Source organism: Rhizobium sp. J15 (assembly GCF_002531825.1).
Lineage (GTDB): Bacteria > Pseudomonadota > Alphaproteobacteria > Rhizobiales > Rhizobiaceae > Rhizobium.
Genome location: NZ_NWSX01000019.1, coordinates 57,509 through 99,895, shown reverse-complemented (window position 1 = coordinate 99,895; position 42,387 = coordinate 57,509). Strand labels below are relative to the sequence as shown.

General features: G+C 59.3%; 45 protein-coding genes and 3 pseudogenes (1 of these 48 running past the window's edge). 27 read left to right on the top strand and 21 right to left on the bottom strand.

Translation table 11 applies throughout. The features are described from left to right. Positions 1 to 449 precede the first annotated feature (449 nt). Positions 450 to 869, top strand: coding sequence for an NAD(+)--rifampin ADP-ribosyltransferase (gene arr, locus CO670_RS18110; protein WP_097591505.1), 420 nt, complete (start codon positions 450 to 452; stop codon positions 867 to 869). A 194-nt stretch (positions 870 to 1,063) separates the two neighbouring features. Here the strand turns inward: arr and CO670_RS33380 are convergent, their stop codons facing one another. Further along, the gene (locus tag CO670_RS33380) at positions 1,064 to 1,396 is read right to left on the bottom strand and encodes a dihydrofolate reductase family protein (RefSeq protein ID WP_245425876.1); all 333 of its coding nucleotides are present in this window, start codon (positions 1,394 to 1,396) and stop codon (positions 1,064 to 1,066) included. On the opposite strand from CO670_RS33380, the pseudogene CO670_RS33375 reads away from it, so the two are divergent. Then, a pseudogene (locus CO670_RS33375) lies at positions 1,283 to 1,784 on the top strand (EAL domain-containing protein); the annotation flags it as partial. The gene CO670_RS33380 and the pseudogene CO670_RS33375 overlap by 114 nt on opposite strands. A 197-nt stretch (positions 1,785 to 1,981) precedes the next feature. Here CO670_RS33375 and CO670_RS18100 read toward each other — a convergent pair. After that, entirely contained in the window at positions 1,982 to 2,161 is a 180-nt protein-coding gene (locus tag CO670_RS18100; protein ID WP_097591504.1) for a hypothetical protein, read from the bottom strand. A gap of 991 nt (positions 2,162 to 3,152) precedes the next feature. On the opposite strand from CO670_RS18100, the gene CO670_RS18090 reads away from it, so the two are divergent. From CO670_RS18090 to CO670_RS18075, 4 genes and pseudogenes are all read left to right on the top strand, one after another. Further along, a complete protein-coding gene (locus CO670_RS18090; protein WP_097591503.1) occupies positions 3,153 to 3,335 on the top strand; it encodes a hypothetical protein in 183 nt (60 codons plus the stop codon). Between the two features lie 3 nt (positions 3,336 to 3,338). Then, a pseudogene (locus CO670_RS18085) lies at positions 3,339 to 3,529 on the top strand (ISNCY family transposase); the annotation flags it as partial. A 484-nt stretch (positions 3,530 to 4,013) separates the two neighbouring features. After that, positions 4,014 to 4,310 (top strand): DUF1778 domain-containing protein, encoded by a 297-nt coding sequence (locus CO670_RS18080; RefSeq protein ID WP_097591515.1) that lies wholly within the window; start codon positions 4,014 to 4,016, stop codon positions 4,308 to 4,310. Next, positions 4,307 to 4,804, top strand: coding sequence for a GNAT family N-acetyltransferase (locus tag CO670_RS18075; RefSeq protein WP_097591502.1), 498 nt, complete (start codon positions 4,307 to 4,309; stop codon positions 4,802 to 4,804). Before CO670_RS18080 ends, CO670_RS18075 begins: the two co-directional genes overlap by 4 nt. Before the next feature lie 619 nt (positions 4,805 to 5,423). On the opposite strand, the gene CO670_RS18065 is transcribed toward CO670_RS18075, so the two are convergent. From CO670_RS18065 to CO670_RS18025, 9 genes are all read right to left on the bottom strand, one after another. Next, positions 5,424 to 6,152 (bottom strand): SDR family oxidoreductase, encoded by a 729-nt coding sequence (locus tag CO670_RS18065; RefSeq protein WP_097591514.1) that lies wholly within the window; start codon positions 6,150 to 6,152, stop codon positions 5,424 to 5,426. Positions 6,153 to 6,174: 22 nt separating this feature from the next. Continuing rightward, on the bottom strand, positions 6,175 to 6,903 hold the full coding sequence (locus tag CO670_RS18060) for an SDR family oxidoreductase (RefSeq protein WP_097591500.1): 729 nt from the start codon (positions 6,901 to 6,903) through the stop codon (positions 6,175 to 6,177). A 25-nt stretch (positions 6,904 to 6,928) separates the two neighbouring features. Further along, positions 6,929 to 7,999, bottom strand: a complete 1,071-nt coding sequence (gene ugpC / locus CO670_RS18055; protein WP_097591499.1) for a sn-glycerol-3-phosphate ABC transporter ATP-binding protein UgpC — start codon at positions 7,997 to 7,999, stop codon at positions 6,929 to 6,931. A 66-nt stretch (positions 8,000 to 8,065) separates the two neighbouring features. Further along, positions 8,066 to 8,836 (bottom strand): SDR family oxidoreductase, encoded by a 771-nt coding sequence (locus tag CO670_RS18050; protein WP_097591498.1) that lies wholly within the window; start codon positions 8,834 to 8,836, stop codon positions 8,066 to 8,068. Position 8,837: 1 nt separating this feature from the next. Next, positions 8,838 to 9,878, bottom strand: coding sequence for an NAD(P)-dependent alcohol dehydrogenase (locus CO670_RS18045; protein WP_097591497.1), 1,041 nt, complete (start codon positions 9,876 to 9,878; stop codon positions 8,838 to 8,840). A gap of 4 nt (positions 9,879 to 9,882) precedes the next feature. Then, a complete protein-coding gene (locus CO670_RS18040; protein ID WP_097591496.1) occupies positions 9,883 to 10,089 on the bottom strand; it encodes a DUF2160 family membrane protein in 207 nt (68 codons plus the stop codon). 1 nt (position 10,090) lies between these two features. Continuing rightward, complete coding sequence (locus tag CO670_RS18035) at positions 10,091 to 10,924, bottom strand: carbohydrate ABC transporter permease (RefSeq protein WP_097591495.1); 834 nt, start codon at positions 10,922 to 10,924, stop codon at positions 10,091 to 10,093. After that, positions 10,921 to 11,799 carry a sugar ABC transporter permease gene (locus CO670_RS18030; RefSeq protein ID WP_097591494.1) on the bottom strand — a complete coding sequence of 293 codons (879 nt, stop codon included), beginning with the start codon at positions 11,797 to 11,799 and terminating at the stop codon, positions 10,921 to 10,923. The genes CO670_RS18035 and CO670_RS18030 overlap by 4 nt, the downstream gene beginning before the upstream one ends. Positions 11,800 to 11,928: 129 nt before the next feature. Further along, a complete protein-coding gene (locus tag CO670_RS18025) occupies positions 11,929 to 13,359 on the bottom strand; it encodes an extracellular solute-binding protein (RefSeq protein WP_097591493.1) in 1,431 nt (476 codons plus the stop codon). Positions 13,360 to 13,602: 243 nt separating this feature from the next. Here CO670_RS18025 and CO670_RS18020 point away from each other — a divergent pair, with 243 nt between their 5' ends. After that, positions 13,603 to 14,517, top strand: coding sequence for an AraC family transcriptional regulator (locus tag CO670_RS18020; protein WP_097591492.1), 915 nt, complete (start codon positions 13,603 to 13,605; stop codon positions 14,515 to 14,517). A 369-nt stretch (positions 14,518 to 14,886) separates the two neighbouring features. Here CO670_RS18020 and CO670_RS33650 read toward each other — a convergent pair whose 3' ends face one another. Then, entirely contained in the window at positions 14,887 to 15,012 is a 126-nt protein-coding gene (locus tag CO670_RS33650; RefSeq protein WP_280951356.1) for a hypothetical protein, read from the bottom strand. 40 nt (positions 15,013 to 15,052) lie between these two features. On the opposite strand from CO670_RS33650, the gene CO670_RS18015 reads away from it, so the two are divergent. The 3 genes from CO670_RS18015 to CO670_RS18005 all read left to right on the top strand — a co-directional run bounded on the left by CO670_RS18015 (position 15,053) and on the right by CO670_RS18005 (position 17,284). After that, entirely contained in the window at positions 15,053 to 15,889 is an 837-nt protein-coding gene (locus CO670_RS18015; protein ID WP_245425874.1) for an alpha/beta hydrolase, read from the top strand. 94 nt (positions 15,890 to 15,983) lie between these two features. Then, a complete protein-coding gene (locus tag CO670_RS18010; protein ID WP_097591490.1) occupies positions 15,984 to 16,442 on the top strand; it encodes a Rid family hydrolase in 459 nt (152 codons plus the stop codon). 62 nt (positions 16,443 to 16,504) lie between these two features. Next, positions 16,505 to 17,284 carry a gamma-glutamylcyclotransferase gene (locus CO670_RS18005; protein ID WP_176538973.1) on the top strand — a complete coding sequence of 260 codons (780 nt, stop codon included), beginning with the start codon at positions 16,505 to 16,507 and terminating at the stop codon, positions 17,282 to 17,284. Here CO670_RS18005 and CO670_RS18000 read toward each other — a convergent pair. Continuing rightward, positions 17,271 to 18,170: a LysR family transcriptional regulator gene (locus tag CO670_RS18000; protein ID WP_097591489.1), complete on the bottom strand. Its 900-nt coding sequence runs from the start codon at positions 18,168 to 18,170 to the stop codon at positions 17,271 to 17,273. The genes CO670_RS18005 and CO670_RS18000 overlap by 14 nt on opposite strands. Before the next feature lie 117 nt (positions 18,171 to 18,287). Between CO670_RS18000 and CO670_RS17995 the strand changes: the two genes are divergently transcribed. From CO670_RS17995 to CO670_RS17970, 6 genes are all read left to right on the top strand, one after another. After that, positions 18,288 to 19,223, top strand: a complete 936-nt coding sequence (locus CO670_RS17995) for a VOC family protein (RefSeq protein ID WP_097591488.1) — start codon at positions 18,288 to 18,290, stop codon at positions 19,221 to 19,223. A 275-nt stretch (positions 19,224 to 19,498) separates the two neighbouring features. Then, positions 19,499 to 20,188 carry a hydrolase gene (locus tag CO670_RS17990; protein ID WP_097591487.1) on the top strand — a complete coding sequence of 230 codons (690 nt, stop codon included), beginning with the start codon at positions 19,499 to 19,501 and terminating at the stop codon, positions 20,186 to 20,188. A 58-nt stretch (positions 20,189 to 20,246) separates the two neighbouring features. Next, the gene (locus CO670_RS17985; protein WP_097591486.1) at positions 20,247 to 20,537 is read left to right on the top strand and encodes a XapX domain-containing protein; all 291 of its coding nucleotides are present in this window, start codon (positions 20,247 to 20,249) and stop codon (positions 20,535 to 20,537) included. After that, a complete protein-coding gene (locus CO670_RS17980; protein WP_097591485.1) occupies positions 20,537 to 22,519 on the top strand; it encodes an amidohydrolase in 1,983 nt (660 codons plus the stop codon). The genes CO670_RS17985 and CO670_RS17980 overlap by 1 nt, the downstream gene beginning before the upstream one ends. Before the next feature lie 215 nt (positions 22,520 to 22,734). Next, positions 22,735 to 23,172 carry a DoxX family protein gene (locus CO670_RS17975; RefSeq protein WP_097591484.1) on the top strand — a complete coding sequence of 146 codons (438 nt, stop codon included), beginning with the start codon at positions 22,735 to 22,737 and terminating at the stop codon, positions 23,170 to 23,172. After that, positions 23,169 to 24,767: an MFS transporter gene (locus tag CO670_RS17970; protein WP_097591483.1), complete on the top strand. Its 1,599-nt coding sequence runs from the start codon at positions 23,169 to 23,171 to the stop codon at positions 24,765 to 24,767. The genes CO670_RS17975 and CO670_RS17970 overlap by 4 nt, the downstream gene beginning before the upstream one ends. 363 nt (positions 24,768 to 25,130) lie before the next feature. Here the strand turns inward: CO670_RS17970 and CO670_RS17965 are convergent, their stop codons facing one another. The 4 genes from CO670_RS17965 to CO670_RS17950 all read right to left on the bottom strand — a co-directional run bounded on the left by CO670_RS17965 (position 25,131) and on the right by CO670_RS17950 (position 28,583). Next, positions 25,131 to 25,613: a DUF302 domain-containing protein gene (locus CO670_RS17965; RefSeq protein WP_097591482.1), complete on the bottom strand. Its 483-nt coding sequence runs from the start codon at positions 25,611 to 25,613 to the stop codon at positions 25,131 to 25,133. An 87-nt stretch (positions 25,614 to 25,700) separates the two neighbouring features. Next, positions 25,701 to 26,903 carry an MFS transporter gene (locus tag CO670_RS17960; protein WP_097591481.1) on the bottom strand — a complete coding sequence of 401 codons (1,203 nt, stop codon included), beginning with the start codon at positions 26,901 to 26,903 and terminating at the stop codon, positions 25,701 to 25,703. A gap of 90 nt (positions 26,904 to 26,993) precedes the next feature. Continuing rightward, a complete protein-coding gene (locus tag CO670_RS17955) occupies positions 26,994 to 27,461 on the bottom strand; it encodes a cupin (RefSeq protein ID WP_245425878.1) in 468 nt (155 codons plus the stop codon). Between the two features lie 225 nt (positions 27,462 to 27,686). After that, on the bottom strand, positions 27,687 to 28,583 hold the full coding sequence (locus CO670_RS17950) for a LysR family transcriptional regulator (protein WP_097591479.1): 897 nt from the start codon (positions 28,581 to 28,583) through the stop codon (positions 27,687 to 27,689). Between the two features lie 181 nt (positions 28,584 to 28,764). Here CO670_RS17950 and CO670_RS17945 point away from each other — a divergent pair, with 181 nt between their 5' ends. The 10 genes and pseudogenes from CO670_RS17945 to CO670_RS33370 all read left to right on the top strand — a co-directional run. Next, the gene (locus CO670_RS17945) at positions 28,765 to 29,595 is read left to right on the top strand and encodes a 3-hydroxybutyrate dehydrogenase (protein ID WP_097591478.1); all 831 of its coding nucleotides are present in this window, start codon (positions 28,765 to 28,767) and stop codon (positions 29,593 to 29,595) included. A gap of 42 nt (positions 29,596 to 29,637) precedes the next feature. Beyond that, the gene (locus CO670_RS17940; RefSeq protein WP_097591477.1) at positions 29,638 to 30,699 is read left to right on the top strand and encodes a patatin-like phospholipase family protein; all 1,062 of its coding nucleotides are present in this window, start codon (positions 29,638 to 29,640) and stop codon (positions 30,697 to 30,699) included. 218 nt (positions 30,700 to 30,917) lie between these two features. Next, positions 30,918 to 31,187 (top strand): DUF2282 domain-containing protein, encoded by a 270-nt coding sequence (locus CO670_RS17935; RefSeq protein WP_097591476.1) that lies wholly within the window; start codon positions 30,918 to 30,920, stop codon positions 31,185 to 31,187. A 42-nt stretch (positions 31,188 to 31,229) separates the two neighbouring features. Next, complete coding sequence (locus CO670_RS17930; protein ID WP_097591475.1) at positions 31,230 to 32,255, top strand: DUF692 domain-containing protein; 1,026 nt, start codon at positions 31,230 to 31,232, stop codon at positions 32,253 to 32,255. Beyond that, a complete protein-coding gene (locus CO670_RS17925; RefSeq protein ID WP_097591474.1) occupies positions 32,245 to 33,027 on the top strand; it encodes a putative DNA-binding domain-containing protein in 783 nt (260 codons plus the stop codon). The genes CO670_RS17930 and CO670_RS17925 overlap by 11 nt, the downstream gene beginning before the upstream one ends. Positions 33,028 to 33,039: 12 nt before the next feature. After that, positions 33,040 to 33,513 carry a DoxX family protein gene (locus tag CO670_RS17920; RefSeq protein ID WP_097591512.1) on the top strand — a complete coding sequence of 158 codons (474 nt, stop codon included), beginning with the start codon at positions 33,040 to 33,042 and terminating at the stop codon, positions 33,511 to 33,513. A 3-nt stretch (positions 33,514 to 33,516) separates the two neighbouring features. Beyond that, positions 33,517 to 34,833 carry an NAD(P)/FAD-dependent oxidoreductase gene (locus CO670_RS17915; RefSeq protein ID WP_097591473.1) on the top strand — a complete coding sequence of 439 codons (1,317 nt, stop codon included), beginning with the start codon at positions 33,517 to 33,519 and terminating at the stop codon, positions 34,831 to 34,833. After that, complete coding sequence (locus tag CO670_RS17910; RefSeq protein ID WP_097591472.1) at positions 34,823 to 36,706, top strand: adenylate/guanylate cyclase domain-containing protein; 1,884 nt, start codon at positions 34,823 to 34,825, stop codon at positions 36,704 to 36,706. Before CO670_RS17915 ends, CO670_RS17910 begins: the two co-directional genes overlap by 11 nt. Beyond that, positions 36,696 to 37,091, top strand: coding sequence for a DUF3307 domain-containing protein (locus CO670_RS17905; RefSeq protein WP_097591471.1), 396 nt, complete (start codon positions 36,696 to 36,698; stop codon positions 37,089 to 37,091). The genes CO670_RS17910 and CO670_RS17905 overlap by 11 nt, the downstream gene beginning before the upstream one ends. A gap of 284 nt (positions 37,092 to 37,375) precedes the next feature. Then, positions 37,376 to 37,656 (top strand): annotated as a pseudogene (locus CO670_RS33370) (GSU2403 family nucleotidyltransferase fold protein); the annotation flags it as partial. A 102-nt stretch (positions 37,657 to 37,758) separates the two neighbouring features. Here CO670_RS33370 and catE read toward each other — a convergent pair. Further along, positions 37,759 to 39,906: a catalase C gene (gene catE, locus CO670_RS17895; RefSeq protein WP_097591470.1), complete on the bottom strand. Its 2,148-nt coding sequence runs from the start codon at positions 39,904 to 39,906 to the stop codon at positions 37,759 to 37,761. 93 nt (positions 39,907 to 39,999) lie between these two features. Next, on the bottom strand, positions 40,000 to 40,503 hold the full coding sequence (locus tag CO670_RS17890) for a ferritin-like domain-containing protein (RefSeq protein ID WP_097591469.1): 504 nt from the start codon (positions 40,501 to 40,503) through the stop codon (positions 40,000 to 40,002). A 261-nt stretch (positions 40,504 to 40,764) separates the two neighbouring features. Between CO670_RS17890 and CO670_RS33730 the strand changes: the two genes are divergently transcribed. After that, entirely contained in the window at positions 40,765 to 41,160 is a 396-nt protein-coding gene (locus CO670_RS33730; protein ID WP_348628106.1) for an alpha/beta fold hydrolase, read from the top strand. Between the two features lie 583 nt (positions 41,161 to 41,743). On the opposite strand, the gene CO670_RS17880 is transcribed toward CO670_RS33730, so the two are convergent. Then, positions 41,744 to 42,337: a general stress protein gene (locus tag CO670_RS17880; protein WP_097591468.1), complete on the bottom strand. Its 594-nt coding sequence runs from the start codon at positions 42,335 to 42,337 to the stop codon at positions 41,744 to 41,746. Between the two features lie 28 nt (positions 42,338 to 42,365). Beyond that, positions 42,366 to 42,387: the final stretch of a hypothetical protein gene (locus tag CO670_RS17875; protein ID WP_097591467.1), read on the bottom strand. 296 nt of this gene lie beyond the right edge of the window; the window shows 22 of its 318 coding nt (coding positions 297-318); the start codon falls outside the window, past its right edge; the stop codon is at positions 42,366 to 42,368.

Here is a 42,387-nt window from a genome sequence, read left to right as displayed (position 1 = left end):
TCCGATGTTTACGCGGCTTTCACCGGAGGGATACGATACGGCACGTTGAGCGCCACTGAGATTGCAATTAGTCGGTACAGTTTGCTGTGGACCTGCGCTTCAGAGATCGATGACCGTACCGTTGATTAAGCGCGCTTGTCTAAGTCAGACGCTTAATTAAATGATATGCCTTTTGTTTAAATAAGAGGAGAGACTGATACTGGATATGTTTGATTCCCAATCCAGCCCTCGCCTCGGTCGCTTCGTAGAGACGGTCGCTGCCAGTGAAACGGTAGTGCGGCCAGCGCCGGAGCGCAGTCTGATATTACGGGAGGAATCTGGGGATGACGGGAGCGCTGCTGATTAGGTGCCTTGCCACTATGATCATCTAACGCGTCCGGGGGCTTGCGGCAAGGCGGGGTAAATGCGCCATTACCGACGCCTCGATTCGACAGAAGAAGGAAAAATTTATGTCACATGCCGAAAGCAACACACCCGCTCAACCCTTCTTGCATGGCACGAAAGCCGATCTGACGACGGGCGATATGATCAAGGTGGGGTACAAGTCGAACTTCACAACGGAAAAGCTGCTGTCCTGGGTTTATTTCACGTGCACGATCGAGGCCGCGACCTGGGGTGCCGAACTGGCCACTGGTGAGGGACGAGGGCGGATTTATGTTGTGAAACCGACCGGCCCCTTCGAAGACGATCCCAACCTCACTGACAAGAAGTTCCCCGGCAATCCGACCCAGTCATATCGCTCCCGCGAACCGCTTCTGGTCATCGGCGAAGTCACGGACTGGCAGCCCCATACGGCCCAACAGTTGCAGCAGATGAAGGATGGTCTTACGCTCCTTAGAGCAGAAGGCAAGGACATCATCATAGACTGAATTGCCCACGGTCGCCGGTGATTTGCCGGTGGCCCCTCTCGGGGGCTCGACGTCTCGTATCGGCCGCGGCCAGAAAAGAGCGTGTGGCCGTCCTTCACGGATAGGAATGTCCCCAGCTCTTATTGTCCACGACGGCTGCAGACGAGGCCGAGACGATGCCAATTCTCCCGGTCCGCCTTGCGATTGCTCTACACCTAAGCAGCTGGCGCGTAGCGGTTCACCACGATGCCGCATTCATAGGCCTTTGAGCCAAGCAGGCGGAGCTTGCGGAAACCGGCTTGGTCGAAGATGCGGGTTCCGCCGCCGAGGGCTGCTGGGTTGACGTAGAATTGGAACTCGTCCACCAGACCGGTCGCGATCAATGCCGAGCCAAATCCAGCTCCATCGAAAACAGCGATGTTGTTGCCGACCGAGTGGTTCCGCCGAGTGTTTTCATCCCGATGGCCGAAGCCGACGGTCTCATGGGAGATATTGGAGCGTGGGTTCTTGAACCGGCGTGCCGCGAGGCGTCGACGTGGCCTTCGCATTTCGTCGTGGCGGTCAATCTCGCCCGCTGAATTCCTCCGTCGCAGCTTCACCGATCGCGTATCCGGAATTCTTGACGAAGCCGAGTTTCCTGCCGAAAGGTTGGAGATCGAAATAACTGAAACCGTCCTGCTTGAACGTACCACCAAGAATCTCGACATAGCCATCCCTGGAGGCCCTTGTCCGAAGAGCAGACCACCGTGCGCTTCTGATCGGCCTTGCGCACGGGCTGGGGATGCGGATTACGGCCAAAGGCGTCGAAACGGCCGGTCAGGCGTCGCTTAGAAGAGAAAATGCGGTCGACTGCAGGGACATCGTTTGGACGCCCCGATGTCCTCCGAAGTGATTGGCGATTTCCTGCGTCAGGGTCGTTCGCGACATGTTGGATAAGCTAGTCTGATGATGCGCCGACGACGTCTCGTTGTCCTCGAGCAGCCAACGACATGAAGTTGGCGAAGTTTGCCCTGAAGCTTGTCGGAAGTTCCTTGCGGTTCGAAGCCTGAAAAGGTGAAGGGGTTGGGCCCACCTTTCCGTGCGCACGAACTGACTGCGACAGACGCTCGGCCAGCGATGAGCCGGGCGCAGCACTAACGCCACCGGGGCTTTCGCTCAGCGTTATGAAGAAGTTCGGATGCTGTAGCAAAGGGGCCGAATAGCTGCAGCAGGCGGGCTTCCTCGATGTCAGTGAGATGGTGGCGCTTGGCGAAATCCTTTACCGACCACACCGGTTTGGTTTCGACGTTCTCGAAAGATTTAATACGCTGCATGCTTACTCAGTCCTCCTACTGCCAAGTAGTTGGTTTATGCATTGCTAAATTAGAAGGATATTAAATAAGACATGTCGAACCACGTGGTACGTTGTCGAACACTTGTCCCCGATCTAATGGACAATGATTGCGGCCTTGCTCATCTGCGCATCGCTGACCGCTGTCGCCGGCGATACTATCAAATGCGACGGCCGAATATGCGGCTGCTGGGGAGGTGTACGCTCAGGCATCGACATACCGGAGATCGGATCGCACGCGAAGTGCATCAAGGAACGGAAGAGGCGCTGGTCGCCAAGGCCCGGCTGAAGGAGCTCTTGGCTGAAAACGGCCTGCGGGTGCTTCTCAGTGGCCCGCTGGAGAAGACATTGGGAAGACGCTGCTTCAGGAGGGCGTTCCCTAAGCGGCGCAACAATTGGTGTGACTGATCAAAGACCGGATCGCCGCCTGGCGCACAGGAGACAACATGCTTGGGGTTAGCAAATAATCGCCGAGCGGCCTCTAGATAATAGGATGTGTTATTTCGATTTCTAGTTGCCTTCCTTCTATTGTCCGATAACGTACAACACGTTACTTTACAACGGGAAACATAACTCGAAAAGGGTAAAGTCCTACTTATTGCAATTAAAATAATGTTGCGCAAAATAGTCGTGCACCCTGGTGCGCAATGCTTACAAACCAACCCCACCCACTAATCCCCGCTAAAGCGGGGATTTTTCGTCCGGCATCGTACGGGAACCGTGGAGCGACAATGAGGTTAGCTCATTGGATCGCAGGAGAAAGCAAGTACTTTTTAGATCGCAAAATGCTTCCTCCTCGCGATCCACCCGACTCCAGAGTTGGGTCGTGCGGAGGTAAGTTTCCGGTCTGCTCCCAAAGCGACGCTCCGCGCGGCCCGACGCCTCTTGTGTAGGCTAAACACCAAGTCGTGAGATCCTGTCGCGTTGAAGCATCGCGCCCGCGCCCTACGGTTATCATCGGAAGCGACGGCGTTATGATCCTGTCTACTGTATTCCAAACTCAAAGCGTGCTGAACGATGACGAGTTTGCCCTTTGCCAAAGGGTCTTTGACCACGTCAGCTCGGCGCGGGAGATCGTGACCACGGCCGACCGGGAAGAACTGGCAATGCGAGTAATCCAGTCGTCCCAGCATGGAGTGAAAGACGACGACTCCTGATCTGATATGGTCACAAGCCGCTGGGTCTATCGCAAGCTGCGCAACTTCCGCGCCGGCATCGAGGCCGGCATCTCATGTCTGAAGCGCGCTTACGGCTTGGGGCGCTGCACCGGGCTCGACCGCTTCAAGGCTTATGTCTGGCCTCGGTGGTCGCTTACAATCTCGCCCTCTTCGCCCGCCTCAGGCCGACCTGACGCTCCTGAGCCGGTAGCGATCAGAGCAAGCCGGCGAACGTCGGCCAATACCCCATGCCCTCATTGCTGCCAGATCGCTCTTCAAGCCATAATCTGCGCGGCCTGCTGCCATCACGCGTCCCAAAAAACGATAGCAGCAGGCAAATAGCCTTTCAAAACCGCAGAAAAACAGGCGTTTATGGACGGTTACTAGCTAGGCGAGGGGGTGCATCTACGACGCCGGAAAGCAGATCGGGATCCGCGAGCGCCTCTGTCGTAGACGCTCTTTTTTATGAGGCCGTTAACTGCAATATCTGAAAGTGGAGACTGATGTGTTGGAGGGGATGGAGACCGCTTTTCGGAGCAAAGGTTCGATTCAAGTCGAGAGCTTAGATGAGCTAAATGCTGCGAATTGAGAATGCGCGCATTGTGTAACGACAATGCCTTTACGCGCCTTGTAAAGATATTGTCGTTACGCTATATAGGTGCAAACAGGGAGTTTGCCATGCCGACCTCACACACGAGCAAAAGCTCGGACGCAAGCGTACCGCTGAATATGCGCATCAAGCCTGCGACCCGCAATCTGATTGATCGAGCCGCTGAGTTGCTTGGTAAGACGCGAACGGATTTCATGTTGGAAGCTTCCGAGCGCCGCGCCGAGGAAGTGCTGCTCGACCGCACTATCTTCACGGTAAGCCCGGAAATCTATGCTGAATACCTTACCCTGCTCGATGCGCCCACGCAGCCCAATGAGCGTTTAGCACGCACCATGGCGACCAAAGCACCTTGGGATAAGGCGTGACCCTCAGCGGACCGGCACCCTTGGCCGATAATCATGAGGTGGCCGAGTTCAATTCCGGAGTCACTGAACTGGATGAATGGCTGCGACGTCGCGCCCGTTCTAATCAAACGAGCGGCGCATCGCGGACCTTCGTCGTGTGCGAGCAGAGCCGCGTCGTCGCCTATTACGCGCTCGCTTCCGGCGCCCTCAAGCAGCCGGAAGCGCCTGGCCGTTTTCGGCGCAATATGCCTGATCCAATTCCAGTCGCTGTGCTTGGTCGCCTCGCCATTGATCAATCCTACCAAGGGCGCGGTATTGGCAAGGCATTGGTGCGCGATGCGGGCCTGCGCCTGCTCAATGCCGCTGAAATACTTGGCATTCGAGGTATGCTCGTTCATGCGATTTCTGATGACGCACGAGCCTTCTATGAGGCCGTCGGCTTCCTGCCATCTCCTTCCGACCCCATGATGCTGATGGTCGGATTGCAGGACCTTACTAGAGCGCTGAACCCTTAGGCGGTGCTCATCGATGACCTCGCTTCTAACTCGCTGAATTTTCGGCAGAAGGTCCGGCATTAAATGGTGGCCGCGAATTCCCTTGCTGCGCCGCGCAAAAGCGCTGATCGAAGCGTCTTGAGAGGAGTAGGGCTTTCGACGCTAGCGGACGCCTTGGCTAGGCCGACGCAAAAGCACTTCATACCCACTGATGTAGTAGAGCCGATAAGCGTTCTTCTACTCTACGGCTTCGCCACCGAGCTGCGCACGGCGTTCGAGCTAGCGTCCATCGTGCGCCCTACTCTCGCGGCTGTTATACTGTTTTTGAAAAGCGTTATAACTCTAGGCGAGCTTATGAAGTCCATTGATCTTATGTATCAGACCATGCTCTTCGTTCAGACTGGGACTCTTAAGTCGTCGGTTCTCTCCCGGCCTCTTGCGGACCTATTCTCCGCTATGCGCCTCCATGTCGGACGCTTGCTCGATCGACCGCGCGTCGCAGAAGCGGACGCCGCGTCGTTCCGATCAACTTGATGCGACGATGAGAATTCCTAGTCGACAGAAGTACAATCTGGTGCGATCGCACACCTTAGACGTGATGCGCGGAACTGAGCTTCCGCAACGACTTGGTTTTCCTTACCTAAACGTCGAAATTTGTCGGCAGGACAATCATGTCCCGGATCGTGACGTTTCGCGGGCGGGTCAGCATGAAGATGATGGCATCGGAGACCTCTGAGGGCTCGATCAAACTCCCATTGGCTTTTGCCTTCTCAAGGTTTTCCGCGGGCCAATCGGCAAGCAGAGCGGAGACGACTGGGCCGGGCGATACCTGGCTGACCCTGATGCCGTGGTTTTTCAACTGCCGCCGCATGATCTGGACGAAACTGGTAATCGCCCATTTGGAGCTGGAATAGACCGGCTCCCACTGGATCGGCGCATGGCCGGCTACGGAGCAAGTGACCAAAATATCCCCGGTCCCGCGCTCGATCATATGCGGAGCGATGTCGCGGACGTTCTTCATGACGGCGTTCACGTTGAGGTTCAGCATCCGATCGATTGTCGCGGTATCGGTATCAATAAGATCCCCGCCAATATAGGAGCCTGCATTGCAGTGCAGGATGTCGAGGTGATCGACTTTTGCCAGGATTTCCGGGACCATGGCCGCACAACTTGCGGCGTCCAGAAGATCGGTGACTTGCACGACGACGGCTCCGCCGAACTCGGCAGCGTAGGTTTTCAGCGCCTGTCTGTTGTGGTCGACCATCACGACCTTGGCGCCGGCATCGATCAGGGCACGGGTCGTCGCCAGCCCGATACCGGAAGCTGCGCCGGTTACCGCAGCGATCTTTCCTTCGAGTATTTGAGTCATCATCTTGTCTCGCTTTTGATTTTCAGACGGCAAGGAAGCCGCCATCGACTGGCAGCACTGCGCCGGTGATCATCGGGGCGTCCTCTGAAATAAGCAGTGCGATCGAGCGCGCGACATCGTCGACCGCTGCAAAACGCGCCATCGGGTGGCGAGCCATCATCGGGTTGCGTTTGGAAGGCTCGGACCACGCCTTTGCGGCAAGCTCCGTCATGGTAACCGTAGGCGCCACTGCATTGACCCGGATTCCATGGGCGCCGAGTTCCTTGGCCATGACACGTGTGGCGCCTTCCAGTCCCGCCTTCGAAGCGGCGTAAGCCACGTGATCCACGAACCCCCGATGCCCGGCGATCGAGGTCACATTCACGATCGTTCCGCCGCCTCCGCTTGCAATGCGAGCCCGCGCGAACTCCTGCGCACAGATCAGCGCGGCCCGCAGGTTGATGCCGAGGACCTGCTCATAGCCCTCCTCCGTCATATCGATGACGCTTTCAAGCACATTGGTTCCCGCGCAATTGATCAGCGCGTCTGCCAGTCCCGCCTTCTTCATGGCGGCGCGTGCTGCTGGATTGTCGGCGAGATCGACTGATATCACCGTCGCGCCGAACTTTGCCGCAAGATCATCGAGATCGGCCTGGGTACGCGACAAGGCTACGATCCGTGCTCCTCGGTGGGTGAGCAATTCAACGCAGGCGCGACCGATACCCTTGCCGGCACCGGTGATGATTACCGTTTTTCCTGTAAGATCCGACATTGTTGATCCTTCCGATGCCTGTTGCTCAGAACGGGAGTCTTTGCTCGGTTTGCTTGTCGAACACATGAGCCGCGGCAGGATCGACGTCGAGCCGGATCCTGTCGCCCGCTTTCAGCGCGTGGCGCTCGCGAAAGGCGCACAAGACCCGCTTGCCCGCCAATTGGACTGCCAGGAGAATTTCGGCCCCCGTCGGCTCGATCAACTCGACAGTTGCTGGTACACCCGCATCGCCGTTCGACAGTATCCACTGGTCAGGACGTACCCCGTATATCACCTCCTGGCCGTTACTCGCCCGCGTGCCTTGTGGAAGGGGAAGGGCCGACCCTTCAGCGAGCCGCGCCGAGTTTAAGGAGAGATCGATTGTGGCCGGCAGCATGTTCATCGCCGGCGATCCGATGAAGCCGGCGACAAAGGTATTTGCCGGCCTGTCGTAAAGCTCTAGTGGCGCACCGATCTGCTCCACCTTGCCATCGCGAAGAACTACAATTCGGTCCGCCATGGTCATGGCTTCAATCTGGTCATGCGTGACATACACGGACGTGGCGCCGAGGCGCTGGTGAAGAGCTTTGATCTCCGAACGCATATCTACGCGCAACGCGGCGTCCAGGTTTGACAGCGGCTCGTCGAAAAAGAACGCCTTTGGGTTGCGAACCATCGCGCGCCCCATGGCAACGCGCTGCCGCTGGCCTCCGGAGAGCGCCTTCGGATATCGGTCGAGGTAGGGCGTAAGCCGCAACATCTCGGCAGCCTTGTCGACCTTGGCTTTACGATCCGCAAGATTCTCGCCGCGCAATTTCAGTGCGAAGGCCATGTTCTCCCGAACGGTCATGTGCGGATAGAGCGCGTAGTTCTGGAACACCATCGCCACGTCCCGGTCCTTGGCGGCGATGTTGTCGACGCGATTTCCGCCAAGTTTGATGGTGCCGCCGGTGATCTCCTCAAGGCCGGCAAGCGACCGCAGCAGCGTGGATTTGCCGCAACCGGAGGGACCGACCAGTACGACGAACTCACCGTCGGCTATATCGAACGAGATGTTGCGCAGTGCGTGATAGGAGCCGTAATGCTTGTCGACCTTGTCGAGCTCGATCGTCGCCATGTGTCAATCCTCAGTCAGTTGTGGCGGCATGGCCGCCGATCATTCGGGAAGGGTCCACGGGCAGCTTCACCACGAGGTGTATCCTGCATCGGCAACGACGATGCTGCCGGTCATCAGGCTGGCGGCATCGGAGGCCAGGAACAGGACGACAGACGCAATTTCCTCGACTTCGCCCATGCGCTTCATCGGCGTCATGTATATCCAGTCCTTGTCCCACCCGGTCCCCTCGACGGCGGTCTTCGTCATGTCCGTCGCGATATAGGTTGGAGCGACGGCGTTAACGCGGACGCCCCGCTCGGCCCATTCGGCTGCAAGCGACTTCGTCAGCATGTGGACGGCGCCCTTGGAGGCGTTGTAGCCAGCTTGCGGCTGCGGCCGGTTGGCGATGATGCCGGACATCGAACCGATATTGACGATCGAGCCCTTGCCCGCCTTCAGCATCAGGTTTCCGAAAACGCGATTGCTCCAGAACACGCCGTTGAGGTTCACGTTGAGGAGGCTGAGCCAGTCCGCGTCCGACATCTCCTCCGCCGGGCTGTGGGACGCGATGCCGGCATTGGCGACCAGAATGTCCACGCGACCAAGCTTGGTTGCGATCGCCGCCGCGACACGGTCGGCTTCACCGGAATCGGTCACGTCCAGGCGAATGAATTCGGCCTCTCGCCCCATCGCGGCGAGCTTCGAGACGGCCGACTGACCGAGTTCTTCATCAAGATCAGTCAGCACGACATGCGCGCCCGCTTCCGATAGGGCATCAGCGCAGGCATAGCCGATGTTACGCCCCGCGCCGGTGACGACCGCCACTCTACCACTGAGATCCAACTTCCGCAGGTACATGCTACTTCCCAAGCTCGATCTGGATCTTGACGGAGGACGGCTTCGGTCGCACGGCGTAATCGAATGCTTCGACAGAATCCTCGAACGCGTAGGTATCGGTGATCAGCGCATCGACATTGATCTGGTTCGATCCCAACAGCGCGACAATGCGCGGGTAGACATGGGCGTAGCGGAACACGTGTTCGATGCGCAGTTCCTTGGTCTGGGCGATGACGACATCGAGCGGGACCGGCTTCAGGGGCATGCCGACAAGGACGATGGCGCCGCCGGGGCAACCATGGTGCGCCGTGTCTGCGATCACTTCGGCCGCGCCGGAACATTCGAAGACGACATCGACGCCCCAGCCGTCGGTCTCGCGGGCTATGACACTCTTCAGGTCCTGCGAACGTACGTTGACGGTCGTGATGGCCGGGCCGAACCTGCGCGCAATGGCGAGCTTTTCGTCGACAACGTCGGTAACGATAACTCTGGCGCAGCCAGCCGACAGCGCCGCGATCGCTGTCACCATGCCGATCGGCCCGGCTCCCGTGACCAGCGCGATCGCACCGGGCGTCAGCCTCGCCTTGGAGACGGCGTGGAAGCCGACAGCTAGCGGCTCGACCATAGCACCAGCGGCGTAGGAAACGTTGTCCGGAAGCTTAAAGGTGAAGGCGGCCGGGTGGACCACGCTCGGTCTCAGTACGCCATGCACCGGCGGCGTCGCCCAGAAGCGCACCGCGGGATCGAGGTTGTAGAGACCCAGCCGCGACGCGCGACTTTGAGGGTCGGGAACACCGGGCTCCATGCAAACGCGGTCGCCCGCTTTCAGGTTCTCCACCGCGCTGCCGACCTCTTCGATGATGCCGGCGGCTTCGTGGCCGAGTATCATCGGCTCGCGCACAACGAACGGGCCGATCGCGCCGTGAGTGTAATAGTGAACGTCCGATCCGCAGACGCCTACGGTCTTGATGGCAATGCGCACGTCGGTGGGACCGAGCGCCTCCTTCGGGTCCAGGTCGCGAATGCGCAGTTCGTCTTTGCGTTCGAGGACGAGCGATCTCATGTCTTCAGCCCTTTCGGATAATGATTACGGCCAGCGCCAGGCAGAGCACCGTCGCCACCCATAGGGGAAACACGCCCTCGAGGAAGCGCATCCATAGAAGATGCACCAGGATCAGGATCACGACCGAGATGAAGCCCCTGTCGAAGGCGTTGGTTCGGATTGGCAGGAATCCATCGCGTTGGGTTTTCTGGGGTTGAACGTCAGCCATCATCTCACCCTTTCAAGGCGCCGAACGTGAGGCCCGTCACGATGTGCTTCTGGACGAATCCGAGCACGATCAGGGCCGGGAGCGTGGTCAGGAACGCCATCGCCGCCATCTCGCCCCAGTTCGTTCCGGTGACCGAGACATATTCAGCGAGCGCTGTCGTCACGGTCCTGGCGTCGGCCGACGACGTTAGGGTGGCTGCGAACAGGTACTCGTTCCAGGCGAAAATCCAGGTCAGGATGAAGGTGACGGCCAACCCCGGCCGCGCCAGCGGCAGGATGACGTTGGACAGCACCTGGCCGGTGGTCGCACCATCGACCCGCGCCGCTTCGTCAAGCTCCAGCGGAATCCCGTCGAGCATGCCCTTTAAGAGCCAGACGGCGAAGGGCAGGTTGAAGACGCAATAGAGCAGGATCAGGCCAATCTTCGTGTCGAACAGCATGAAATCGCCGAACACGAACCACTTGGTGAACAGCAGGAAGAGCGGCAGCAGAAACACGGCCGGCGGCGCCATGCGGTTGGTGATCAACCAGAAAAACACATTGTCACCGCCGCCGATTTTGTAGCGCGACAGCCCGAACGCCGCGAGCAGGCCGAGCGCGCACACCAGCGCTGCGTTCGATGTCGCCACGATCAGCGAATTCCAGAGATACTGCAGGAAGGTCGAGCTGTTCAGCACCGCCAGGAAATTGTTCCAGTAAAGATCGTCGATGAGGAACGACTTCGAATAAAGCTTCACGCGGGGGCGCATGGAAACGACCAGCATCCACCAGACCGGAAGCAGCGTCAGAATGGTCAGACATATCCAAAGGACGAAGGAGGCTATACCGGAGCGTCTCATTGTGCACCTCCCTTGCGGCCGGTCATGGCAACGAACAGCAGCCAGCTCAGAACGATCGTGACGTAAAGCGTCAGCAGCGACATGGCCGCACCGTAGCCGTAATCGGTTTTCGGAAAGACGTTGATCCAGATATGAAGGCCGATGAACCGGGTCGCCTCAGCCGGACCACCCTTGGTCAGCATCCAGATTTCGTCGACCGAGCGCAATGCATCCATCAGCCGGATGAAGACGGTTGTCAGCAGCACCGGCTTCAACATCGGAACGATCACGTACCAGAAAATCTGCAGCTTGTTGCCGCCGTCGATCTGCGCTTGTTCGAGCGGTTCTTTCGGCAAGGCAGTCAGTCCGGCCATGAGTGAGAGTGTAACGAACGGCGTCCAGTGCCACAGGTCCATGATGATCGCCGTGGCGAAGGCGTGATAGGCATTGGTCGAGATGTTGTAGTCGATGCCGAACCACAGTTTCAGGTAATAGGGCACGATGCCGAAGCCCGGAACGCAAAGCAGCCGCCAGGTAGCGCCGACTGCAATCGGCGCGACAACGATCGGCAGTGTGTGGATCGTGCGAAAGAACTGCCGGCCCCACAGGCGGTCTGCCATCAGCGCGCGGGCCAGGACATAGCCTAACAACAGTTCGCTCACGACGACGACGAATGCGAAGACCAGGGTGCGCGCAAGCGAGTTCAGGAATGTCGTGTCAAAAACGAGGCTGCGATAATTCTGGAGGCCTGCCCAGCGCAGGGTGGGGTCGACAGCGTTGGTGTTCCAGTCGAAGAAGCCGACATAGAGAATATAGATGAAGGGAACGAACCCGACAACGAACAGGATTAGCGTGGCTGGTGCTAGAAACAGCCATCCGATGTTGGATTGTCTCATCCTGCGCTCCGTCAGATCGTCCTTGACACTTATTCGCCTGCAGCGTCGCGGGCAGGCCCGCAAACCGCGGTCAGGAAAAGGGCGGTCACCTTGCTGAAGGCGACCGCCAACCGCTTGGGAGGCGGTCTTTCACTTCCGGTAGCCGAGCTTCACGAGTTCAGCTTCGGCTGCCGTAGCGGCCTGGTCCAGCGCATCGTCCGGTTTGATCTCCCCGACGATCGCTTTGTAGATGAACGGCGCGACGACCTGCAGAACTTGCGCGTGGAACGGGAACGGCGGAGCTCCGGCGAACAGCTTTCCGTCCTCACGCATCAGCGTGTAATAGCCGTTCATCTTCTTGTCCTGATCGACGATCTTGGGATCGTCGTAGGTCGCGTTCATGACGATGCGGGAGCCAGCCAGCGCCCAGTCGGTCTGCACTGAAGCCTGACCGATATACTGCAGGAATAGCAGCGACGCCTCCTTGTTCTTGGACGAATGCGGGATGCCGAACGCGCCACCATCGTAATAGCCGATATATCCTTTGCCGGCTTCGGCTGCTTCCATGACACCCGCCTCGACTGGAGGCAATGCTACGCCCACCTTGCCAACGACGGTCGACTTGCTTTCGTCGGTAGCGATCCACGCAGCGTTTTCACCGTAGACGAGGCCTTGGGCTGCGCGGCCGGCGGCAAATGTCCCGGCAACCTCGTCCCAAGTGGACGACGTCGATTCCGGCGGCGCGTATTTCAGCAGCCCGACCCAGTAGTTGAGCGCCTTCTTCGCGGCGGCGGAGTTCATCTGGCCGCCGTTGGCTTCGGTGGCCGCGAAGGTCGTGCCATCGATGCCCCAGTTGTATACGCCGAAGGTCGGTGCGACCGACTCGAAGAATTCGTAGAAGGCGGCGGGGTGGCTCGACGAAGCCTGTACGGTGGTTCCCCAGAGTTCCTTGTCTGCGCCGTATTGGGTGAAGAACTTGGCGATCTGGGTATACTCGTCATGCGTCGTCGCGGGCTTCAGATCCGCACCGGTGGAATCCTTGTAGGCTTTCTGGATCGCCGGATCATCGAAAAGATCCTTGCGGTAGAGGTAAGGCTTGATGAATGCTTCCATCGGGACGCCCATGACATTGCCCGACTTCGGATCCTTGAAATAGTTCAGGAAGGTGGTGAAATTCTCCGGCTTGAAGTCCGGCGAAGCGATCTTCGCATCATCGGCGAGCGACTTGGTGATATCGACCAGGAAGTTGCGGGCCAGATACGTATAGACGATGTCCTGCTCGATATAGACGAAGTCATAGATGCCGGTATTGGCCTCCATGTCCTTGATCGCCTTGTCGTACATCTGGTCCCAGGAGGTGGCCTCGAATTCGACCTTGATGCCGGTCTCTTCGGTGAATTTCGGACCGAGCACCTGTTCGACATATTTCGACGCTGGGGTCGATTCCGAGATGCCCCGGATGGTCGCGCCCTGATAGGGCTGGGCGGCAGTCTTCCACCAGGAATCTTGAGCAAGAGCTGTCGAGCTCCAAAGGCCAAGCGAAATGAAGCCGACGCCCACGGCTTTGACGAAACTGTTCATTGTTCTCCTCCATTTGGATCGCAAAATCAGTCCGGTTGTACGTGCTAAACTCTCCTCCGACACGCTCAACGGACCACAATAGTTGTAGAAAGAACGGGTGGACACAAGCGCGGCCGTTGCGCGATACTGATACTCTCATGCGCGAAATGCCGAAAATATCCATGAAATCTTGTGTGCGTTGCACAATCCAATATTGATTGTCAGCGCAACGAGCATCGCGGGAAGCACTGGAGGATGTCCGCAATGTCAGTTATTTCGCCGACGGTCGCGAGATTTGAATATGTCTTGACCGGCGCGGACGAGTCGTTCCTCTGGCGCCGCGACGACTATCCGTGGGAACGCAACGTCTGGAATTTCCACCCGGAGGTCGAGATCCACTACATTGCCAACGCCAGCGGCGTTCTGCTTGCAGGCGATCACGTCGGCGCGTTCACTCCGGGCCATATTTCCGTCATCGGCAGCAACCTGCCGCACGACTGGGTGACGCCGCTCGCTCCGGATGAGCGCATTCCCGGACGTGACATCGTCATCCAGTTTGCACCGGCCAAGCTGGAGCAGGCCTCGGCCTTCCTGCCGGAACTGGCGGGCCTGCGTGACTTTCTCGCCCGCGCACAGCGGGGGCTCTCCTTCAAGGGCCGGGCGCGGGAACAGGCGGAGGCGCTGATACACGACATGGAGTTCCAGACCGGCTCGGTGCGCCTTTCGACCTTCCTGTCATTGCTCTCGCTGCTGCGCGACACTGACGAGTTCGATACGCTGTCTTCGGAGGCTTATGTGCCGGACCTGAGCTATGGTTCGCTGGAAGCCCTGCAACAGGTCTTCGCGTATCTCTTTGCCAATCTGTCGGAGGACATCCGGTTGCCTGATATGGCGCGCATGGTCGGCATGAGTGACAGCGCTTTCTCGCGATTCTTCAAGAAAAACAGCGGCCACAGCTTCACCGACCACGTCAACAAGCTTCGTATCTGGAAGGCGGGTCAGCTCTTGACCGATACCTCTCTGCCGATAACGGACATCTGCTTCGAGGTGGGCTATCGCAATCTGTCGAATTTCAACCGGGTGTTTCTACGTCACCATAACCTAACGCCGACAAAATACCGGAAACTGTCCACCAACCGCAGAACCGTTCCGTTCACTCAGACAGCGACAGATCAGTGAGTTTAGCGATCAGTGGCTGCTTCTTAAAGAGGAGGGAAGATGGATCCTCTCCACCTAAAAGCTGCCATTCTTGTCTCGGCCCATGCCGGCCATTCCAAGAGCAAGTAGCTGCCAGCACACGGAGATTGGGCGTGGCCATATCGCCTATACGAGGGGGTCGGTTCTTATCCCTTCAAGGCGGAGACGCTCAACTCATCTTTAGACATCTGCTGCGAGGTCTGCTGGTGCGGAGCAAGGGCGTCAGTTCTACGACGCCGAGTATTTCAGAATTTGCAATAAAGTCGAAATTATTCCCGCAATTGTCAGCGGATGCCTCTGCCGGCAATATCGCCCCTATCAGACGAACACAGCGTCGCCTGAAGTTTTTATTCACGAAATCGCAGGACGCGAGATGACGCCGAACCCTTCTTCCATGACACGCAGAGTTGCGTTGCTGTCCGCAGGCGCCGCCGCCGCGGTTGTCGCGATTTCACCTGCTTTCAGCTTCGCAGCCAATGCCACTCCCGCCACCAACCCAACCGAAGGAAACAAGACCATGTCATATATAACCACCCAGGATGGAGTCGAAATCTTTTATAAGGACTGGGGTCCGAAGGATGCCCAGCCGATCGTATTCCACCATGGCTGGCCGCTGTCGTCGGACGACTGGGATGCACAGATGTTGTTCTTCCTCTCCAAGGGTTATCGCGTCGTTGCCCACGACCGCCGCGGTCACGGTCGGTCCGACCAGGTTGCAGATGGTCACGATATGGACCACTACGCCGCCGACGCCTTTGCCGTCGTCGAGGCGCTCGATCTGAAGAATGCCGTTCATATCGGCCACTCCACCGGCGGCGGTGAAGTTGCCCGTTATGTCGCGAAATTTGGCCAGAAGGCCGGACGTGTTGCCAAGGCCATTCTCGTTTCTGCCGTACCGCCGCTGATGCTCAAGACCGAGGCCAATCCGGAAGGCCTGCCGATTGAAGTCTTCAACGGTTTCCGTGCCGCCCTTGCCGCAAACCGCGCCCAATTCTTCCGCGATGTTCCGGCCGGTCCCTTCTACGGATTCAACCGCGATGGTGCGGCAGTGCATGAAGGCGTTATCCAGAACTGGTGGCGTCAGGGCATGATAGGCGGCGCGAAGGCGCATTACGATGGCATCAAGGCTTTCTCCGAAACGGATCAGACCGAAGACCTTAAGGCCATCAGCGTTCCGACGCTTGTTCTGCACGGTGAAGACGACCAGATCGTTCCGATCGCCGACTCGGCTCACAAGTCGGTTAAGCTCCTGAAGAACGGGACGCTGAAGACCTATACGGGCTTCTCGCACGGCATGCTGACCATCAATGCCGAAGTCCTCAACGCCGACCTTTTGGCCTTCGTCCAGGCTTGATCGGCATTGGCGGCGGGTGTGGCCTCCCAAACGCCCGTCGCCTCGCCAATTGCAACAGTCCTCTCATAGGGCGTCTCGAATTCAGGAAATCACCATGACCAACACCAAATCCAGCAAAAAGATTGCAAACTACGGCGTCGCCTGGGAAGGCGCATTCGGATACGTGCAGGCCTTGCAGGTGAAAGATGTCATCTACATCTCGGGCCAGTTGAGCCATGATGAAGAAGGTAAGCTTATTGCTCCCGCAACACTCGACGGCAAAGGCCGGCCTGCCGACTTCACACAGATGGAAGCACAGATCCGTCAGACATACGTCAACGCCAAGAAGCTTCTCGCCGAATTTGGGGCCACGCTTGACGATGTCGTAGAAGAGACACTCTTTGTTCTCGACATTCCAAGCGCCTTTGCAGCGGGATCCAGGGTCCGCAAGAAAATGTACGGCACGGACATGCCGCCGGTCGCCAGTAATCTGATCGGCGTCAACGCGTTGGCCTTTCCGGAGCAGATCGTCGAGATCACGTTCCGCGCCGTCATCGACCGCACCACTGCCTGATGCGGCAACAGCCATGCCAAGGGCCGTCGGACGCGGCAAGGCGCCGGCGGCCAAACTTTCGAATGGACCAGAAGATGCCAAGACGTTCAAAAATCAGGACGCGTCTTCCGGCTTCGTTGCAGCTGACCGCCGAACTCGTGACCAAATCCCTCAGGGTTGTCGAAGAGCAAGGTCCGGAACCGAACTGGACGCCAATCTCGACCACACAGCTTGATCAACTCGTCAGTCGTGTGGAGGAAGAAGCGGGCGACGAGGAGATCTGGGTATTCGCCTATGGCTCCCTGATGTGGAATCCGGGGTTTGACTATGCGGCCAGTGAAGATGCTGTCGCCTACGGATGGCACCGCGCATTCTCACTTAGGATAGAGCGACTTAGGGCAACATCCGATGCGCCCGGGCTAATGCTTGCTCTCCAGCCTGGCGGCAGCTGTTCCGGTCTGGTCCTGAAGCTTCCTTGCGCGACGAAGAAACAGGACCTGCGCACACTTCTCGCCCGAGAAATCCGCTATGTCGAAGTTTGTGACATGGTCAGATGGGTTCCGGTCAAGACGCCATCAGGGCCACGCCGGGCCCTGACCTTTTGGGCAAGTCCGAAGCAATCTCCGCTCACGGAGAAGGTGCCTCTGGATGAAGCCGCACTGTTGATTGCCCAGGCGTGCGGACCTGCGGGGTCCTGTGCCGAATATCTGCATCGCACGGTCTCGGATCTGGCGGATCGAAAGATCTACGACCGGAACCTGTGGCAGTTGCAAAAGCTTGTTGCCGCAAGGCTGCAAGCAATGACTGTAAAAAGTCGATCAAGCACTGACGTTGGCCGTCCGCTGCCTGTCAATCGAGCATGACCATGTGTGCTGCCACCTGCTCCTCGAAGAACTTGGAGAATGAGGCGATCCGCGGCGGTAGCGCTTGGTATGGCGGATAATAGAGTGTCAGCCATAGATCCGGCGGCGCCCATCCCTTGAAGACATGAACGAGGCGACCGCTGCGGATGTGCTCGGCAATATTGAACCCCGGCAACAAGGCGACGCCCGCTCCATCTGCGGCCATATCGGCCAGCACCTCGCCGCTGTTCGCACTGAACGCCCGTCCGGCAGAGATCGCAATGCTCGACCTGCCATCCGACAGGATCCAGTTCTCCCGCCGGCTTTCCCCGCTATAGGCAAGGCAGTCGTCCGGCGTCAGCTCGTGCGGATGCGACATATCGACGAAGCGGCTGCCGGGCGCGGCCACGAGGATGCGCGGCACGACACGGATCTTTCTCCAGATCGTGAACTTGTCCGAAGGCTGAGAGGAGATGCGGATCGCCAGATCGTAGTCGTCGTCAACGATGTTCACCAGCCCATCAGAGAGGGAGATCTCGAAGCACATCTTCGGATACTTTTCCTTGAAGCCGGACAGGATCGGCGGAAGCACGACCTTTCCGAACCAGGTCGGCGCGCTGATCCTAAGGCGCCCCTCGTCAGACTTGTGGGCGTTCATCATCTCTCGCCGCGCGTCCTCGAGCGTCTTCACCGCGGGCTGGACCTGCGCCGCGAAGATGGCGCCGTCCGTCGTCAGGGACACCTGCCTCGTGGTGCGCACGAAGAGCTGGACGCCGAGTTCCGCCTCGAGGGCAGCGATGGCTCGCGTTACGGCCGCAGGCGTCATGTCGAGTTCCCGGGCCACCTGGGCGAAGTTCCGCTTCTCGGCGGCGAGGAGGAAGGTGCGGAGAGCTTTATAGTCGTTCATGCTATTATTTCACTTCTTGCAATGCAGTCGAGAGAAGTATTGCAATTCTGCCCGGTGAGCAACCGGCCTACAGTCAGCTCACACAACAAACACCAGTGCTGACTGAAAGGCATCGATATGATCAAGGACATCAAGGGACTGCACCACGTGACGTCGATGGCGTCGGACGCGCGGCAGAACAACCGCTTCTTCACCGAGACGCTCGGTCTGCGCCGCGTCAAGCAGACGGTGAACTTCGACGATCCCAGCGTCTATCACCTCTACTACGGCGACGAGACGGGATCAGCGGGGACGGTGATGACCTACTTCCCCTTCCAGAACATGATGCTCGGACGTCCCGGTGTCGGCGAGGTCGGCGAGACGCAGTTTTCCGTGCCGAAGGGTTCGCTGAAGTTCTGGCAGGATCGCCTGTCCTTGCAAGGCGTCGACGGATTGGAAAGAGACACCGTCTTCGGGGCCGGCCGGCTTCGGTTCATGGGGCCGGACGGCGACAGCCTCGCGCTGATCGAGGCGGTCGATGACCGCCGCTCCTCTCCCTGGCTCGCCGGCGGCATCCCGGGCGACGCGGCGATCCGCGGTTTCGCAGGAGCCCGCTTCAGTCTGCATGAAACGGCCGCGACCGAGGAACTGCTCGGCTTCATGGGTTACCAGCGCGCGGAAAAGGAGGGCGACGTGACGCGCTTCGTCATTCCGAACGGAAACGGCGCCGACACGATCGATCTGCAGCTCCTGCCGAAGATGCCCTTCGCCCGGCAGGGTGCGGGTTCGGTCCACCATATTGCCTTTGCGGTCGACAACCGCGAGAAGCAGCTCGAAGTCCGTAAGGCGTTGATGGATACTGGCTACCAGGTCACGCCCGTGATCGACCGGGACTACTTCTGGGCCATCTACTTCCGCACGCCGGGCGGCGTGCTGTTTGAGATCGCCACCAGCGAGCCGGGCTTCGATCGCGACGAGGACACCGCCCATCTCGGTGAGGCGCTCAAGCTGCCGAGCCGGTATGAGGGATTCCGCGCTGAGATCGAGTCCAACCTTGTCCCGCTGGCTGCGTAGCCGCACCTCCAGACATAGCCGCAGAAGATGGGCCGCGATCCGAAAGGTTGCGGCCCATCTTGCCGTGTGGGAGGAGGCTCGCCCGGCAGCCCGGACTATTTCGTTTTCCGTAATTCATTCGACATATTTATTGCAATTCCTCGTCGGCGCATGTGGCGATAGGTTCGATTTCAGCAGCCAAGACGGCAAGCGAACTGGCAAGCAGGCCGGGGAGCTCCCGACAGCGCTAGCGATTTTGGCACCGTTCGCGGGCCGCAACCAAGAGGAAGAGAACCATGTCCAAGCTCGAAGTCCTGACCCCTGCAAACAGCCAGCTCATCTTCATCGACCAGCAGCCGCAGATGGCGTTCGGCGTCCAGTCGATCGACCGGCAGACACTGAAGAACAACGTCGTGGCCCTCGCCAAAGCTGCAAAGATCTTCAATATCCCGACCACCATCACCACGGTCGAGACGCTGTCCTTCTCCGGCAACACATATCCCGAACTGCTCGCGGTCTTCCCTGAGAACGACATCCTCGAACGGACCTCGATGAATTCCTGGGACGACCAGAACGTCCGCGACGCGCTGGCGAAGAATGCCGCCAACGGCCGCAAGAAGATCGTCGTCTCCGGTCTCTGGACGGAAGTCTGCAACACCACGTTCGCCCTCTCGGCTCTCAACGACGTTTCGGATTACGAGATCTACATGGTGGCCGACGCCTCCGGCGGCACCTCGCTGGAAGCCCACAACCGCGCCATGGATCGCATGGCGCAGGCAGGGGTGATCCCCGTCACCTGGCAGCAGGTCCTGCTAGAATGGCAGCGCGACTGGGCACGCAAGGAGACCTACAACGCAGTCACCACGCTGGTGAAGGAGCATTCCGGCGCCTACGGCATGGGGATCGACTATGCCTACACGATGGTTCATGGCGCGGAAGAACGCGTCAAGCACGGCAAGCGGATCGGACCGAACCCGGCGAAGTAATATTCTCCCCGCCGCTCCGGCAACCCGCCGGAGCGGCTTCGAATCGGAAAGGTGTCCCATGAAAATGTATCTCATGTCGCTCGGCGCGGGTCTGCTCGTCGGAACCGTCTACAGCCTTCTGAACGTCCGCTCGCCGGCGCCACCTGTCATCGCGCTCGTCGGCCTGCTCGGCATTCTCGTCGGCGAGCAGCTCATCCCCTTCGCCAAGACGCTGCTGGCGAAGGAACCCGCGGCGCTCTCGTGGATCAACCAGATCAAGCCGCATATGTTCGGTCACCTCCCCGAGGGCAACGAGCAAGTCGAGGTTGCCCATCGGGCAGCGACGGACGTAGAGGGGCTGCGGAGCTGATGACGACGCGCCGATCCTTTCTGGGCGGGGCGTCTAGTCTGGCGTTCTCAAACCTCTTCTCCCCGGCAAAAGCCGCCGATCCCAAGCAGACCGGAGTAGACACCATGTATCCCGACCTGATCCTCCACAACGGCCGCGTAACCACGCTCGACCGCACCAATCCGAACGCAACCGCGATCGCCATCAAGGATGGTTTGTTTCTTGAGGTCGGTGTCGACAGCGACATCATGGCGCTCGCCGGCTCCAGCACGAAGATCATCGACCTCAAGGGCAAGCGCGTTTTACCCGGCTTGATCGACAACCATACCCATGTCGTCCGTGGCGGGCTGAACTACAACATGGAATTGCGCTGGGACGGCGTTCGCTCGCTCGCCGACGCTATGGATATGCTCAAGCGTCAGGTCGCGATCACCCCGGCGCCGCAATGGGTCCGTGTCGTTGGCGGCTTCACCGAACACCAGTTCGTCGAGAAGCGCCTGCCGACGATCGAGGAGATCAATGCGGTCGCACCCGACACGCCCGTCTTCCTTCTACACCTCTACGATCGCGCGCTCCTGAATGGGGCGGCGTTGCGGGCGGTCGGCTACACGCGCGATACGCCCAACCCTCCCGGCGGCGAGATCACACGTGACGCCAACGGCAATCCAACTGGCCTGCTGCTCGCCAAGCCGAACGCGGGCATCTTGTACTCGACGCTCGCAAAGGGGCCGAAGCTTCCCCTCGACTATCAGGCGAATTCGACCCGCCACTTCATGCGCGAACTCAACCGCCTCGGTGTGACGGGCGTGATCGACGCGGGTGGTGGTTACCAAACCTACCCGGACGACTACGAGGTCATTCAGAAGCTGTCCGACGAAAACCAGATGACGGTTCGTCTGGCCTATAACTTGTTCACCCAGAAGCCCAAGGAAGAGAAGCAGGACTTCCTCAACTGGACGCAGTCTGCGAAATACAAGCAGGGCAACGACTACTTCCGCCATAACGGCGCCGGCGAGATGCTGGTCTTCTCGGCCGCCGACTTCGAGGATTTCCGCCAGCCGCGTCCGGACATGCCCCCGGAAATGGAAGGCGAGCTTGAAGACGTGGTTCGCATTCTTGCGGAAAACCGCTGGCCCTGGCGCATGCACGCCACGTACGACGAAACCATCTCACGCTCGCTCGACGTCTTCGAGAAGGTCAACAAGGACATCCCGCTCGATGGTTTGAACTGGTTCTTCGACCATGCGGAGACGATCTCCGACCGGTCCATCGACCGGATCGCAGCCCTTGGAGGCGGTATCGCCACCCAGCATCGCATGGCCTACCAGGGCGAATACTTTGTGGAGCGCTATGGCCACGGTGTTGCCGAGGCGACGCCACCGATCAGAAAGATGCTTGATAAGGGCGTGCCTGTCTCTGCGGGCACCGACGCCACCCGCGTCGCCTCCTACAATCCATGGGTATCGCTCTCCTGGATGGTGACCGGGAAGACGGTCGGCGGCATGCAGCTCTATCCGCGCGCCAATTGCCTCGACCGCGAGACGGCGCTTCGCATGTGGACGGAGAAGGTTACCTGGTTCTCCAACGAGGAGGGCAAGAAGGGCCGGATCGAGAAGGGCCAGTTTGCCGACCTCGTCGTGCCGGACAAGGATTTCTTCTCCTGCCCTGAAGACGAGGTCTCGTTCATCGTCTCGGAGCTCACCATGGTCGGCGGCAGAATCGTCTATGGTGCGGGCGAGTTCATGGCGCTTGATGAGAACAACATCCCCCCTGCCATGCCGGATTGGTCGCCGGTACGCAAGTTTGGCGGATACGCTGCTTGGGGCGAGCCCGACGGTGCCGGAGCGCGTTCGCTGCGCCGCACCGCGATCTCGATATGCGGTTGCGCCAGCGACTGCGGCGTCCACGGACACGACCATGCCGGTGCCTGGACGTCGAAACTTCCGATCGCCGACCTCAAGGGTTTCTTCGGTGCACTCGGCTGCTCCTGCTGGGCGGTCTGAGGCGATCTCATCATCAGCGATCGAACGGGCAGCGGCCACAACCGCTGCCCTTTTTCGTTCTGCCATCCAGAATTCGGCGCTGCCGATAATTGCGACTGGCGCAATTAAATGGAAACGATTGATGCAATTGTTAGAAGATGAGGTTCTCGTCAATATCGCTCCTCAGAGGCCACCGGCGCCGCTTGAGCCGGCCGGCCACGATCACAGGAGCAACAATGACCAGCCAATCAAATTCAGCGAAGCGCAGGCTGCTCGCCGACATCACCTCGGCGCCGGCCCTGCAAACGACCGCCCTTCTCGCGCTCTGCGCAGCCTATATACAAGGGCCACTTTCCAAGATTGCCGACTTCAGCGGCGCGCTTGCCGAGATGGATCACTTCGGCCTCCACCCGGCGCCCTTCTTCGCGGTGGCCGTCATCGTCTTCGAGCTGACGGCCTCCACGATGGTCGTCTCCGGGCTCCTGCGCGGGGCGGGCGCTCTCGCGCTCGCGGGCTTCACGATCCTTGCAACCTTCATCGCACTGCGCTTCTGGGAGATGGCACCCGGAATGGAACGAATGATGGCGATTAACGCCTTCTTCGAGCATCTGGGCCTCGCAGGCGCGTTCGTTTTCGTCGCCGCATACGACCTCACCAAGGGAGCAGGCAAATGAGCACAGCCAAGTCGTCCGGGGGCACCTTCGCGCCTCTTGCACAACCCGTCTTTGCGGTTCTATGGGCCGCCACCGTCCTCGGCAATACCGGAAGCTTCATGCGCGACGTCGCCAGTTCCTGGCTGATGACGGATCTCTCCGCGTCGCCGGCCGCGGTAGCGATGGTTCAGGCGGCGGGGACTTTGCCGATCTTCCTGCTCGCCATTCCCGCGGGCGTTCTCACCGATATCCTCGACCGCCGCAAGTTCCTGATCGCCGTCCAGCTTCTGCTGGCATCGGTGAGCATCTCGCTGATGGTTCTGTCCCAGACGAACATGCTCTCGGTCAGCGCCCTGGTCGGCCTGACCTTCCTCGGCGGCATCGGGGCCGCGCTGATGGGGCCGACCTGGCAGGCGATCGTTCCGGAACTGGTGAAGCGCGAGGACGTAAAGAGCGCTGTCGCGCTGAACTCGCTCGGCATCAACATCGCCCGCTCGATCGGCCCTGCGGCCGGAGGACTGCTTCTCGCCGGTTTCGGCGCGGCGCTAACCTACGGTGCCGACGTCGCCAGCTATCTCGTGGTCATCGCCGCGCTGCTCTGGTGGCCGCGCGCCAAGAGCGCCAACGACGTCCTTCAGGAGCACTTCTTCGGCGCATTCCGTGCAGGACTTCGATATACCCGCTCCAGCAGACCGCTACACGTCGTCCTTCTGCGCGCCACGATCTTCTTCGCCTTTACCAGCGCAGTCTGGGCGCTCTTGCCACTCGTGGCCCGGCAGCTGCTGGATGGCGACGCCAGCTTCTACGGCATCCTGCTTGGCGCAGTCGGCGTTGGCGCGATCGGCGGGGCCTTGGTGATGCCGAAGCTGCGCGAACGCCTGAATTCCGACGGCCTGCTTCTCGGCGCCGCTGTCGTAACCGCTTGGGTCATGGGAATCCTTGCGCTTGCGCCGCCAAAGATTGTCGCGATCGTCGTGCTCCTATTCCTCGGCGCCGCGTGGATCACTGCCCTCACCACTCTGAACGGCACTGCCCAGTCCGTTCTGCCCAACTGGGTGCGGGGTCGCGGCCTCGCCGTCTACCTGACAGTCTTCAACGGCGCCATGACGGCCGGCAGCCTCGGCTGGGGCGCCGTCGGCGAGGCCGTCGGCATCCAGTCCACACTGCTCATCGGCGCGGCAGGTCTGCTTGTTGCGGGCTTCATCATGCATCGCGTGAAACTACCGGCAGGCGAAGCCGACCTGGTGCCTTCGAACCACTGGCCGGAGCCTCTTGTGGCCGAACCCGTCGCCCATGACCGCGGCCCGGTTCTGATCCTGATCGAATACAAGGTCGAGAAGCATCAGCGCAGCGCATTCCTGCACGCCCTCGACCAGCTCTCCCAGGAGCGTCGTCGCGACGGCGCCTTTGGCTGGGGCGTCACCGAGGACTCGGCCGACCCGGAGGAAATCGTCGAGTGGTTCATGGTGGAATCCTGGGCCGAGCATCTTCGCCAGCACAAGCGGGTGTCGAACGCCGACGCTGATCTCCAAGGCAAGGTACTCGCCTATCATGCCGGAGCGGACAAGCCTGTCGTCCGCCACTTCCTGACGATCAATCGGCCAGGTGCGGCCTGATGAGTTCATAAAGGCGCGGGGCGGCTTCGGCCGCCTGTTGCTTGGGCGACGAACCTGATAATGCCTTGCCGAATCTAGAGCTCTTCCACCCTTCGCAGATGCGACATCGCATTAGCAGCATCAACACGGACAATGATCAATTCCCGTCGGTTTATCAGGCTCTTGCTAGACTAGCCGCACCGCAGTGTAGCGCCGCTTTATGCTGGGACGTTGTAAAGCAAAAGCTTTATACTGTCGGTGCGAGGTTTTAGGTTCGAATTCCTGCAAGGCGAGAGCTCACGGGTCGTTCGTTAGATAATCTAGAAAAAAGGCCCGACCCTAATTCTACGGTCGGGCACCCTCAAAAGAGTGGTCAGCCGCAGGCTATTGGCGATCCGGTGCCGTCACTGCTTTGATGACCTCAGACGCCATCTTGAATTCTTTGTCACGGCTGGTGATGCCGTGGCGCCGCGCGATCCAGGCAAAATCCGTATACGCGACCCGAACCGCCCCATCCTTGGTTTCGTAGACGAGAACACGGACGGGCCAATCGAGGCCTGCTGTGGGATTGGCTGTGATAAATTTCGTTCCGAGTGCCGGATTGCCGAACAGAATCAGCCGTGAAGGGAGGACCGTGTTGCCGGCAGCCGTGCCGAGAGCCGCTTGATCAATATCATCGAAAAGCATGATGCCCTTCTCGGCGACATTGGCCTTGATCTTACTGACGGTCTCGTCAACCGAGTAACGGCTTTTCAGAACAACGACGCCGTCGCGGGCACCTGCGTGGGCGATGGAGGCGGGCGTTGCCACGAGTGCAGCAGCCAATAAAAGCATGGCGGTGAAGAACAGGTTGATCACTCTTTGCATGTCATTCACTCCTTTGGTTGGGTAGATCTTCAGCGTGGTTGTCAGGTGGGGGCGGAACAGCGTTCCGGCTGCTTCGAGAGGCTGGACTTATGATGGTGGCGCGCTTAACGAACCTCCGAACAGCATTGCTGCGCCGAGTGCGGCGATCAGGACAAACACGCAGGCGTTCCAGCCAAGATGGTCATAGACCTGTCCGAGAGCCAGACTGCCGATCATGCCGCCGGTATAGTAGGATGCCAGATAGATGCCGCTGGCACCGGCCTTGTCGCTCATCGCACGCCGGCCGATGAGGCCGGTGGCAATCGCTTGCGCCAGGAACGTGCCGATTGCCAGCAGCGTCAGTCCGCCGAGAATGATTGGCAAATTTGTACTGAGAAGCGCCACGAGGCCGACGACGGCCATTGCCAGGGTCAACACGATTGCCGCGTTCGACCCGACATGGCTTGCAAGCTTCCCGGCAAACGGCGTGGTCACGATCGAAGGGAGAAAGACAAGATAGACAAGGCCGAGCGCCATCGGCGCGACACCCAGTGCGACGATCTGGAAGTTTACATAGGTATAGGTGCCGATGAACACGAACAGGATCAGGAAACCGATCACGAAGAGGCGGCGCAGGTCCGGGTCGGCAAGGTGAACGCTCCAGATGCGCCTGCCAACGCTGCCTCGATTGTCCGTGCGCATCATGCTCGCGGTTTTCTTGAGCGTGAACCAAACCAAGGCGGCGCCGAGGAGATTAAGTCCTGCGAACATAAGAAAATTCAGCGAAAGGCCGCCGATGCCGGCGATAGCGGCAGACAGCATACGGCCAAAGAGATTGCTCGCGACATTGCCTGTGACATAGGCTGCGAGCGCTCCAGCGGTTTTCCCGGCGGAATAATGTTCAGACAGGTAGGCTGCCGTGAGCGTAAAGGCGGTCGACATGCATAGTCCCTGAAGCACCCGTAACGCTGCGAAGACAATAATGTTGTCGGTAAATGCCAGCAGCGTCGTCGGGACGGACAGAAGGGCGAGACTGATCCAGATGCCGTTGCGCCGGTCGACATCACCGCCGAAAAAAGCCACGAGCAGACCGGCGATCGCCATGCCGAATGTGCTGGCATTGACGGCAAAACCCATCGTGGCGCGGCTCACCTGGAATCTCTCCACCAGCGAAGGCAACACCGCCTGTGCCGCGAAGAGGTCGACAAGGGTCAGGAACGCAATAAGGGCTATCAGTCCAAATCGCCAACTGTCCGCACGAAGTGTCTTGTCCGCATGAAGAGATGCGAGCGGCTGTTCGATATCGGTCATCGCTAGGTCCCCCGAAATGCGGCGATTTCGGCAATGGCCGAAAACGCCGGAGCGTGGCTCAAAGGGCTGGGTCAACGGACAAGGCAGCGATCACATCGCTGTCTCGTCGTCGTGCATCTCCGGGCTCAAAATATCGGAGGAATAAAGCACGGCCGGAACCTTTCCGTTGTTCTTCCACCAATGGGAGAGGTGGCCGAACTCTGCGGTGACCTCGCCCGCCTTGTGCAGGATCGGCAGCTTGCAGGTGCTGCGATATTCGGTGATCGAGCCGGAGGCGATCAGGATATTTGCCGGGCGCATATCATGCGAATGCCAGGGAACAACGCCGCCCGGCTCTACGACGAGCTTTCGCATGCGCAGCATGCTGCCCTTCCAGGCATCACCCTTGGAGGAAAGATCGATTGTCTTGAGGACGCTGTCGGTGACGCCCTTCGGCATCATCGCGCCGGGCTTCATGCCATCTTCGGCAACTTGACCGGCTGGGCAATCACCGGCAAAGGCAAATGAGGCGTGCAGGCCGGCGGCGAAAGTCAGTGCGTTAAAGGCGAGCATAGCCATAGAGACTCGGCGGGTTTTGAATGAGGGCAACATCGGTGGTTCTCCTTGTTGGGGCTCGGCAAGATCGGTGTCGAGCATGTGAGGAGAGTGGCGGAGCGCCGACCGAAAGAGAAATGCCAGATGCTTTTGAATTCGATAGCCGTGGGCTATTGCCGATTGCCGAACAAGCAGGAAAAGCCCGGCAAATGCCAGGCCATGTTCAAGAGGGGCAGTACGATACATCAATCAATGCGGTCGGGTTGGCGGGGAAGCCCAGCCATAGGATTTCACTGCGCCGACAAAGACGGAAACTGCCGGCGAAAAGCGACGGCCGGCGACAGTCACGAGACAGACTTCCCGGCTGACCTCCGGTTCCGCGACAGGTCGCACCTGCAGTCCGGGAATGACGGCGCTATATTCAGGGATGAAACAAATGCCCAAGCCGCCGGCGACAAGGTTCTGGATCCAGTCTTCGCGTTCGCTGGAGTAGGAAACGAGCGTCTTGACACCCTGTGCTTCGCAAAGATCCGAGAGGTAGTCCCAATACTCGCAGTTGACGCGACGCAGGTAGACTTCTCCATCGATCGCGGCAATGGGAATGGCGTCGTATTGACTGAGCCTGTGGCCGGCAGGAAAGGCGAGCATGAACCTCTCGCGGAAGAGCGAGGTCACGTCGAACCGTTCCGGAAAATCCGTTGCCGTTGACATCAGCGCCACATCGATTTCGCCGGTCTCCAACAGATCGGACAGTCTCGTCGGCACGCCTTCGATCAGTTGCAGCTGGATGCCCTTGTGACGCATGTTGAAGTCGGTCAGGAGACCGGTGAACCGCCGCGGCCCGATCGTACACATGATACCGACCTTGAGGTTGGCTTCGCTCAGACAGAGAAATCGTGAGGCCTCCGTCCGAACGCCCATGAGCTCATCCTGAATCTGCTGGAACCGTGGCCGGAGCAGATTGCCGAGATCTGTGATATGGGTGAGATTGCGCTCGCGGCGGAACAACAGGCCACCGACCTCGTCCTCAAGCTGCTGTATGGCCCGGCTGAGGGCCGGTTGAGTAACATTGCATCTTTCGGCTGCACGCGTGAAATTGCGTGTTTCGCAGACGGCCAAGAAATAGCGTATATGATGAATATCCATCGCCGCCCCCCGGGATGAACGCGATTTTTATATGCTGCAATTCTCTACAGCGGCGGCATTCTCATCCAATGCCATGGATTTATCAATTCCATACCCGAGCGGCATTTCTAAAATGAGCGCCAATACTCCACTGTAACCGTACGACGCCAGAAAGTGTCGTCGATTGCAGTGGAGAGCGCCTATGCTGAACGCCTTTGATCCCCAAATTGATACTCTTGTCGGCCGCAAGCCCCTGGAAGGGCGCAGCGCCATCGTCACCGGCTCCACCAGCGGGATCGGTCTTGGCATCGCGCATGCACTTGCTCGCTCAGGTGCGGCCGTGATGTTGAACGGTTTTGGCGACCCTGCCGAGATCGAGGCGCTGCGTGCCGGCATCGCAGGCGACAATGACGTCGACGTCGCCTACGACGCCGCTGACATGGCAAAGCCGGAAGCCATTCGAATGATGGTCGAGAGGGCGGCCGCGCGGTTTGGCCAGGTCGACATCGTCATCAACAATGCTGGCATCCAGCACGTTTCGCCGATCGGCAAGTTTCCGCCGGAAAAGTGGGACGCCATCCTCGCCATCAATCTCTCCGCCGCTTTTCATCTGGTGCAGTCGACATTCGACGGCATGTGCGCCAGAGGCTACGGCCGGATCATCAATGTGGCGTCAGCTCACGGATTGGTCGCGTCGCCGTTCAAGTCCGCCTATGTGGCGGCCAAGCATGGCATCGTCGGCTTCACAAAGACGATCGCACTCGAAGGCGCGGAGTTCGGCGTCACATCCAATGCGATCTGCCCCGGCTATGTCTGGACGCCGCTCGTCGAACACCAGATCGAAGATCAGGCGAAGTCGCATAGGATTGCGCGAGATGCGGTGATCCGCGATGTTTTCCTGAAGAACCAACCAACCAAGCGTTTTGCAACCATCGAAGAAATGGGTGCGCTCACCGTGTTTCTCTGCGGCGAACTTGCTGGGTCGATCACCGGGACCGCTATTCCGGTCGACGGCGGCTGGACCGCGCACTGACCAGTCATTCGAACCAGGAGGGAGGCAATCGTGAACAAACATATGGGAACACAGCCCAGCATGCAGCCCGAGTTCTCCGTAGCCGGGCGGGAACCACGGATGATCAATCTTGCATTGCAGGGCGGCGGCGCGCATGGCGCCTTCACCTGGGGTGTGCTCGATCGGCTGCTTGATGAGCCCAGCCTTTCTTTTGAAGGCATCGTGGCGACCAGCGCCGGCGCGATGAACGCCGCCGTCATGGCTTACGGCCTTGCTGCGGGCGGACGAAGCGGGGCGCAGAGCGCGCTCGCCAACTTTTGGCGCCGCGTCAGCCATGCGGCCACATCGGGACCTTTGCAGCCGACTTTGCTCGACCGTCTTACCGGTTCGAAATCGTTGGAGTTCTCCCCGGCATTTGTCATGTTCGACCTGGTCACTCGGCTGATGTCGCCCTACCAGTTCAACCCATTCAATTTCAATCCGCTGCGCCAGGTGCTGGAACAATCGATCGATCTCGACGCGATCCGAATGGCGCGCTGCCCCGTCAAACTCAGCATTTGTGCCACCAATGTGAGGACCGGCAAGGTGAAGGTCTTCGGCAATGACGAGCTCTCCACCGATGCGGTTATGGCGTCCGCCTGCCTGCCCTTCCTGTTCCAGGCGGTGGAAATCGATGGGGAAGCCTATTGGGACGGCGGCTATATGGGAAATCCCGCGATATTCCCGCTGATCTATGGCTGCGATACCCCCGATGTTCTCGTGGTCCATATCAACCCGATCGAAAGAACCGACCTGCCGCGAACCGCAGGTGAAATTCTCAACCGCATCAACGAGATCAGCTTCAACTCGTCGCTGCTCAGGGAGATGCGCGCAGTGGCTTTCGTCACGCAGCTTATCGACGCCCAGATGACGCCGCCGCCAAATCTCAAGCGTGTTTTCGTGCACGGTATCTCAGACGACGACACAATGAAGAATCTCAGCGTGTCGAGCAAGCTAAACGCAGACTGGGGAGCGCTCGTGGACTTGAGGGATCGCGGCCGTGAATGCGCCGATCTCTGGCTGCTCGCCAACTACGACGACATCGGCAAACGATCGACGGTGGACATCCGCGAACGCTATCTTTGATCCTCGAGAATGCTCACTCCCGATATTTGCAAAATCCTGCCTCTTTAGCCCCCGTCTCTTCCAACGGGGGTTCTTTTTTGGGATGGGGTCGACGGCCGAAGCATAGAGACGGCGTATCGAAACGATGCGGAGACAGCATTTCAGACGGAAGCGGACTTCTGGGAAAGTTAGTTAGTCAAGCCGGTGGCGGTTTGACCCCACGAACCAGGAGACTTCTCATGAATGCTTCACGTTTTCTTATCAGCTCGGCTATTGCCGCTGCCGCCTCCATGAGCGCAGCCAGCGCCTTTGCCGGCCCTGCTGCCAAGCCGGATTTCTCATTCGAAAAATGCTTTGGCGTCGTCAAGGCGGGCCTGAACGACTGCCAGACCGCCAGCCATTCCTGCGCCGGCACGGCGACGGCCGATAATGCCAAGGATTCCTGGATTTACATTCCGGCCGGCACCTGCAGCAAAATTACCGGCGGCAGTACCGAACCCAAGGCCTGACCTCTCTCAAACTCTTAACTGCACATCCGAAAGGAGCAACCGATGTCCAAGATATTCCCGAGCAATCCGGTGCCGAACGCCGCTGGCATCGGTCTTCGCTCCCAGCATATCGGCGAAATGCTGTCCCGCCGCCCATCGGCGGGGTGGCTCGAAGTCCATGCGGAAAATTATATGGGCGGCTCGGCGGCCGTCGATGCGCTTGAGCGGCTGCGGGAAAGCTATCCCCTGTCGATCCACGGTGTCGGCCTGTCGCTCGGCAGCAGCTCCGGTCTTGATCGACATCACTTGGAACGCATGCGCAAGCTCTGCCTGCGTTTCCAGCCGGGCCTTGTTTCCGAGCACCTTGCTTGGAGCGTTGCAGATGGCGCCTATCTGAATGACCTTCTGCCGCTGCGCTATGATGCGCAGGCACTGGCCATCGTCGCCGCCAATGTCTTGCGGCTTCAGGATGCGCTTCAACGGCGTGTCTTTATCGAAAACCTCTCGGCCTATATCGCCTTCGAGGGTTCAACCATGAGCGAGGCGGAGTTTCTCGGCGAACTCGTCCGGCTCACCGGTTGCGGTCTGCTCCTCGACGTCAACAACGTTTATGTATCGGCATGCAATCTCGGCTTCGACGCCAAAGCCTTCATTGATCAGCTCCCGGCGCATGCCGTCGGCGAAATTCACCTCGCCGGCCACGCGGTCAACGAGGTTGAGGGCGATATCGTGCTGATCGACGACCATGGCTCCCGCGTTCCGCCGGCCGTCTGGTCACTCTATGCCTATGCTATCCGGAAAATCGGACATCGTCCCACGCTTATCGAATGGGATACCGATGTCCCCGCTCTGGACGTGCTGCTCGGCGAAGCCATGTGGGCCGATCTGCTCGCCCAATCGATCGCCTTCGAAGATCGAATGCTGACCGCAAGGCCAGCGCCTCAGACGAGCCGGTTCGACGGCATGATCCTGCCGTTGCGGCCCGCCAGCACGAAAGGGCCAATGCCGGCACTTGCCGCGATGGCGACGATCAAGCCGTCCGTCTTCGCCATTCATTCAGGGACAAGGAGGAGTGGCCATGCTTTCTAATTGCGCCCTGCAGTCAAGGATCGCCCAGGCCATTCTGCATGGCGATCGCAGTGACGTTGCTCCGGTGTTGGCCAAAGCTGCTTTCGACCCGCTGCGCCGGTTCAATATCTACCGCAACAACGCCTTCGCCTCGCTGACGGCGACCTTGATCGCGGTTTTCCCGGTCACGGTGCAGCTTTTAAGCGAAAACTACTTTCGTTACGTTGCCGGTGTCTTCATACGCAGCAATCCGCCACAGGAGGCGCGGCTCGTCCGCTATGGCGGCAATTTCCCCGGCTTTCTGGCCGGGTTCGAAGACATTCGTTCGATGCCCTTCATCGCCGAAACCGCCCGGCTGGAATGGATGATTGCGGAAGCGCTTGACGCACCGGCATTGCCGGGCTGCATCTTGGAGCAGCTTGCAGACGGCGAAGCCGACACGGTTCCACAAATTTTTCTTCAGCCGTCGCTGCGTCTGCTCGTCTGTCGTTGGCCGGCACTGGAAATCTGGTCGGCGCATCAGCCGGGCGGACAGATCGGGGCGCTAACGGCATTGCGCCGCCGACCTGAGCGCATCGCTTTGTGGCGAACCAGCGAAAGCGTGCGTTTTCTGCGTCTCGAAGTTCGGCATTTCGCATTCCTGCATGCACTGAAGAAGCGTGCAAGTCTGGAGGCGGCGGTCGACCATATCCTTTTCCGAACGCCGGATTTCGATCTCGCGACTGCCTTGAGCGGCTTGTTCGCCGAAGGCCTCGTAGCCCGCATTCGCCACATCCAGCTCCCAACCAATTGAAGGATGGAAATCATGACCATGATCAACTCTGTCGCAACGGGCTGCAAAGGCGGGATTGCCGGACTCTACGTCTCCGCGTTGCAGCGTTTGAACATCCTGCCGCTCTCGCTTGCCCAACTCGCCTCTCGCCTGGCCGTCGCTCACGTCTTCTGGCAGTCGTCGCAGAGCAAGCTTGCCTCCTGGCCGACAACGCTGCAGTTGTTCACGCTTGAATACAGGCTGCCCGTCATCGATCCCGGCGTGGCCGCCGGGCTCGCGACGACGGCCGAGCTGAGCGGCTCCATATTGATTTTTCTCGGCCTCTTCTCGCGACTTGCCACCCTGATGTTGCTTGGCGTGATTTCGGCTATCCAGCTCCTCGTCTATCCGCAGAACTGGCCCGATCATTTGCTCTGGACCGCGCCGCTGTTGTTGATCTTGACGCGCGGAGCCGGTGTTGTTTCGCTCGACTATGTCGCCAGCCGCCTGTTTCTGAGGGAGCGCTGAGCCATGCGTATCAGGGTAGAGGAGGCCGATAGCGGTTCGCCCGCGATCAATCGGAATGCTTTAAAGGCTACTCGCCGTCAGAAGGTGGTCATCCTCGGGGCCGGATTTGGCGGTCTTGCCGCGGCCATGGGACTGCGGCATGCGAATGTCGATGTGACGGTCATTGACCGGCGCAACTACCATCTGTTCCAGCCTTTGCTCTACCAGGTGGCGACAGCCGGGCTTTCTCCGGCGCAAATTGCCGTGCCGATCCGCCGCATCCTCTCGCGACAAGGCAACGTCACCGTTCTGATGGAGCGCGCCGAGGGGATCGACAAGGAGGCCCGGATCGTCCAGACGGCCAACCGCCGCATTCCTTACGACTATCTGATCATCGCGACAGGCGCCAGGCACGCATATTTCGGCAATGATGAATGGGCGGAGACGGCACCCGGATTGAAGACGATCGCCGACGCGACCGAAATCCGCGCCCGTATCCTGTCGGCCTTCGAACGCGCCGAGGCTGCCGAAGATCAGGCCGACCGCGAGCGCTTTCTGACCTTCGTCGTCGTCGGCGGCGGTCCGACCGGCGTTGAGCTGGCAGGCGCCATTGCCGAACTGGCGAAAAAAGTCATCGTTCGCGATTTTCGACGCATCGACTCGTCCTCCGCGCGCGTCGTCCTGGTCGAGGCCGGTGGTGTCGTGCTGCCCGCCATGCCGCCGAAACTGTCTGAGAAAGCCCGGCGGCACCTGGAGATGCTTGGCGTCGAGGTACTTCTCAAGGCGGCGGTGACGCGCTGCGATGTTCAAGGTGTTACACTTGCCGACGGGCGGGAAATTCAATCATCCTGTGTACTGTGGGCGGCCGGCGTCATGGCTTCCAAAGCAGCGAAATGGCTAGGCGTGCCTGCCGATCGCGTCGGCCGCGTCCATGTCGACCGAAATCTCAACCCGCCAGGCAACAATGACATCTTCGTAATTGGCGACACCGCGGCGGTAACGGATGAAAACGGCGGGGCAGTTCCGGGCGTCGCGCCAGCCGCCAAGCAGATGGGCGAGCACACGGCACGCGCTATTCTCGCCAATCTTGACGGTCTGGCCATCGAGCCGTTCCGCTACCGTGATTTTGGCCGTCTGGCGACGATCGGGCGCAAGGCGGCGGTTGCCGACTTCGGGCGAATCCGGTTGTCGGGTTTTGGTGCTTGGCTGGTGTGGAATGTTGCGCATCTTTGGTTTCTTGTCGGTTTCCGCAATCGCGCCGCGGTGTTCATGGATTGGGCTCTGGCCTACGTTCGCTATGATCGCAGCGCCCGCCTGATTACCGATCGCCATGAACGCTAGGGGTTTCCCACGGGTTAAAATGGGACGCGCAGTCACGGCGTTGCTGTTGCTTGCAGTGTTGTCCACGGCAACGCTTGTCCATCTGGTCTGGTATCGCACGGCCACCCAGAATGTCGAAACGGTTGTCGCCAGCCTCGACGCCCAAAGCACCGCCGCCGTCCGCAATGCGCTGACCTCAAATCTGGCGCTGGTTTCCAGCAGCGCGGAGATCATCAGATCCGTTTTTTTTCAGGGTGCGGTCCGGCCTGACGACGAGGTCAAGCGCGAGTTCCTGTTCCTGTCGCTGCTGCGCGAGCAGCCGGCGATCGCCTGGATCGGGTTCGGCTTCCCGGATGGCCGTTTTTTCGGCTCGCACGCGATGCCGGACGGTGAGATAGAAATGGTGGAGATTGGCGCCGCGGCTCTCGGAAAGCCGCGCCCATTGCGCCGTGATCTCTATAAGCCGATACCTGGTGATATTTTCTTTGAGAACCGCCTGAAGTCCGAAAGCGTCTACATCCCGGAGGGCTCGCCGTGGTACCGGCGCGGCAGCATGAGCACGGAAGCGGCCTGGACTGTCGTCAGCATTTTGCCCAATGGCTTCGAGCCGGCGATCGTGGTCTCCAAAAGGGTTGAAGTCTTCAAGCATTTCGAAGGCGTGGTGATGGTGGCGGTCAGCCTGAATCGGCTGTCGGCCACGCTTTCCGCACTCAAGGTTCCGAAGGGCAGCAAGGCCTTCCTCCTCGCCAGAGACGATATGGTATTGGCGACATCAGAACCATCCGATGGTGTCGTGGCGGCGCATCTCAAGGATTTCCCTCCATCCGATGCTTTGGCCGCGGCGGTCGCCACGGCGGCGACCCGCAACGGGGGCGACAGCTCTAGGACGCTGGTCGACAGCAAAAGCCTCGGTCCGGTCTTCGTGTCGTCGGGCAAGCTGCCGTTCGAAGATTGGCGACTGGTCACCGCGATACCGAGGGCGACCTTTGCCGGCGACATCGATGCCAATACCGAGCGCGTAATCTTCATAATTGGCGCCATCGCGCTGCTCGCAGCAGTGACTGCGATCCTGTTTGCCAGAACGCTCTTCACTCGACCACTGTCCCGCCTTGCCGGGCAACTGCACCTTATCGAGAGGTTTGAACTCGAGGCCGTTGAGCATCGTCCGACGCTGCTGGCCGAACTCGACGATTTTTCATTCGCGCTGAAACGGATGTCGGGTGGCCTTTCCGCCTTCGCACGCTTTATGCCGATCGAGGTCGTTCGTCCGCTTGTCGATGGCGGCATCGAGCCTCGTCCAGGCGGTGAACTGAGGGAAATAACAGTCCTGTTTGCCGATTTACCTGGCTTCACGGAACTGACCGAAGAACTCGGCAGCGGCGTCGAGCCAAGCCTGACGCGTTTTCTAACCTCGTCGATTGCCGCCATTCATGCGGAGGGCGGTACGGTCGACAAATTCATCGGCGATGCGGTGATGGCAATCTGGAATGCGCCAAGCGACGAGCCCGATCACGCACTGCGTGCGTGTCGCGCCGCGGCGGCAATCCGTGACTCCATGCACGCCATGCCTCCTATCGCGCCGAAGCACGATGCCATTCGCGTGCGTATCGGCATCAATAGTGGCGTGGCGCTTGTCGGCAATATTGGCTCGGCAGAAAGGCTGAGCTACACGGCGATCGGCGACGTCGTCAATCTCGCGAGCCGGCTCGTCGGCGCCGCGAAGGAGAAGGGCGTGGAGATCGCGCTGAGCGACGAAACGTTCCGCAGGACGCGAGGCCATCTCCATGCGAGAGTGTTGGGAGCCGTAAACATCCGAGGAAAGGCTGTGCCAGTTTGCGTGCATACGATCGATCCTGACATTGAGCGGGAGCAGGTAGCGCGACATGGCGATTGATTGCCTCCTCCTCACAACGCTCGTTTGGCTGCAGATCAAGCATTTCGTGGCCGATTACGTGCTGCAGCCTGCCTGGATAATAGGTGGCAAAGGGAATTTCAGGAAACCGGGAGCATATGTCCACGCAGGCATTCACGCCGCTGCGACCCTGCCAATCCTGTGGCTAACAATGCCGTACCTGACGTGGAGTGTCGCTGTTGCGTCCGGCGAGTTTTTGGTTCATTTCCTGATCGATCATCTCAAGGCCGTTCACGGCCGCCGTCATCCTTGCGCAGTAAATACGCGCTCATTCTGGATGCTGCACGGCGGCGATCAGCTCGCTCATCATTTGACCTATTCGATGATTTTGATTGTGGTGGCTTGGCGCAACTACCTCAACATTTGACAAATGCGGCGACCTGCGGACAAACGAGGACGACGGCGGTCCGTTGTAGCTGGCGAAGCGCAAAGCGATCGTAGAAGGAGAGGGATATTCCCCTCCCTTTTCGCGACTACGATAGGCACCCTACAGAATTCGCAAATTTTTCGTTGAAAATAGCGTGAAAGATCGTATTTCGTCATGCTCATTCCGCTGCTCTCTGGCACCAGTGGTGAGGGCGCGCGGGAATAGGGGGCGGCTTTTAGCAAAGCATGTACGATCAGTACGACCTGCCGACTTTGGCGCGGCCATTGGCCCAGGACTATGCCATCAGTCGGGAGGTTGAAGACAGTCTGCCGTTGAGCTGCTGCAGGGCGTCGATGCCAGCTTCCGACCAGTTCCACATCGAACGGGATCCAGGGCTGGTCGGCATTTCAGAATGCCGACGGCTACCGCGTTGAGTTCCTGACATCGAACCGTGGTTCGAATGACGACGTCGATCAGCCGGCGAAGATATCCCGCCCTTGGTGGCGCGAGCGCGGATCCATTACCCTTTCTCGACTTCCTCATAAAGGAACCAGTCCGGACCATGCCCCTTGGGTCAGCGCTCACCAGATTGGCTGATGCACACACCCCCCGCCTGCATTCGCGCCGTTGGGCAGTAGCACAACTCCGCAGCCTTTCTATCTGTAGATCAGAGAACCTGTGGCGAGGCCTTGCCGAGCTTCACCGAGGGTTCGCGACCCCAAACGCGCAGCTTGCCGAGTTCCGCGACGAAAGCGGAAAGGCCTTCCTCTCCCGGCAGGGCAAGAACACCCTCGTCAAATGCACCCGCCACACCGGCCTTCTCCAGCAGAGGCAATGCCGATGGATCATAGCCGATGAACTTGCAGTGCTGGAAGGCGTCGGCAACGAAATCGCGCGCAGTCGCCTCTTTCACCAGATCATCCATTGCTGCTGGCGAGGTCAGTAGCGCGACCGCGTCGAACAACACCGACGGTCCTCCCTCGATCATATGGTCCGCTTCTAACCATTTGCCGTCGGAAGCGGTGACGCCGCCAACTTTGGGCGCGATCAATTCACAAACAGCTTTCTCTTTGGCGATCGCATGAGTCAGGCCCTTCAGCAAGTTGGCATCGACACCGTCGGTGATGAGAATGCCGAGTTTGCGGCCTTCGAAGCGTTTCGGTCCGCGCTCGACGATGCTGAGCGCTGGCGACGGCTCCAGATCCTGGCGAGTCGGCATTGCCGCATCGGCCGGTTTCGGCATGTCCTGAAAACCCAGCTTCTCCGCGACTGTCATCGCAAGCGTCTCATCGATGTTCAGCAGATGCGAGATCATTCGCTCCCGGATCACTGCGATCTCAACCTTGCTGAGTTCGAAAGTCAAAGCAGAGGCAATGTGGCGCTGCTCCGCACCCGTCTGGCTGATGTAGAACTGCCGCGCCTGGCTGTAATGATCGGCGAAGCTTTGCGGGCGGAGCCGCGCCTTGGTGCCCTGTTCGTCTGCCGGGAAATGACGGTAACCTCGCGTCGGCGTTTCCCGTGGGCCTTCGCCATGCGAGTTTGGCTGATAATTGGCGCGGCCGACCGGGTTGCGCATTGCCATGTGGCCATCCTGCTGAAAATGGGTGAACGGACACTTCGGTGCATTGATCGGCAAATGAGTAAAATTCGGGCCGCCGAGACGCTTCAACTGCGTATCGAGATAGGAGAAGTTCCGCCCCTGAAGCAGGGGGTCGTTGCTGAAGTCAATTCCCGGTGGCACATTCTGGGTCATAAATGCGACTTGCTCAGTCTCTGCGAAAAAATTGTCGGGCATGCGATTCAACACCAGTCGGCCGATTGGCTGAACGGGAAGGATTTCTTCTGGAATGATCTTCGTGGGATCGAGAACGTCGAAGTCGAAGCTGTTGGCGAACTCCTGATCGAAAAGCTGGACGCCCAATTCCCACTCCGGAAAGTTGCCCGACTGGATCGACTGCCAGAGATCGCGGCGATGGAAATCCGGGTCCGCCCCATTGATCTTGACGGCCTCGTTCCAGGCGACCGACTGCAGACCAAGCTTCGGCTTCCAGTGGAACTTGACGAAGGTAGACTGGTCCTTGGCATTGACGAAACGAAATGTATGAACGCCGAAGCCCTCCATAAAGCGGAAGGACCGCGGGATAGCGCGATCCGACATCAACCACATGATCATGTGCATGCTTTCGGGCGTCAGGCTGATGAAGTCCCAGAAATTGTCATGAGCCGACTGCGCCTGCGGAAACCCGCGATCCGGTTCCGGTTTGACCGAATGAACCATGTCGGGGAATTTAATGGCATCCTGGATGAAAAACACGGGGATATTGTTCCCAACGAGATCCCAATTTCCCTCCTTCGTATATATTTTTACCGCAAAACCACGCACGTCGCGCGCGAGGTCGAAAGATCCCTTGCTGCCAGCGACAGTGGAGAAGCGTACGAACGCCGGCGTCTTTTCCCCCGGCCGTTGGAAAAGATCCGCTCTGGTGTAGGCCGCCAGCGATTCATAAGTCTCGAAGAAACCGTGGGCTCCATAGCCGCGCGCATGCACGACGCGCTCTGGAATGCGCTCATGATCGAAGTGAAAGATCTTCTCACGAAAATGGAAGTCATCGATGACAAGCGGGCCGCGGGGGCCGATGCGCAAAGAGTTCTGATCGTCGGCGACAGGCCCGCCCTGTGCCGTGGTCAGGACGGGTGTATTGGGATCGGCGGTCTGGTGGAGTTCGCCGCCTGCGCCGCGCAGCAGTTTCTGGTCATGGATGGTTGTGGTCGAACGCTTTGGTTCGGACGAGGCGGGGGTTGGCTTCTCGGCCATGGAGCGGCTCCTTAACAAGGTGTGCGATACGGTCGCAAAGCGGCGCAAAGCAAAAAAGGCCCCCGGAAGGCGGCCTGAACGATAAGGTGAGAGTTAGCTGGCCTTTTTTGAGCTCTTTCGGTTCACCGACGCTTCGCCCATTGCCGTCAGTTTTCTGTCGGTCGCGATCTCTTCCTGTAGAGTGGCATCGAGCAGAGGGATCGCGTCGGTAAGACCGAGCTGTCCGGCCCAGGATTTTAGCGTGCCGTATCGGGCGATCTCATAATGCTCGACAGCCTGCGCGGATGAAATAAGACCCGCGTCGAGCGCGGGCGTTCCCTTGTATTCCTCCATGATTTCCTCGCCTTCGGCGATGATGCCCTGGATGGCTTCACAGGTCTTACCACGGGCCGGTCTGCCGAGAAATTTGAAGATCTGTTCGAGGCGTTCGATCTGGCTCAGCGTTTCGTCGCGGTGCTTGAGAAAGCCGGCTTTGCCTTCTTCAGACTGTGCCGCGCGCGCCATTTTCGGAAGGGCGTTCAGGATCTGCTTTTCGGCGAAGTAGATATCCTGGAGAGTTTCGAGAAATAGGGTGTCGAGGGACTTTTCCGTAGCCATGGGACTTCCGATCACAGTTTCGAAGAGTGGAGACCACAAGAACACCTAGCGGGGATCGAAGTTCCCCAGAGGGCAGCCAGAAAAAGATTGCGGCGGACCTCGCGAAATTGTCAGACCAATCCGCCCTTTGAGTCCTGATGATAAGGCGATGTTCGAAGGTTTCTCGCTTCAAGAAATAGATGTTGGCCCCGCAACGCTCCGTGTTCGCGACGGCGGCTCAGGCCCCCCGTCCTCTTGCTGCACGGCCACCCGAGAACACGCATGACCTGGGGCTGGGTCGCGGATCGGCTGGCCCGGCGATTTACTGTCGTCTGTCCCGACCTTCCGGGTTTCAATCGGTCGTATATTCCCCAGGAGGCGCCCGCGAGCTTGAATTCGTGCAAACGTGTGAAGGCGGCAGTCATGCTGAAGCTGATGAAACTGCTTGGTCACGATCGCTTTGTCGTCGTCGGCCATGACCGGGGAAGCCTGACGGCATTTCGTTTGACAATGGATCATCCGGTCGCCGTTAGCCGATTGATCATCGTCGATGGCCGGCCAGTCCTCGAGCACCTTGAGAGGGCGGCTGGAAATTTGCCAGGGACTGGTGGCACTGGCTTCTTTTTCGCACAGCACGAGAAGCCCGAACGCGCTATACTGACCGATCCGACAGCCTGATATTCAGCGATTAAGCCAGACATGATGGATCCACAGGCCTATGACGATCTCCTGATTGCGATCCACGATCCCCAAGTTATTCGCGGGATGATCGAGGACTACCGCGCAGGATTGCATGTCCCATGCTTTGTCTGTCGTTTCTCGTGATGATCTTGAGAAAACCTATGGAGACCGGTGACGATTTGGGAAAGCTGGGCTGAGAACGTTAACGGGTTGGTATCAACAGCGGGCATCACATTGCCGAGGAAAATCCAATGGCGCTTGCAGATGCGATAGGTGCATTTCTCGGCTGATTCTATCGCGTCAGGCACGTTGCCTGCTCGGCCAACGATGGAACTGCCGATCGATGTTTGCGTTGTGGCCGGGCCAGCGGCCCGCGCGCCGCACCCCCGGGTGCGGCAGGGAACTCGAATGTGATGTGACGTGTGTCGGTCGGCTTTTGCAATCTGCCTGATAAGCGATCAAGGCTACGCCGATCTGGACGCGTACGGCAATTTCGCTCTTGCCGAGGAATAGCGGATTTTCAGCATGTGCTTCACCAGCGCAAGAGCGGCTTGATCGCCCGGCGCGCGCCAGTCATCTTTCAGAATCGATAGCGACTGCGTTCGCGTTCAATTTGCTCCGGGTCGTAGGGGTCGAGCGTTTCGTCGAACCGGGTCCACCCCTCCTTGGTATAAGCGGCGCGACGTGCGGCCGGGTCGACCCAGTTGGAGCGCTTGAGGATTGCTTCTGCTTCTGGGACAAGGGCGTCCTGAACCCTGGCAGTGACCAGCGAACCGCCCCTGCGAACTCCTTCGGCATAGAAATTTGCGTCTTCGTTAGATACGCCGGAGTTCGTCATCGCGCCGATAATGCCGCCTGTCGCCCCGCCAGCGACCGCACCGGCGGCGGTGCCGGCGGCCGTTGCCGCTAGCCACCCGGCTGCGACGACCGGGCCAACGCCCGGGATCGCCATCAGGCCCAGGCCCGTCAGAAGGCCGCCGGCGCCGCCGACGACCGCGCCAATGCCGGCACCTACGCCGGCGCCTTCGCCCGCATTCGAATGCTCATCGTGGCGATTGTCGGCATTGTTGGAAACGATGCTGATGTCATCGTAAGGGATGCCGGCGGCTTCAAGCGCGCTTACTGCAGAGCTTGCGTCGGCATAGTCATCGAAAAGTCCAGTTACGGTTCTCATAGCCGTTTCTCCTGAAGGATTTGTCGCGTCACTTGGCGACGATGTTGCCT

Coding starts and splice junctions, on each gene's coding strand:
- arr (WP_097591505.1), top strand. CDS start 450: ATGTCACATGCCGAAAGCAACACACCCGCTCAACCCTTCTTGCATGGC.
- CO670_RS33380 (WP_245425876.1), bottom strand. CDS start 1,396: ATGCGAAGGCCACGTCGACGCCTCGCGGCACGCCGGTTCAAGAACCCA.
- CO670_RS18100 (WP_097591504.1), bottom strand. CDS start 2,161: ATGCAGCGTATTAAATCTTTCGAGAACGTCGAAACCAAACCGGTGTGG.
- CO670_RS18090 (WP_097591503.1), top strand. CDS start 3,153: ATGATCCTGTCTACTGTATTCCAAACTCAAAGCGTGCTGAACGATGAC.
- CO670_RS18080 (WP_097591515.1), top strand. CDS start 4,014: ATGCCGACCTCACACACGAGCAAAAGCTCGGACGCAAGCGTACCGCTG.
- CO670_RS18065 (WP_097591514.1), bottom strand. CDS start 6,152: ATGACTCAAATACTCGAAGGAAAGATCGCTGCGGTAACCGGCGCAGCT.
- CO670_RS18060 (WP_097591500.1), bottom strand. CDS start 6,903: ATGTCGGATCTTACAGGAAAAACGGTAATCATCACCGGTGCCGGCAAG.
- ugpC (WP_097591499.1), bottom strand. CDS start 7,999: ATGGCGACGATCGAGCTCGACAAGGTCGACAAGCATTACGGCTCCTAT.
- CO670_RS18050 (WP_097591498.1), bottom strand. CDS start 8,836: ATGTACCTGCGGAAGTTGGATCTCAGTGGTAGAGTGGCGGTCGTCACC.
- CO670_RS18045 (WP_097591497.1), bottom strand. CDS start 9,878: ATGAGATCGCTCGTCCTCGAACGCAAAGACGAACTGCGCATTCGCGAC.
- CO670_RS18040 (WP_097591496.1), bottom strand. CDS start 10,089: ATGATGGCTGACGTTCAACCCCAGAAAACCCAACGCGATGGATTCCTG.
- CO670_RS18035 (WP_097591495.1), bottom strand. CDS start 10,924: ATGAGACGCTCCGGTATAGCCTCCTTCGTCCTTTGGATATGTCTGACC.
- CO670_RS18030 (WP_097591494.1), bottom strand. CDS start 11,799: ATGAGACAATCCAACATCGGATGGCTGTTTCTAGCACCAGCCACGCTA.
- CO670_RS18025 (WP_097591493.1), bottom strand. CDS start 13,359: ATGAACAGTTTCGTCAAAGCCGTGGGCGTCGGCTTCATTTCGCTTGGC.
- CO670_RS18020 (WP_097591492.1), top strand. CDS start 13,603: ATGTCAGTTATTTCGCCGACGGTCGCGAGATTTGAATATGTCTTGACC.
- CO670_RS18015 (WP_245425874.1), top strand. CDS start 15,053: ATGTCATATATAACCACCCAGGATGGAGTCGAAATCTTTTATAAGGAC.
- CO670_RS18010 (WP_097591490.1), top strand. CDS start 15,984: ATGACCAACACCAAATCCAGCAAAAAGATTGCAAACTACGGCGTCGCC.
- CO670_RS18005 (WP_176538973.1), top strand. CDS start 16,505: ATGGACCAGAAGATGCCAAGACGTTCAAAAATCAGGACGCGTCTTCCG.
- CO670_RS18000 (WP_097591489.1), bottom strand. CDS start 18,170: ATGAACGACTATAAAGCTCTCCGCACCTTCCTCCTCGCCGCCGAGAAG.
- CO670_RS17995 (WP_097591488.1), top strand. CDS start 18,288: ATGATCAAGGACATCAAGGGACTGCACCACGTGACGTCGATGGCGTCG.
- CO670_RS17990 (WP_097591487.1), top strand. CDS start 19,499: ATGTCCAAGCTCGAAGTCCTGACCCCTGCAAACAGCCAGCTCATCTTC.
- CO670_RS17985 (WP_097591486.1), top strand. CDS start 20,247: ATGAAAATGTATCTCATGTCGCTCGGCGCGGGTCTGCTCGTCGGAACC.
- CO670_RS17980 (WP_097591485.1), top strand. CDS start 20,537: ATGACGACGCGCCGATCCTTTCTGGGCGGGGCGTCTAGTCTGGCGTTC.
- CO670_RS17975 (WP_097591484.1), top strand. CDS start 22,735: ATGACCAGCCAATCAAATTCAGCGAAGCGCAGGCTGCTCGCCGACATC.
- CO670_RS17970 (WP_097591483.1), top strand. CDS start 23,169: ATGAGCACAGCCAAGTCGTCCGGGGGCACCTTCGCGCCTCTTGCACAA.
- CO670_RS17965 (WP_097591482.1), bottom strand. CDS start 25,613: ATGCAAAGAGTGATCAACCTGTTCTTCACCGCCATGCTTTTATTGGCT.
- CO670_RS17960 (WP_097591481.1), bottom strand. CDS start 26,903: ATGACCGATATCGAACAGCCGCTCGCATCTCTTCATGCGGACAAGACA.
- CO670_RS17955 (WP_245425878.1), bottom strand. CDS start 27,461: ATGGCTATGCTCGCCTTTAACGCACTGACTTTCGCCGCCGGCCTGCAC.
- CO670_RS17950 (WP_097591479.1), bottom strand. CDS start 28,583: ATGGATATTCATCATATACGCTATTTCTTGGCCGTCTGCGAAACACGC.
- CO670_RS17945 (WP_097591478.1), top strand. CDS start 28,765: ATGCTGAACGCCTTTGATCCCCAAATTGATACTCTTGTCGGCCGCAAG.
- CO670_RS17940 (WP_097591477.1), top strand. CDS start 29,638: ATGGGAACACAGCCCAGCATGCAGCCCGAGTTCTCCGTAGCCGGGCGG.
- CO670_RS17935 (WP_097591476.1), top strand. CDS start 30,918: ATGAATGCTTCACGTTTTCTTATCAGCTCGGCTATTGCCGCTGCCGCC.
- CO670_RS17930 (WP_097591475.1), top strand. CDS start 31,230: ATGTCCAAGATATTCCCGAGCAATCCGGTGCCGAACGCCGCTGGCATC.
- CO670_RS17925 (WP_097591474.1), top strand. CDS start 32,245: ATGCTTTCTAATTGCGCCCTGCAGTCAAGGATCGCCCAGGCCATTCTG.
- CO670_RS17920 (WP_097591512.1), top strand. CDS start 33,040: ATGACCATGATCAACTCTGTCGCAACGGGCTGCAAAGGCGGGATTGCC.
- CO670_RS17915 (WP_097591473.1), top strand. CDS start 33,517: ATGCGTATCAGGGTAGAGGAGGCCGATAGCGGTTCGCCCGCGATCAAT.
- CO670_RS17910 (WP_097591472.1), top strand. CDS start 34,823: ATGAACGCTAGGGGTTTCCCACGGGTTAAAATGGGACGCGCAGTCACG.
- CO670_RS17905 (WP_097591471.1), top strand. CDS start 36,696: ATGGCGATTGATTGCCTCCTCCTCACAACGCTCGTTTGGCTGCAGATC.
- catE (WP_097591470.1), bottom strand. CDS start 39,906: ATGGCCGAGAAGCCAACCCCCGCCTCGTCCGAACCAAAGCGTTCGACC.
- CO670_RS17890 (WP_097591469.1), bottom strand. CDS start 40,503: ATGGCTACGGAAAAGTCCCTCGACACCCTATTTCTCGAAACTCTCCAG.
- CO670_RS33730 (WP_348628106.1), top strand. CDS start 40,765: ATGACCTGGGGCTGGGTCGCGGATCGGCTGGCCCGGCGATTTACTGTC.
- CO670_RS17880 (WP_097591468.1), bottom strand. CDS start 42,337: ATGAGAACCGTAACTGGACTTTTCGATGACTATGCCGACGCAAGCTCT.